Raw genomic sequence first — 42,812 nt, 5'->3', positions numbered from 1 at the left:
CCCTCAAAGAAGAAGTAGATTTAAAGAAGTAAAATGCTGGAAACCCAGATAAATAAAGGGTTTTCGACCATATGGGGGTATAGCTCAGCTGGGAGAGCGCTTGAATGGCATTCAAGAGGTCATGGGTTCGAATCCCACTATCTCCACTAAAACAATAAGCCACAGGCATGAAAGCTTGTGGCTTAAATTATAACTTATAGGGACGGGACACTTGGTAAATCAAGAGCAAAGAGGCACGTTTTCAGTTATTAAAATGTGCTTTTTTGCCATTAATCTAAGTTGAACTAATGATTATACTTTAGAAAACAGTAGTTATGTTTTCTTATACGGAGCTTGTTGAAGCGGTGATAATGATGACGTATTGTGGTTTGGATAAGAAAGCAGGGGTTAGACCACAAGATGTTGTGGGTTTCGACTGAAAAATGAGCAAAAAATGGGGCTAAAAAATGCGATTTTTAGCCCCGTTTTTTTGGCTTTTCCACGGATGACATAGGATAGTTAAAGGCAAAATCTTTCCAAAGTGCTTTTATAGATAGGGAAAAGGATGGGGTATTCATCGGCAAGGAGAACACTTGAATGGCATTTAAGAGGTCCACTTAGCTTAAAATATAAGCTACAGACATGACTGCTTGTGGCTATTATTTTCACTTATAGGATGGAACACTTGGTAAATCAGAGATAGAAATTAAAAGGCATGTTTTTAGTGGTGAGAATGTTCCTTATTTTATTTGCCGTTTTCATGGCTGATTGTGTATTATTGAAGATATGTAAAGATGACAATTTGACATTATAATTTGCAATTATCTATAAAACGAGACAATGAGTGGATATTCCATTTAAATAGTGCACTCTTTCCGGAAATTCAGAGCAGACTTACTATTTCTGTAAATATGTAAATTCTGGATTGTCAATTGAACCATATTTACATTGATTCATCAAGGATGCTAACGCACTGCAAGCAGCAAAGTCCTTGACAAACCAATGTAAATATAGAAACTGTAATCAACCAGAATATAACGAAATTCTACAATTTAAAAGATGCACTCGAGACCGGAAATACATGCTCTATTTAATTGGAAATGGGTGCACTGAAGTTTCGGAAGATATGCACTATTTAAACGGAATATCCAAATGAGGATAAAGATATTTATGGTAATAAATGTCTTGATTTACATTATGGAGAAGAATCTGATAATAGAATAATGAATTACGATTATTTTTAATTGAATAATTTTACAATTTATCATAAAATAAAATAAAATAAAGTATTGAAAGTCGCTAGAAATATTTGAAGAAGGTTATATTTTTGATATTCAGTGTCGCAAATCATGCAATAACTACGGGGATGGAACGACATATAAAGTTCCATTATACATATAAGTGGGGGAGGGGACTTTTTCTTGGACTTAACTTGCCAGTCCCAGACTACGTCTGTACTGTAATGGGCTCATTGCCCCGAGCGACATTTAGATACGTTTCTCATTATTCCAACATATATAGCGGTCTACTTAATTTGATAACCTTCTTTAGCGGGCGTTAAATTTTATTTAAAATGGAAGTCTATATTATCTTCCATAGTTCTGAAAAAATTACAATGTAATGCGAGAAGATTCTACTAAACGCAGAGATAAAGGCAAATGGTAGAAGACATTAATTTTAGTATTCATATGAAAACATAATACGAGTTAGGAGGAACTGGTATGCCAATCATCATGAATGTAGATTTCCCACAACCACTTTTTGATGCAATAGCCTCGAATAGTTTGGTTGTGTTTGCGGGTGCGGGAGTGTCGGTTGCAAAGCCTTCCAATTTAATGAGTTTTCAATCACTTGCTGAACAGATTGCATCTTGGACAGGCCAACAGGCACCAGCGAAGGAACTTGACACGTTTCTTGGGAAATTAGAGCACGACGGTGTATTAGTCCATGAGTCGGCTGCTCAGATTCTTAGAAATGAGAGTGGAGAGCCCAATAGTTTACATAAAAATTTGGTCCGTTTGTTTTCGTTACCTACAGAAATCCGAATTATAACTACAAATTTTGATCTCTTGTTTGAACAAGCTCTCGAATTGAGTGGAGAACTTAAGGACATCACGGTTTTCTCTGCCCCAGCGTTACCACGCGGGAGTAAGTTTAAGGGTATTGTTCATGTCCATGGTGATATTAATCATGCGAATGACATGGTTTTAACGGATACTGATTTTGGACGCGCCTACTTAACTGAAGGGTGGGCGAGGCGTTTTCTGGTAGATGTGTTTATGAACTATACGATTCTTTTTATAGGTTATAGCTACGACGACACTGTCATGAAGTATTTGACTCGCGCGATGCCTGTTAATTCAGATCATCCCAAGTACATCTTGGTTGGAGATAATGAGGACAATTCTAAATGGAGCTATTTGAACATCAAGCCAATTTTCTTCAAGAATGATAAAATGGATTTCATAAATGAATATGATTCGGTAAAGGGTCTTGCTAATCGATTATCGCGGGGCATCTTGGATTGGAATCAGCGAATGAAACAATTCGCGTTAGAAGATCCGCCAAATGATGTTGATTTCGTGACCGAGTTTTTACAGGCGATGGACAGAAATTACCTGGTTAAGACATTTGTGGAAACTACTCAGGATCCGAATTGGTTTTCGTTTCTTGCAAAAGAAGGTATGTTGGATTCACTATGCGGTTCTCAAAAGCTGTCTGAGCGAGACCGGATTCTCATGAGGTGGTGTGTAGATCACTTTATAGATACTGATGATGGATTGCTTGGATTTCTTGCAATACATGATTTTTCCTGCAATCGAGATATTGCAGGTTCATTAGGATGGGCTCTGTGTGAGCAGAAGCAATTGCCCAATGAGCTGTTCGCTAAGTGGATTGGAGTGCTATTCGGTCGCGAAGAACGTCTGCTAGATGATAATATGGTACTTCTGTTGCTGCAAGAATGCGTAAAAAGGGACTTGAAGCAGTTAGCAATGCTACTGTTTTCCTCTTTGATTCGAATTGAACTAAAGGGAAAGTCCGGAGGAATACTTGCATCGTTGAATCCAGAGAATCATCTGGGATATGAAGCGTATTGTGATATCACAACAGAGCCTTATTATGTGGAAGAGGCGTGGAAGACCTGTTTCTGTGAAAATCTATTGTTTTTTGCAAATCCTTTAATTGAACTTATATTTGACAAGATGGAACAGTGGACAATACAGGGATCTCTTTGGGAACTCAGCATTCTGAAAGAATCCGATATAGTATGGAATCGGCAGAATCTTGTTCGTCAACGTATGGATGAAGATACGGAAGTCGATGGTTATCGCATGGAAAGTGCGGCATATCATCTAGTGACGATTTGCCGTGAATGCATGACGTTTATTCTTTCAACACAAATAGAAAATCATCTTCACTATTCTCAGCGTATGATGTCTGCAAATTCACCTTTACTCCGACGGTTGGGAATATACTCTCTGGCTAGAACGCCACTGCTTACTTCAGACCAGATAGTACAATATCTCATGGATAAGCTATCACTTGCGAGATCTACTGAAAAAGCTGAATTATACCTATTGTTTCAGCTGAATTATCCGACTCTTTCTGACGGCATGAAGACTCAAGTATTGGATCGGATTCAGAAGGATGCAGGGAAAGCACATATAGAAAAGGAAGAGTATGCAGATCGCGATGTATATGAATGGGTTCATTGGCTGCTACGAGTTTGTAAGAATCAAGGTAACCTTCAGCTTGTCGCTGCAGAGTTATCAAAAAAATATCCACATTGGATGCCTCGAGAAAATCCGGACTTGTTCATGTGGAGTTCATCAGGTTTTATTAACCAATCAAGTCCAATTTCTGTTGAAGAACTGTTGAGTTCTCCTCCAAGTGATAATTTAAATATTATGATTCATTTTGATGATCATTCATTTGAAGGACCGGATAGAGAAGGATTGAAAATTGTGATTTCAGAAGCCATTCAGAAAGATATGGGGTGGTCCTTGCAATTGGCCCATTGCTTGACTGATGGAAAGCTTTTTGAAACCGATTTGTGGGATACGTTACTTCAAGCATGGAAGAATTCCGATGAACTCACCTCTCAGATTGTGAGTCTTATTCCATTCCTTGAAAATCCGTCAGTTTTAGAAGGTAGAGTCAAGAATTGTGCTGCCATCTTACTGCAGTGTGCCGAAAAAAGCGATAATCTGTCAGAAGAAGTTATTAAAACTATGCATGACGTGAGTGAGAAAATGTTACGTACGAAATCACTACAGGGAACGACTGATATAGGAGAAGACCGTTTGATTTGTGCTATTGATTCTACGACAGGAACATTGTGTGAGTTTTGGATTCGGGAAGTATCATTGTTGAAGGCGGGAGATTTAGAACGGCGTCTTTCAGATACCTTCAAGGCTTTGTTTGAAGAACTTATTTCAAATCCGAATGAAATTGGAAGACAGTCGCGACCGATTCTGTGCAGTCAGTATTCGTTTTTAAGTACCTTGGATTATCACTGGAGCAAGGAAAATATTCTTCCACTTTTTTTAAGCGAAGATGATGAGCTGTTCCTAGAAGCGTGGCACGGATTCTTGTCTTGGGGCAGGATTCACATGAAAATTGCAGAGGATATCGAGCAACCCTTTGTGGTAGCTTTGAACAGATTTTCACTGTTCTCAGAAGATTATCAAAAGAGGTTCACTCATCACCTGACAGTGTTGATGATTTATTTCTGCGAGCAACCGCTGGGCAAGCTTATATCGCAATTGTTTTCTGTTGGAGGGCTTAAGACAAGAACGGAGTTTGCACATCAGGTGGATGCCTCGTTGCAGTCTATGAATGAGGAAGCGACTCGAACACTTTGGAATAGGTGGTTGAAGTTGTATTGGGAAAAGAGAATTTTACAAATGCCCATGGCTTTGGATGACGAAGAAATCAACATTATGATTGACTGGTTGCAATTTCTAGGTCCGGTATTCTCTGAAGCAGTTGACATAGCGATTAAGATGAGGCCGACTAAAAATCTGAGACATAGGATTTTATACAATTTCAAGGATAACCCTATAGTTAAGGGTCAATTTAATGCTGTAGCTAAGCTGCTACAGTTTCTTGCTCCCTACTGCTCTTCATATGAATATAGTTACTTTATGAACATATACGATGCTCTCGAGGGAGTGGACACTGATGTACAGCTGGGATTGGAGCGTGTGATGGTGGAGTGTGGTATTTCTAAAAGGGGATGAGAGTACAAGCGGAAATTGTAGGCTTTTTTAAATTTTGTGATTATCGTATACGGATGTTATATATGAGGTCATTTAGTATTATAAAGATAATGAATTTGAATTAGAGGCACTTAACCAAGCACAGAAGAAATTAAAGCAGAAAATAAAAGGATATTATCCAGTATTCTCTTTTTATCCTTAATGCTAAGAAATAGATACAAATGAAAAGTATAAGCGAACTAAGGAGTTTGTGACCTTACTGTTGGTGGCAATTGCAAACTGAAGACTATTTACATTAGGGGTGAAGAAGTTGTGGTAAATGGGCATACAATAAAAAGGGCAGAATTATCTAATATTAATGCTTTATATAATCTAAATAAAGCATTTAATGGTGATTATACAACTGAGGAGTTAGTAAAAGATTCCCTGCTGAATAATAAACAAGAAATAGTCCTGATTGCATATACAGATGATACTCTAGCTGGATTTTTATGTGGACTAATACGCCATTCAATGTGCTATAAAACATTACATGGCGAGGTGAGTGAATTGTTTGTTCATGAAGAGTGCCTCGACAAGGTAAGCTAAAAGGATTACATGGTGGTGATAAATTCAAGTCAGTTATTGCACTAATTATTTGTGGTTATGGAGAACGCCCGTCATTTACGTTGCTATCTATTATAATTTCTACTCTTCTATTTTGATTGTTATATATGTTCAGTGGCATAGATGCAGGCGGAGAAAAACACCCGAAGCTGGCAACAATGCTGTTTATAGCCCATTCTGGAGCAACTGCTATAAATGCTGGCAAAGTTTATTTTACGAAGAATCCGATGGCAATCAATTATCCACAGTGGATCGCATTTGTCAAATACTCATATAAGCAAATCAAATGGGTTCTACTCGAAAAATCGGAAGCAAGGGATGCTTATGTCAGTGGAAAACTATATGATGACTTAAAGGGAACCTGTTTCATGGTCGATAAGTGCTTTGAAAAATTTTCTTCCGGGTACATAGTAGTATTTGATAGCCCTTAAACATAAAGCAACAAGTTTTTGATCTATTAACTGTATGTAGTTGCAGAATTTTGATTTGGAGGTGGTATATATGGAAAAAATGAGAGGTCGAATTGTTAACATAGAAAAACACCAGAGTCTTGCTACTTATATTAAGCAAGGTATAAAAGGACCTGATCAATATAAGTATGACAACTATCCTGGCGGAAATGGCACATATGTTACTGGAGGCGAGTATTATGGAACGGTGTTAAATGTTAAAATAAAAGTATATGATATTGATAGAAGTATTACTTTTGATGTGTATGAAATTATTTTGTCTTTAGCTGGAAAAAAGAGAATATCGCCACAATTGCTTGAAGTTATAGAATCTCATGAAGGTGACAGGGTGGATGTTTACACAAATGATGGCATTAATTTTAGCTTTGATGCAAGTGTCTTATTGACAGCCAAATAGATAAACTTTTGTTCGAAGGTTTAGGGAAAAGTGGATATATTTCCACGTACACATGAAATGGTAGTGGATATGTTTCCGGCAACGGACGAGGTTGACCTGTGGCACAAGACGTACTTACAATCAATTCGTCCCATTTTAACTTATGATAATGTATTAGAAAACGGTTGATATGTTTTAATATAGAGAAATAAGAGACTAAGTTTTGGGAAATGTTCCATAAAACTAAGTCTCTTTATTTATGACAATTATGGAAAAATTTTGACCAAAGATGTATAATTAACTATAATCATATTGAAACAAGACGCTAGAAAAGAATGCGTAAAGAAAAGATCTTAGAATAAAGAATTTGGAGAACTGTTTAATGGCATATGAGAAGAAAAATATTAGAGCTGTAATTGAAGATATAAATAGTCGCAAGATTTACCTTCCGGCTATACAAAGAAAATATGTTTGGGATGATGATCAGATAACACGACTGATGGATTCAATCATGCTTGGATACCCTGTAGGAACATTCCTTTTCTGGAGGGTAAGAAAGTCAATCGTAAACGAGAAAGAGTACTCTATGTACGAGTTCATAAAAGACTTCCATGAAAGGGATATGTATAAGAATCCTGCAGCCCCACAGCCTTTTCCTGGCGGAGATGGTGAGGAAAGCATATGGGCGGTCCTTGATGGTCAGCAGCGTTTAACATCGCTTTATATAGCATTACAAGGAAGCATGGGGCGTAAGATACCTATGAAGCGTTGGAAAAATGATGATGCTTTTCCGAAGAAGGAACTATATTTTAACCTTCACAGCAAGAAAACTGATGATGAGGATCTTTCGTATGAGTTCATATTTCTTACTGCTAATGAAGCACAGAATCCCAAAGATGATAAACTGTGGTATTTAGTCAAAAACATCCTAAAATATACGCAATCAGAGCTTGTAAAGGAAGTCATCATTAAAAATGGATGGGTGGCTGATGACCTGGCGATGGATAATATATCATTGCTGCATTCAAAACTTACCGGCGATGAGATAATAAACTATTTTGAAGTCAGCGCTGATTCGATTGACAGTGTGTTGGACATCTTTGTGCGCGTTAATTCCGGAGGAACAGTTTTATCTAAGAGTGACCTTTTGTTTTCAACTATTGTCTCTCACTGGGATAAGGCAAGAGACGAAATAGATAAGCTACTAGCTGAAATAAATAAGATTGGAGAAGGATATAAATTCACAAATGATTTTGTAATGCGTGCTTGCCTGTATCTTTTAGATATGTCTGTAACATTAAGAGTAGAGACCTTCAAAAAGGATAGTGTATTAAGAATAAAAGATAATTGGGGAGCAATCCGTACTGCAGTAAAAGATACTGTAGATTTGCTAAATGAATTTGGATTTAACTCAGAGAACATAATTTCATATGTTGCAGTAACACCTATTGTTTACTATAGATTTAAAGGCGGTGCATTTGACGCGGACAGTAAATCAGAATTAAGAAAATACATTGTAATAGCACAAGTTAAACAAATATTTGGTGCAGCAACTAATTCAGCGCTTACCAATATTAGAGAAGCACTTAAGATTTGGCCATATAATTCGTTCAAAATGGGCCATTTATCAAATGTGCGTTTTACAGGGGATAGAAGCTTGCGTTATACATCAGATGAGATTGATACGTTATTTGATACGTACGAGATTGGTGCATATACATTTATGCTATTGTCACTCCTGTATCCAAATTTGAAGTACAGCCAGAAAGGGTTTCATCAAGATCATATGCATCCTCACTCAAGCTTTGAAGGAAAAAAACTTAATGATATTGTGTTGCCAGATAATACGGTAATTGATGATGAGAAAAAAGAAGAATGGCGACGTAGAAGAAATACACTCGCAAATCTTCAATTGCTTGAGGGTCGAGAAAATGAAAGTAAAAATGCTACTCCTTTAGAAGACTGGCTTAAGGTACCTGAGAACAGTGATAATGTTAAGTATCTGCCTACTGATGTAGTTTATGATTTGGCGCACTTTGAAGAGTTTATTGAAAAGAGACAGAAGCTGATGAGCGATGCGCTTAAGGCAATTTTATTATAAACCGTAGTTTTGCAGAAAGGAAATAGATGACAATGAGCGAAACAATAACAGAACAGAAAGTACTTAATAAGTTGGATATACCAGATTTTAGGCACATGACAAAAGATAAGGTGATGGGCTTTGCGTCAATGCTACCGGATATGGATCCTGAAGTAGCTAAAAAAGCATTGGGATAGTTTCTGGAGTTTGCAAAAACAATATGAAATAACAATAAATTTCATGAAAAAGGATTAGAGGAAAACGCAGCAAGCACAAAAGTTTGCTATAATGCTTGCAATGTAATAATTGAATCTTTAGAAAAACTTCTTGAAAAAGAGGACTTATCATATAAGGAACGTAAAGATATTACAGATAAAAGATTGAAGTTTCTAAAATAATGAGTAATATAGATTCAGAAAACAAGGACTGTACTATAAAAGCGTTAGCAATTGCAAGTTTAGCGATAGCGGTTATTTCTGGTGGAATGATTGCAGTTCTTGAGGGAAAAACAAATATTAATCAGAAAAAAAATAACACTGAATAAGAACTCGGAGTTTACAATTATTAAGCGGAGAGAGGGATATGAATGTGAGGTAAGATATGCTAATGTTTCAGATAATGTCATTTTGGGATGGAATGAGAATACCACGTAGCAAATTAAAATGCAGATTTGAATTCTTTTTTGGGAAAAAACATTGTAGAGTTGAAGATAGACAAGAAGCAATAAAGATTCTTATGAATATTACTTCAACAATACAAAAAGAAATGGTTGCTCGTTTAAATGTGGAGAGTACATATGGATTACTTTTGAAGTTGTATTTTATGTTTGATGAAGTGCATTCTCTTTATTTGACAGAAAAAGAAATTAGAGCAGAATTGGTAGAACAGAATATTAATGACGAAGCTGTGGTTGAGGCATTTACTGTTAATAGGAATATCGAAAGAGATATAATAGATGCTTGTAATATTTGGATTGAAAATTGTGTGTTGTATCAACATGATTTAGATATTAGAAAATTAAATGTCAAAAAAGAATTTGTAATGGATTACTCTTTAATAATAGATATGTATTTATACGGTTTTGCATCTCGTTCGATTTCACTTCTTATGTTATCTAAAGAGATTGGAGAAGAAAATACATTCTATGGATTGGAGATAACTCAAGGAGAAGATATACCAGCAGAAGTTCTGAAATATCATCCGTATATTTATTTTAACACTGCTATTGTGGGTAATCAAAACGTACTGGTTGATAGACCATTGACTCCAGAGGCAAACGATACAGAGTTTGGGAAAGGTTTTTTTGATGAAAATAAAGTGCAGTTTTTATTGTTTCTGGCAACAATAAAAAGTTTTCACGAGGATCAACTGCGGAGAGATGATAAATCATTGACTGTAATTACTAAGGAAACATTCATTTCCTTAGTAGAAAATTATACTAATTCGAAAATAGAAGATGGCGAAGCCTTTTACAAAAGCTTTGTTTTGACAAAAGAGAAAATAAAGCAGCATTTGAGAAAAAAGGAAGAAATAGTATGGATTGTAGGAGCCAATAAATATAGACATGAACTCAGACCGTTTATTGGTTTGGATGACGGAAATGTTCTTATTGCATATGGAGCATTAGAACAAGCAAAGCAGCTATGGGTATCCTATTTTAGTAATGGTGGAATGTGCTATACTAATCCTAAAAATCCAGATAGCTTGACCCGGGCGATGGAAAAGAGAAATAAGGAATTGTCAGATATTCTGGTGGTTAAAGCAAGAGAAATACTGAAGAAGCATTACACTCCTAAAGTTGATTATAAAGATGTTCAATACTATAGAATTTTTGGAGAACGTTCAATTAATTACGGAGATTTTGACATTGTCTACTTTGACGAAAGTAAGAAAGAACTTATTTTAATTGAATCGAAGTATTTTTCTGATTCACTAAATTCAAGTGGAATGGTGACAGATTATCATAAAATATTTGAAAAAGATGGCTATTATGATCACTGTAGGAGAAGATACGATTTAGTATTAGCAGAGCCACAAAAAATCAAAGAATTTTTGGATACTAAAGAGGAGATATCAGTTCATATGCTGTTTCTGTCATCGAAACCAATTGAGATGGAATTTCAAGATAAAGACGGAGTTGTAACGTGTTTATCATTGGACCTTCTTGAAAAGTATATTACAGGAAATTTAATAGATGGAGAAACAGATGAGGTAATGCGTCCTGTGAAAAAGTTATGAATTAAGTAAGGGACAGTGAGTGTATTACGATATGATAATTAATAGGTCGCAGACATGAAAGTTTGTGACCTAAATTATAAGGGTAAGGCACTTGATAGATCAAGGCTAAAAAGATACATTTTCATTTTGAGTCTTAATGTGCTTTTTTTATATAAGCTTTTATTTGACACTTACTTACTAGATTAGGTATCGAAAAAAACAGGTTGGCATGTTATAATTAGTACAGTCTTTTATATAGAAGTATATTGAGGTAGAAAATGGGATTTTTTATCATGATATTATTGATTATTTGTATACACTTCCTGAACATATTAAACCGCATTCCTATCCAATTAAGCGGTTGGTAAAGGGAAATCGTACTTTTAATTTTAGTTGTCCGGTCATGCTGGGAAGTCCAAATAGAACATGCACACAGGGGCTTTCTCATAAAGAAGCGATATCTAGTTGCTCAATAGATGTTTTTGAAGAACAAGTGAAATTATGCAAAGTGGGCGCGCCATTAGATTCAACAATAGATGCTTGGGCATTAAGTTTATTAAGGGACATAAGGGAGAGAGCTGATGATTCAAGTGTAATAGATGAATTATTAAGCTATTATAAGGACCGTGATTTAGCGGTACAGAGAAACTATTCGTTTGAATCTATTCCATCAGTACTGGTAGTTGTTACAGATAGCAGGCTGTCACAGCAATGATAATGATGGTGAATAATAAGAGCTTAAACAAGACTCACATGTACCTTTTTTACATACTTGACATATGTATAATCTATAATCCTATTACAGAAGAAAAGTAACTAAATTATTGGAGAAATAAATTAGTGTACTAAAATTTAGGACATGAGGGACAAAACTTTCATGTCATTTTATATATATTAAATATTAGAAAAATTTAGTTCTTTTTGTTGAAACAAAGATCCTAAAGATATACAATTATAATGTTAAAGATTGCAATGAGCGTAGTATTGATAACGAATGCCAAACGAGTGAAAATTTCTTGTCAAGTGATATTCGCAGATATAGATAATATCGATTAATGATTATAACCCTAATATGGGAGTAAAGAATATGGCTAAGGTATAATTAATTGGTTTTTCAAGGTAGACTGAAAGGTCAATTTTAAAAGATGACTATGATGCCATCTGACTCTGGAAAGCCGTTGAGTGTCTAGGAGTGTGAGCTAATACATCAATTTCCGGATGCGTAAGTTTTTAGTGGAACGACGGCAGCTAAATATCGGCAAATCGGCAATGTACCCATTGATATGGGAAAAAGGATTGGAAAAACGATTATTGCCCCAGTTAACAAATACTGTGTTTGAATAAACTAAGCGTTTTAAAGAAGCTAATTCTGATTGGGAGAAATTACTGGAACTCTGTTCGGGGAATTGACAAAAATGTGTGTGAAGTGGGGGGTGAAATGTATGAAATATGCAATTGATCGCATCAGAATCGGTTCCGAAGAAGAAGTGAGTGCTGATGAGTATTATAACTTGTATATACCCCAAAGAAAAATACGTTTTTTCTGCCCAGAATGTGGAGAACCCGTCTTTTGGAGATCTAGGGGAGGAACTCAACCGAATAAATTCTGCCATTATACAAAAATGGCATCATCACCAGAGTGTGATAAACGTGTAGATGGAAGATCTGAACTGAACCTCTACGAAAGAGTGGGGCTTCCGATGAGTTTAATACGACTGGGGGAATCCAATTTCCGCATAAACATTATGTTCCCAGCAATAGGAGAAAGACTTCTTGAGATAGCATCAAGACAAAAGTTAAAAATATGTATATCGGGTTATGGAAAAGATAGGATATTTCCAATCAATCATACTTATTTTCGGGAAGATGCTACAACGATGCTACCCGTAGATTTTGTACCCCAATGGGGGACAAACTATTCTATACAGGTCGATGCCGGATACGAAATTAAAAGAAAATGGTCTGATTATTCGGATGGATTTGCTCAGGGCGGCGCGATATTTACATACGAAGAAACTGGAGGGAAGAAAATAAGACGTGGTGACAGTATTTCGCCCGGACGGCTGTACTATATTGTTACGAAACAGTTTCATTCCCCTTATAGTGAAATTAAGACCGAGCGTATAGGATCGATACGACTGAATGAATGTAATTATTTGGTATACACCGCTTCGGTCAATGTATCTATCGACGATGAGAATAGGTTTACAGTGATTAGCAACTATCTGAAATCTCAGTTTGGAGTTTTGTTACTGGAAACAGCACCGGAATTGATTGTGCTTTGGCCTCCGGTGACGGAGCAGGATGTGTTGGTGCCAACAAAAAACACATCGGTCATTTATTGTGGAGTATCAAGTGGGAACACTGTTCCCAAAGTTTATTCTTACAATTCTAATATTGTTTCTCCCCTTATTATTAATCAGGACGGTAATGGTGTGAATGCATTGGTACTACCAATTTATAAACATGAAACGGTAGTTTCGGTAGATAGAAAGTATATAGGCAGAGAGATTATATTTCGGAAAAAGCTGCTTGCTATTGAAGATTATGCCTACGAGATTGCTATTGAGAAGCAAGATGGTACGGCTCTTGATTTTGAGGCATTAACATCCATTTCCCTATCATCTGATCTAGTTTTAAAAAGTAATGCCAAAATGGAGTTGTATATTGGGAGTCATGACAAAACCTATTTACATGTACCAATCCGCAGTTCCTATACAACTATACCAGCCAGACGAAACCCAGCGGAAATAATTTTTGTTGTTGAAAACGGGATCTTGCAGCAGTATGGAACTAATACCATACAGGAGCTAAGCATAAACGAGCAGAATGTACTGCGTCAAATCAATAAAAATTGTATAGGAGAGTATGTTCCTGCTCCGCGATGGATTGGATTTCTATTGTCTGAGTGGCAAAGAAATGGGCACGGTACTTTGTCTTTCGCTGTTCGGAGATATATACACAACGGGAAAATTCCACGAGGGTTGCTAAAGATACTTCAAGTTTCAGTAAAAATGCAAGAATGATAATGCTGCAAAATAATGTGTTGTAAACACATAAATTTTGAAAGGATATTGCTTATGAAACAAATAGATATATTAAAGGCAAAATACATAAAGCAAGATAAGATTATGCCTTTTACATGTGCTCGGTGTAGTGAGCAGAAAGCAGCAAAAAAATACGCAGAGTGTATTATAGATGGTGTAACACTCCAAATTTGTAACGGTTGCTATGGATACTTGAAATCTGTTCAGAGGCAGACAGGCAATAATAATACCGATAGTGAAGAGATGGCTTTGTGTGATTTTCCCAGTCTGGTGCTCACGGAGGGAGTGAAAGCATCAAAGAAAGAAGCCGTACTTTTTGACCTGACAGACGAGGAAATCGTGTATGTTAGTCGTTTGGTTACCCCAAAAGAAATTCGCACCTATTTCCAGAAACATCCGAAGGAATTTGCAAAAATTCGACCTGGATTCCGGGTGAATTCTTTGTCAGATGATGATACCATTACGCTTGTTTGTAAAAACTCGAATAGCCCTTTTGTTGCCTCATTTTTGAAAAAATGGATTGATAAATGGTTGCTGCAGATCCAAGAGTGTCGTAATGACCTGGATCAGAAAGGTGCTTCGCCCCAAGAATCATTACTGCTTGCCATTTCTACGAGCATTTTTTCGGACAACATTGATTTGTTTTTCAAAATTTCAGACGAGGAATATTTAGTTGAATATATTGCTTTGGTGAAGGCAGCATTATTGCTACTTAAGGATAAATCCGTGGTGAAGGAAAGTGATAATGGTGCAGCAGTTGCGCTAGATCAGCATGATGCATCTGAACTTTCTGCGGTGAAAGAGAAAAACGCTGAGTTACTGGCGTTGATAGAACAACTGCGACAGAAAATAGAAGTAGAAAAGGTATTATACAGTAGAATACAGGAATCATTGGCTAATGCTAAAGTAGAAAAGACAACTATGCAACAGGACTTGGATGCGGAGGTTGCACAAAATATTACGCTTGCTGAAAAAGTGCAGGTAATGCAGGCGGAACTGGATCATTTTTATGAGCTAACAAAATATACCGATACAGAAGCGGAAGATGCTTATAATAATGAATACGAATATGCCTCAATCTGTGAGGTTTTTTTAGACTACTACTCTGGGCAAATGTGGTTGTCCCGTTTGGCAGACATAAAGGACGGAAAAATCACTCGTTTCACCAAGAATGAAGTTGCACCACATTATTTTAAAAACCGGGATCGTCTCTTTTGGAAGAATGGTCCGAGAGAGGAGGGATTTATTGGCATTTGGCAGTGGAATGCTGCACCTAATAAATCCGATCCGTCTACTGACTATGTAACTACAGCATATGCTGACAATGCCAAAATTATTGAAGTTATTGAGCTTTCCGAATGCCGGAGATATGAGGATATTGCTCAAGCTTTGAAAAGCAATATTTTTTCTCCAACACAGGGGAGAAAGTGTCTTTTTATCTGTCGAGATAATGCTGGTCAAATAATTGGTTTGCTGTGTAATGAGCGAGATTTTGATGTTAATAATGGAAATGCAAAGTTAAAATCCACGGTTTACACACTGCCACGGTTTGAAATAACTTCGACCGATATCCTAACAGTCGCTGGAAAAAAGATATATGGCTTTACCAGCTTAGGCATGTCCAAAGGAGTATTTCAGATTAGGAATCCGATGGACGTTGTAAAAGATGTTATAATTTTGCGCGCTACAAGCGCTGTACTCCGGCAGCAAGGGCTAAGTAAAAAAGAAGCGCAACACTGCCAAAGTTTCTTGAAGAATCTGCCACTCCAGACGATATTCCAGGAGATCGCTGATGCCTACGCTTGTACAGAAGCTGAGGCTCAGGAATATGTTTTGACATTTATCGAACAGGCCGATTCCTATTTAGCAGAAAATGATTTAGATATTGGAACGCTTGCTGTTGCATTGGATCATAATAAAGAACTAGTAAACAAATGCAAAGATTTGCTGACGGCTACTTGGGAATCTGAAAATGCTGAAAGATTGTATTATGCACAACAACAACTTGATGAGATAGAAAGTGCAGTTACTGCGCGACGTATGGAAGTTGAAGCACTCGAATCTTCTTATAGCATTCTGCAGGATAAGAAGGCAGAAGTTCAAGTGGCAATTGATGAGAAAATTGCATTGGTCAACGATGTGGAGCGGAAAATAGCAGAACGTATTGCTACCGCACGGAAGAACGCATCGGACTTCATTTGCGAAATGGCATTTTCCACTCCTGCATTCGCAACGGAAGAGTATTCCATGGCGGTAAATTCTTCTCTGAGAATGGTTTTAACCACGCGAAGGATTGATGGAATACAGGGTGAAGAAATAACAGATGTAGAAACGTTTGTTGACGAATTAGCAGATAATCTGAGTGCGGTAGGGTATGATGATATCATAGCAACCTATATGGCTCAGATGATCACATTTTGTATCGAAAATCGCTTGCCGATCGTATGTGGTACAAATGCTCTCAAAATAGCTGATTGTGTTGCGGCAATGTTTGGAAATGTGGGGGCATACACAACATCGCAATCTATAAGCCAGCCGGACTGTTCTGGTATTTGTGCAGCAATTCAAAACGCGTCCGTTGATAAGAAGTGTGTAGTTGTGGTAAATGGAGTGTTTGATGGGTTGAGCCTGAACGGCTTCAACGAAATCACACTTCAGTCGGAAATCTGGAGAAATAACGTTGTCCTGATATTTCCATTGAATGGTGTTACTGTTAATATGATTCCTAGTTATGTTTGGGGTCAAACTATGTTCATTGATGGGGATACAGGGCTGGATTATATGGGGACAGAGAATATTTCCATACATACAACAATTGTTGAGTTTGGCATTAGATGCACATCTGAGGAAACAACAAGCAAGAGAAAACAATTGAAAAACCTTTCTAGCATAATTAGTAATACCGCAATGCTAAACTATGCCAAATTTATGGCAGAAACCGATAGTACACTAAAGGATAATACTCAGATTTTGACGCAAATCACACTTCATGCGCTGTCTACAGGAAAAAAAGAACTGTTACTGAGAGAACTTTCGTCTATTGGTATCGATTTAGAGGCAAACAAAGAAATATCGCGGTATCTGTGAGGTGAAAAAAGTGGAAGATAAGATGCTGTACGTGATGGCTTCTGATTTGGGTATAACTAAATATGAGATTGAGACCGATGTTCAATATAGGTATAGGATCCTATATTCAGCAATGGCATGCTGGATAAAAGCCGCGAGTATGGATTGCCCTATAACCGGAAGCATTAATACAACCCCAGGTATAAGTCGTCGGCATATTAACAATAAGTGTTCGGCTGTTCTAGCTGAATTGTTAAAGAGATACCCCGATTGCAAAATGTGGTTTGAAACCGAAGGTAATCCAGAAAATCCTGTTATCATGCTCCGAAGTAGATTGCTACGTAACGGTGATTTGGTGAATGTTGGATTTAGTACTAATGTAGCTCTTACGACACCAAAACGGGTACAATTGACGCAAAATCTTGAGTGTATCAAAGGTAATGTATTACAGGCTAACAATACATATTCTGGTGTAGCAAATATTGTTTTGACACCACATGACAAAAAAATAATTCCAGAAATGGTTCCGCATGTAAGCAAGTGGTTTGGTCAATACATCAAGAGCGCCTGGTGGCATCAGACAGATTTATTAGATGAAGGAATTCAGTATTTTGATTCTTACAAAAAATCCAGAAATAATCATGCATGCTGGCAAACAATACTTCCACAGATAGTTGGGGATATAGTTTTGCTTCGCCGAATCGTCAATAAAAATTCATATGAATATTTGTTATATAAACCCAATGAATACAAAATCCATAGGATTGATCCTGTATTGCAGGAACTTGGAGAACACCATAGGTTTATGATAGGGATGCGAGCGGTTTCTGGAAATCCTGTTCCAATTCAAGTCATTCAATATTCCGATCATATAGAACTGAAATTAAGAATCCATTTACCAACGAGGGAAGGTGTACTTCTGGAATCATGTGCATGGCCACATAACAGCATTACTGATAGATTAGAGTGGGATATGCCATTTCCGGTGTGGGAGTACATAAAGCCGTATTTGGCAGGGCTCGGGTTGAAGATAACGGAGGGGACTTATGGATAAGTATGGAGTAAAAAGTACCCATGATGCCATAAAAAATAAACTGCTTGACTACATAAACACGGTATACTTGGGAAACTGCGATGCGTTGCGTGAGGCGTGTGAGGCGGAGCTACAAAGTCAGGGAATGCTATATCAGGAACCGTATATTGAGGCAAGCCATGCATATCTTGCAGTGGAAAATGGACTGGAAACTGCGAATGTGGGAGAGGATGTCAAAAGAACACTTATATCTATGTCAGAAATGGCACTTGGAGTTTTCAAAAGTCCTTATAAGCACCAGATTGACTCGTTAGAGGCATATTATCGTGGGAAAGACTTATTTGTGGCTACAGGAACGGGTTCAGGTAAGACGGAATGCTTTATGTGGCCAATGGTCAGCAAACTGGTACTTGAACAGATATATTCTCCTAAAACGTGGGAAGTGCGTGGTGTTAGAGCAATTATGCTCTATCCTATGAATGCACTTGTTTCTGACCAATTGGGTCGTCTTCGACGTATGATCGGCAACGGAGATAACGGATTCCATAGTTTACTTTCCGATTTAGCACCTGGATGTCGTGTTCCGCAATTTGGTATGTATACTGGTCGTACACCGTATCCAGGAACAGTGGATCGACACCAGAACTATGAACTTGCCGAAACCATAGATAAGGATATTCTACAGCAGCCGGAGAAAGTTAAGACCAAATTGCGTGAACTGGGTAAATACCCTTCCAAAAAGGATCTGGCTACTTTTATTGAACGGTTGAAAAATAACGAAACTTTTTTAACCGATCCGGAAGATGCGGAGTTGATTACTCGCCAGGAGATGCACCTACAATGCCCAGATATTTTAATTACAAACTATTCCATGCTAGAATATATGCTGATGCGTCCCATAGAAAAGGGAATCTGGGACAAAACACAAGCATGGCTTAATAGTGATCCTGCTAACAAACTACTTTTCATTATTGATGAAGCACATATGTATCGTGGATCTTCTGGCGGCGAGGTTGCACTTTTGGTTCGCCGTGTTCTTCATAAGTTAGGGATTGGACGCAATAGAGTGCAGTTTATTCTTACAAGTGCCAGTGTCCCTTCTGGAAGCGAAAAGGAGCAGGAGGTGTATAAATTTGCTTGTGATTTAAGCGCACAAGAGGAAGAGAATAATACTTTTGCGCTTATTAAAGGAACACAAGTGACGGTTAATATCAATGGTAATGAATTTGATCCTTTAGTTCTTATGGACTATGATTTTGATGCTCTCCAACAGGAATGGAGTGTAAAAAGTGAGGCTATTCGGGAATTTGGTCGAAGAGTTGGATTTGAGTTATCGTGTGATTTTACTGATGAAGAAGCAGTTGAAAACTGGCTGTATGATCAATTGGAATCTTGCAACCCAATGCTCCGTATAATGAAGCAAACACGTGGAAATGCAACAAACTTTAACAAATTAGCATCAGTTGCATTTCCGGATATTGATCATGTTGTTGCCGAAAAAGCTACAAGTTCCCTTTTGGCAATTGCTCCGTTAGCAAAGAATTCTGGAGGAAACATACTTTATCCTGCACGCTTGCATATGATGTTTCGTGGTCTGCAAGGGATATATGCTTGTTCAAATCCGGCATGTACATGTAACAATCATGATGCCACTACACTTGGTCTTGGTCGGATATATCTGAATAAGCCAAGCTCTAGATGTGAATGCGGTGGAATGATATATGAACTGGTAAACGAACGTGCTTGTGGTGCATTATTCTTAAAGGGTTACCTGAATACCTCAGAACGCATAGATCCATTTGTTTGGAACGAACCCGGTCTGCAATTCACCGCCGATATGAAGGAAGTGTATTTTTATATAATTCAGAATGACGGGAGTTATAAGCGATCAGGCGATCAGAAAGTTGCTTGGCTCAATACGATTATTGGACGACTGGATGAGTTCAATGATCATACGGGAGAGTCAGACTTCATCCAGGTTGCGTATTGTGACACGGAAATCAAGGGAAGGCCGGATGCGTGGACCTTTAAAACTTGCCCCAAATGCGAAAAGCAGCATTTTGTAGCGACCGATTTTAAAACTAAAGGAAATGAGCCGTTTTTCAACCTGGTATCAGAACAATTTTATGTTCAACCACCAGTGCCCAAATATAGGGATCTAGTAAATGAGGGCAGAAAAGTGTTGTTATTTTCTGATAGCCGTCAAAGGGCTGCGGTTTTAGCAAGGGATTTAACACGGGCAGCAGATGAAGATGCTATGAAAAAAGCACTCACCGTTGCGGCGTTTGAATTGCAAGAATGGGCTAAATCGGAAAATAAAATACCAACCCTTAATCTGCTTTATACAGTATTCTTAAAAGTTGCATATAAGAATAACCTTCGTTTCTTTTATGGGAATAACGAAGAGCATCTTCTCAAAGCAGTGCATTTAATGGGCGAAAAATATGAAAAGAAGCAGGGGAAGGTAAAATACGACGTTGTTGCTAAAACGTTATTCAAAACGATACCTGATCAGTATAATGAACATCTGCTGCGGCAGCTATGCAGTAACTTCCGCTCCTTGACCGATGCAGGACTCTGTTGGATAGAGCCATGTGACATCGATGATGAAACCTTTGACGAGATTGAGGAGGCATTTAAAGCGGCGGAGATTAATTTATCTCTTAATGAGTTTGAGATACTCTTTGCTGCCTGGGCAATGGAGATCATGACCTCCCAATATGCGGTGGGTTCCGAAATTGATGATGATGTCCGTAGGAGACTCACCTCATACCATCAACATTTGGGAATTGAGAACGAAAAAACACTGCCACCACGCATCAGAAAAATGCTTGAAGCAAAAGATTTTACAAAAGAGCAAATTTTTTTGATTACTAATACCCTTTCGCAATATTTGGTACAAGGAGTGAATTCCTCTGCAAAATATTTAAACACCGATATGGTGGCTTTGCGTTTTGATGAAGACCATGAATGGTATAAATGTCCTCGATGCAGTGGCGTATTCCCATATAAACTTTGGGGAAGATGTGCGCATTGCGGAAAAGACGTGCCCAAAAAGATGTCAGCAGACGATTTCGCTGGTATAGAATTTTGGAGAAATCCCGTTTTGAGAGCAGTTCATGGCGATCCTCAGGCGTTGATGACCCGTATCAACACTGAAGAACACACCGCTCAGCTTTCTCATAAAGATCAGCGTCAAAAAACATGGTCTACCACTGAGGATTATGAAATGCGGTTTCAAAATGTACATGTGGATAATGACCGTCCGGTGGATGTACTTAGTTGCACAACAACAATGGAAGTCGGTATTGATATTGGCTCTTTGACTGCAGTCGGTCTGAGAAACATTCCGCCAATGCGCGAAAATTATCAGCAAAGAGCAGGTCGAGCAGGGCGAAGGAGTGCAGCCATTTCTACCATTGTTACATATACAGATAATAGACCGCATGATAGCTACTATTTTCATAACCCTGCTAAAATAATTTCTGGTGATCCAAGAACACCTTGGATCGATGTGGAAAACAATAAATTGGCATATAGACATCTCAGTGTTATATGTGTAACAAAATTCTTTGACAAAATGGGTGTTGGCGCGGATACAGTTGGTATCTGTGACTTTATTGAAAATACCTATGCTAAATTTACAGCATTCATCTATGGGCTAAGATCCCAAAATTTTGATCTTAAAGCCCTTATCCCCAGCAAGGTAAAAATTGATATCGATAATTTTAAATTCGATTTTTTAGAGCAGCTTGAACATTTAAAGACACAAGTTGAAGAGTTCCCAAGAGAATATCGGGATGACGATGACCATGAAAAGAGCGTATTAGACACATTCCTTGAATGTGGCATTTTCCCCACATATTCGTTTCCCAAGGATGTTGTTGGTTTCTATGTCGAAAATAATAAAGGTGCTGTTATCATACAAAAACCCGAACGTGCAATAGAGATGGCTATAAACGAATATGCACCGGGACGTCTGGTTGTTATCAATAAGACTACATATAAATCCGGTGGTATTTATAGCTTTCATTCCAAGTTTCGTCCAGATCAACAGGAACACCCTGCACGTCCGTTCTTTGAGAGTCAGGAATATTTTAAGCCGCTATACTACTGCAACAACAGTGCGTGCAATTGGATGGGTCTTGAGTACAAGCATATTTGCCCGTTTTGTGGTAAGGAAACTATTGAACAGCAGAATTTGCTAAAACCATGGGGGTTTGCACCAATTAATGGAATCAATGCAAAGGAAGTTGAAGCTGAGGCTGAGATGACATATGCGGAAGATCCGTGTTATTCAATTACCCCTGCAGAAAGTGAAATGGTGACTCCAAACGGTTTTGATAATCTTCGCTATTCTAAGAGGTCTGGTGATCCACTGATTATCTTGAATAAGGGACCTAAAGCTACAGGGTTCATGGTTTGCAAAGACTGCGGTGCAGCTATTCCCGGTGATGACGAGTCCCTTCTAGTCCGTATTAAGAAACCTTACAGACATCCTCATCGAATCTATGAGTGTCACCACCCAGCAGCTCAGATTGTTAATACTTATTTGGGCAATCAGTTCCTGACTGATATGGTTGTATATGAGATTTCGCTTGACTCAGAACAAATCAATGTGGAACCGAGTGGTTTATGGATTAGAAGAGCAGGTCAGACCCTTGCCGATGCACTGACTTTAGCGGGTGGACGGTTACTTGATATTGAGTTCAACGAAATAAAAAGCGGATATAGACTGAGATACTCACCAGAAAAACATAAAACATATATTGACGTTTTCTTGTTTGATAGTCTTTCAAGTGGTGCTGGTTATTGCTCGACCCTGGCAGAGCGAACAGATGAGCTAATGGCGATTACCAGAGAAGTTCTGACGAATTGCCCAGCGGGATGCGATAGCGCTTGTCACGATTGTTTAATGCATTACTGGAACCAACGTGTCCATTCAATGTTGGATAGGCCGGCTGCGCTGCAACTGCTGAATTGGTGCGAGGATTCTGTTCTCCCAGATGCTTTGTCATATGAAGAACAGGACAAGCTGCTGAGACCGCTAAATGCACTCAGCGCAGAGTTTGAGATCATTGGCAACGGAACAAAGCATTTTATTAAGACAGTAGACAGACAGCATGAAATAGTGGTATATCCGTCAATGTGGAATGAATATAGCACATTGTTACCTGCAGGTGCTATCACCGTTTCCGACAAAATATTAAAATATGCATTGCCGAAAGCGGATGTTATGATTCGAATAAAAATTTAATGTATAGTTTACAAAAAAGATGTATAGTAAGCGTCAAACTTGCTCGCGGTTTGAATAGTCTCATAGAAAATGAAACAACGCAAACTGAAGGATATCAAAAAATTACAAAAATTTAAAGCATATTAACATTTTATATACAGTGATATGAGAAAATATATTAAGGGGTGTCTAAATGGAAACTAATATTATAAGAGCAATCATTAACCTAGTTAATAACCCGATTATTGAACTTAAACAATATTCTGAAAGTCATAATAGGACCAATAGTATGGGAGAAAGTCTTGAAGAATATATAAAAGATATTTTTGCGGGTACCGTTAATGAAAATGATATGATGGTAAGGAACAGAAAAATAAGTCAATGTTTCTCTTATTTAGGTAATCAAAATAACCCACCCGATTCTATTATCAATGGAGGAGATGCAATAGAGGTTAAGAAGATTGAGAATAAAGGTTCTTTTCTAGCGCTGAACAGTTCTTATCCAAAAACGAAAATATTCTCTAATAGTACAATGATTACTGATGCTTGTAGAAACTGTGAAACTTGGATTGAAAAAGATATTATTTATACTGTTGGGATAGTGAAGAATAATCTTTTATCAGGCTTGTGCATGGTGTACGGGGAAGATTATGCTGCAAGCGAGGGGATTTATACAAGAATAAAAGATGTAATCAGTAAAGGAGTTAATTCCATAGAGGGAGTTGAATTTTCAGTAACAAACGAGTTAGGTAGAGTAAATAAAGTAGACCCACTTGGTATAACATACCTTAGAGTAAGAGGGATGTGGGGCATTGAAAATCCTATGAAAGTTTTCAATTATATATATCGTAGAGACGAAAGCAAACAATTGAACTTTATGGCATTGATAAATCAAGATAAGTACAATACATTACAATATACAGATGAATTGGAGCGGTTAGCAAGAGAGGTTGAGAACTTAAATATGTTAGATGTTGAAATTAAGGAGCCTGATAATCCGGCTAAATTACGTCCAGCTAAATTAGTGACATTTTCAGTATAAGTGTAAGCATAATAAAAATTTGCAGATTAATTTCATAGAGTGATTAAATGAGTTACTGCCAACACTGGACTATGTAAAGCTGGATTGATCCTGCAACTCAATGGATACGTTAATATGTCGAAGAGGTACTAAAGAAACCACACGATACGCTTATAAACAACGGATTATATGGATGAAAGATATAAGTTTGTAGAGTTCCCTGCCGTTATCAGGGAACAAAGCAATTCGTTTGGCATTGGAAATATAATGTAGTAGATGAGGGAATATGCGGGTACATTGTGAACTGACCGAAGAGGAACTTGACCTGCTTAAGGAGATAATCATTGGGCAGGTTGCTGATGCCTTGGAGAAGATCTGGAGCGGAGACCGATTAAAACTTCGGCTGGAGAAATCTATGTTAGTTTATTGAACGGCGGCAGTAGCTGGAGTACAATGACGCAGGAAGAACTGGAATAGGGGCAAGACCAACGGCAACAGATGGGGGAGGCAGCTTGGATAACCATTTTACATATTCATAATAATTAAATTTGCGTTTTTGGGTTTCAATGGAAACTGAGAGACGCTCTTTTTTTACAACCTAATAACAAAATATTTATAAATGGGCGCTGTCTTTGAAAAAAAGATGGTGCCTTTTTTAGTTTTAGCGAAAGGAGTGCAAAGCATGAATCAAAATACAAAACCAACAGAAAGAAAAGGTATGGGAGTAACCAGTTTACCCAAAAGCTATGGTGTCTCACTGCCACAGGATCTTACACGCTGTGATGGCTGCCCATACCCCCAAGTCGGTTTCATCTGCTGGAGTCCAGATGGAACCTGTATGAAAACGGATGTTGATGCGATCAACCGCCGCAGCAAGGGCAGGTGAAAAAATGAACAGCATCATCAGCTGGGTGGGAGGAAAGAAGGCGTTGAGAGAGTTGATTTATCAGCGAATGCCCAAAGAGTTCGGACGTTACATTGAGGTTTTTGGCGGTGGTGGCTGGGTGCTGTTCGGGCGTCCCATGGATACTGCCATGGAGGTGTATAACGATTTTAACTCCGATCTGGCAAATTTATTCAAGTGTGCAAAGGAGCAGACTCTTGACCTGGTTCGGGAGTTGAACTTTTTGCCGCTGAACAGCCGGGATGAATTTAGTGTACTGCGCAGGTATCTCTCAAAGAAGGAATTCACCAGCGAGTATCTTTCAAAGGAGCTGGATCTTGCTGAGCGTCACCTACCTCCACCTGATTATGAGGACATACAGCAGATTCTAACGGAGCAAGCGGTAATGAATGACGTCAAGCGAGCCGCTGCATTTTTTAAGCTCATTCGCTACAGCTACGGAAGCGGCTGTACCAGCTTTGGCTGTCAGCCGTTTGATATTCGAAAGACCTTCCATCTGCTATGGCAGGCCAACATTCGTTTAAGGGACACAGTCATTGAAAACAAGGACTTTGAAGATCTCATCCGACAGTACGACCGGGAGAATGCCTTCATTTACTGTGACCCTCCTTACTACCAGACAGAAGGACATTATGCGGTAGAGTTCAGAAAGGAAGATCATTATCGCTTGCGGGATACGCTGATAGTCTGCAAGGGTAAGTTTTTGGTCAGCTACAATGACTGCGAATTTATCCGGGAGCTGTACCAAGGCTTTCACATTGAAGCAGTCAGCCGTCTTAACAACCTGGCACAGCGCTATGACAACGGAAGTGAATACGCGGAGGTATTCATCTCTAACTATGACACCGGGGAACGGCTGAGAGATAGGCCATTACAAATGAATCTTTTTGATTCTGAACTATTTTTCAATGAGTCTTAACCGGAAAAAAATATAAAGGAGGAACTTATTTTGAAAATTATGAAAACAAAAGCGGCAGTCGACGACCACGGGCTTCTGACTATTCCTGTGATTCCTGCCGGACTTACCCCTGGTAACAAGGTTGAAGTGGTGCTTGCATCCAGGGGAGATGAAGTAGCTCCACTTCTTTTACTTACGCAGTCAGGGATTGAAATTGCCATACCACTGTGCGCTCTGCCGGAGGAGGATACGCTGGAAGAGAAGGATGAACCAGAGAATGAGGACGGTCTGAATCTTCCAGAAGAATTGCTGGAGGGGGCGGGGATTTCTGCCGACAGTGATCTGGAAATCATCTGCGGGGATGGTGCGATTGTTATTTTAGCCTCGGATATTTTGAACCGTTTGCCGGAGGAACTAGCTGGGCTCTTCCAGGAACTTGGTATTCACCCCGATACTATTCGGGAGGTAATGAGGAAGGAGGGATACTATTTATGAATTCAAAAAAAACATACCGAATTATTGACTGCAAGGGCCGTGTACTGATTCCAAAGGAGATGCGCTCCGCGTCTGGATTGGACTATGGTGATATCGTAAAGATGAATGTTCGACAGGGTGCAGTCAGTGTTCAAAAGGTGGAGCTCATCGAGGTGGGAGACCAGTCCCCGGAAGCGGTGGAAGCCTTCGTCTGTGTAGCCATTAAGCAAATGCCAGACGGCACACGTCTTGGACTGATCAGTGAATTGACGGAGCTACTGAAGCAACGAAAGGAGGAATAAGTCTTGAAAGAAAATATGCTTTTTACCCCTCTGGATTGCCGGCAGATTGGATATGACTTTTCTATTGCCGGCAGGGTTGTCATTCTTTGCGCCTCCTCTCTGCCTGAAAACGATAGAAGTGCGGAGAATCAGTTGTATTTTTGTACCGGAGGCTTTGGCAGCAAGCCCAATCCCAGCGGACGGGCGGTTTTTGCCGTGTCTCTGGAAAACGGCGAGCAAACACGCTGGAACCGCAGCGATATCATGGGCATTGCAAAGCCGGAAATTCTCACAGACCATGCCAGGCTCCAGCTTAGTCAGATACGCCCGGCAGGAGCGCTGGATTTAAAAAGCCATCAACCACAGTTCAGCGGCTATTGTTTTCTGCCAGATGACCGCTACACCTCCGGCGTATGGCTTTGCAGCCAAAAGGAAATGCAGTAATTTATAGAAATGCAGATGGATTACCAGCATAGGATTATGATCTGTGACCGGAATGACTTCTGCGTATTTGAGATGCAGGAGGGAAAGCTCCTTTATCCGACGCAGGAAATGCTGGAAGCACATCAAAAGGAACAGGAGCAAAATGGCGGCATGGAGTTTAAGCTATGAAGATTACATACTTTAACTATTTTTATTAAAAATGAAAGGAAGGTACTCTCATGACAGATAAAAAAAAGAAGAGGGTCGGCGTGCTTGCCATCCTCCTTCTATTCCTGCTGCTTGGCAGCGGTTTTTTTATTTATACCCAGGAGCGTCCGGAATTGTTTATACCGAAGGATGAAATCATTACCCGCGGTGAGTTTGCCGCAATTTTAGTACGGGACATTCCGCTGGATACGGCGGATGCAAAAAAGGATACAGCCAGCTTCCCAGATACCCGCGGTCACTGGTCGGAAAAGTATATTGAGGCACTCATTAATGCGGGGATTATTGATCCTGCTGATTATCCAGATGGCTTTAAACCAGATGAACCAATTACCCGTGCAGAGATTATCAAGATGCTGGTGCGTATCAGCGGAAGGGATGAGGAAGCCAAGAATACCAAAGGCCACAGTGGATATGACGATGACAAGGATATTAAGAATAGTGACAAGGGCTATGTCATCGTTGGCAGAGAGGATGACATTATTGGAGATGAGGCTGGCGGCAAATTGAAGCCGAATAAACCAATCACCAAGGGCGAAGCAGAGAAAATGATTGATAAGACAAAGCCGCTGCCTATTCCAACCTCTGAAATGCCCAAACCGACCCCAGAGCCCACTACGCCTGTTCCGGTGGAGCCAACGCCAATGCCGGTGGAGCCTACGCCTACCCCAGAGAAGCCTACACCTACACCAAAACCCGGACGGGATTTTGATAACCACGGTGATTCCGGCGGTGGCTCCTATTCCTATCCAGATACGCAGGTGCTCTTTGAGTTTCCCGTTACCGCTCATACCGATACTGAAATTAAAATCATGCCAGTATGGAAATACATGGAGAGCTTTTCCTGGTCATTGACGAAAACTGCTGCGGATGGCTCCGAACAGCCAATGGAGCTTGCAGGTATTGGCACTCTCGGTCTGGAGGGAGGAACGCTCCAGTTTAAAGAGCCAGGGAAATACACCCTGACCGCAGCTGCAAAAAATGTCAGAGGAAAAGAAACTCTGCTCGCTAAAACAGTGACCATTTATCCGACGATTGACCTGACCTTTGCCCTGCCCGAAACGATTCATACAGACAAATCTGTTACACTGGACTATTCTTTGGAAGCACTCTATGGATATGACATTGTGTGGACGGCAGAAAAGGACGGAGAAGCGGTTCAGCCAGCCGATATTCTGGACGGCACTCTCTCTAATGAGGGAGGCAGCTTTGTCTTTAAAAGCAAGGGTACATACACCCTTACTGCCACGATCGTGGATAAAACCGGGCGCATCTTTATCCATACGGAAAGAACAAGAGTCTATCCCGTCGCGGAGATTGCATTCACGCTTCCAGAAGCGTCTCACACCGATACCGCCTTGGAAGTCACTGCAGCACGAACGAATGCAGATGGATTACCTGTGGTCTGGAGCTTAATGAAAAACGGTGAATCGGCTGAAATCGAAGACGAGCTGGAAGGTTCCCTGGACAATGCGGGTGGAAAGATTCGATTTAAGGACAAGGGCGTGTATTGGATTACCGGAATGCTAACTGATGAAACCGGCAGAGTCTTTGATGCTACGCAAACTATTATTATTTACCCGGTAGGCTCTGTAGGTTTTTACCTGCCAGAAATTACACACACGGACAAGAGTGTTCAGATAGAAGCTACATTCCAGAATCTTGGGACTTCTGAAATCCAGTGGTCACTGACCCGAAACGGTGAAGACATCACTCTTTCTGATTATATTGAAGGAACGCTAACCGATAAAAACAGTACTGTCCGCTTTAAGAAAAAGGGAGATTATGTTTTAAAAGCCGCCTTTACAGACCCTGCCGGACGCAGCTACAGCTATACCTCACCCATTAAGGTTTATCCGGTTCCAGGTATTACCTACCAGCTGCCGGAAACAGCCCATACGGATACCCCCGTTTCTGTGATTCCAAAAACCATGGATTTGGATGGCTTAACTGTGGAATGGCTGTTAGAGAATAGCTTTGGATTCCAGAATCTTGCGACTTATCTTGATGGTACACTGACAAATAGCGGCGGCACCATCCGCTTTAAGCACGCCGGAGTTTATGATCTCATTGCAAGAATCACCGATGAAACCGGGCGTGTATTCCTGTATGAGACTGGAGGAAAAATCGAAGTACTTCCTGTACTGTCTATTTCCTTCGAACTTCCGAAAGCGACTCACACCGACCGAACTATTGACCTGCGCACCCGCGGTAACAATAACACACTGCCGGTAGAATGGACGCTCACAAAGGATGGAAATCCTGCAGAGCTTACCAATGCATTGGAGGGAAGCCTGAATGCCTATGGCGGGAAAATCCGTTTTAAAGAAGTGGAAACTTATACCCTGACCGCTTCTATGACAGACGCATTGGGGCGGATATTTTCCTACAGTGCCAGTACTACAGTCTATCCAGTTCCTACGATTACACTAAATGTACCTCTCATCTGGTATACAGGTGAAGCCGGAACAGTCACCGTCAGCGGTACGGACCTGGAGAATCTCACTGCCAGCTGGAAGATTATTCAGGACGATGGAGGCTTGGAGCCTTATGAAATCTACGCCTCCGGAACTCTTACCAGAATGGGCGGTACAATTACATTCCCTGCAAAGGGTAAATATCAGCTGATTTTGACAATGACAGATCCTGCCGGCCGTACATACGAAAGAACTCAAAGCTTCACCGTATACCCAATCCCTGATATGAACATAAGTATTCCAGCAATGACCTACAGCGGAGATTCTATGGCGGTCAATGCCACAGGTTCAGAGCTGGATAATATGAGTATAGCATGGCTCCTTTCAGTGGATGGCGGCGCAGCAAAGCCCTATACCCAGCATGCTGAGGGTTTTCTTTCTGCCGATGGCGGGAATCTGCGTATCTCTGCAGACAAAACAATAGCTGTGAAGCTGGTGGCAGAGGTGACTGATTCCAACAGTCGGAAATTCACCTTTACTTCCAATACCGGGACCATCAAGCCCACTGCCAGTTTCCCATTTACAGTTCCATCTAATGTTCACATTGGTTCCGGTTTTCAAGTATCCCTGCCGTCAGCTACCGGACTGGACGGCAGAATCCTTTCGTGGTCATTAACAAAAGGAGGCAGTACCGCCAGCTATACCGGAAACCTATCTAACAGCGGAGGTAATATTTCTATTAATGTCACAGGAAGCTATGTCCTGACTGCCAGCACTACAGACAGCATGGGCCGAACCTTCAGCTATTCCCAGAGCTTTGCGGTCACTAATAATGCGCCGAATAAACCTGTAGGATATGCCTCATTCTATAGAACTGCTCGGAACGGTAAGCTGTTGGTAAACATTACTGCATCAGCAACAGACCCGGATGGCGATGCAGTAACGCTGGAATACTCAGGCAACACTGCGGATAGCTACTATGCTGTGGGTACCCACACCGTTAGGGTCCGTGCCAAAGATGCATGGGGGCTATATTCCGACTGGACGAATATTACCTTTACTGTAACCAATTCTGCACCCAGCACTCCAGTCATTACCCGTACACCAAACGGAAACAGTATAGCCCCTGGTGTTCCTGTCACCATTACTGCTTACAGCACAGATCCGGATGGTGATGCCATTACCTACATTTGGGAGGGACGCCCTGCTGAAACCAGCACAGCATATCCGCTGGGCAAAAATGTGGTGCGGGTAAAAGCAGTGGATTCCACCGGAGCCGAATCCTCCTGGGCAGCCATTGTATTCTTTGTAGCTGACCCAAACCGCGGTGGCGGTATGACCCTGACTGGTCCGGAGTCAGTGATTCTGGAGCAGGGTATTTCCGGCGCAACCATCACCAACTATACCTTTACTGTGCCACCAGTATCCGGGCATTCCGGCAATGATTATGGCCGTGTCCGAGGCTATAACATCCTGACCGGGCAGTGGGACCAGCTGGATTACGGAACCACCACAAACGGTATCACCTTCAGCCGTTCCATCTCGCCCGGCATCTACAGTCAGCTGGAGTTTTACTACTACACAAATCACAATTGCATGTACAACAAGAGCAATATCACCTACAGTGTTGAGTTTTACTTTCAGTAAGAATGCACTTGATAGGAGGAATTTTCATGTGCAACATTCAAATTAGAAGCAACCGTATTCTCTATTACGGCAACATAGCTGGTTACCTCTCAAGAGAAAAAGCTGTGGTAGATCCCATGTTTCAGACCAATGAGCTGGAGTCCTATCTTACAGAAAAGAGAGGACTGGAGGTGGACTGGAAGCCCGGCACCTTTGAGAGACTGGCGGCAGGAACCATTGATCCGGAGGGCAACGCAGCATTGCTTAAACGCTGCCGCGTGTGGCAGCTTGCACCCGAAGTAGATATTATGATGAAATTCATTAGCTATGATACGCTCACAAGCCGCTTCGGGGAGCCGGACTCTGCCAGCTATCAAGTAGTGTATGACGGCGAGGTAGAGACTAATGATTTGGAAGCACTCTATACGAAATTTAATCTCGACCACCCACCCGGCTACCAGGGACATAGCCTTTCTATGTCTGATGTGCTGGAATTGTACGATGAAAATGGCTGTGCATTTTACTACTGTGATACCTGTGGTTTCAAAGAAATTTCTTTTCAGGAGCCGCAACAGGAGCAAGGTCAGGAACCGCAAATGAATTTATAATTACAAGCAGTGCAGTTGAAGGACTGCATTTTTTATTCTAGAACAAGGAGGAACTCAAATGGATTCACAGACAACACCTATGAAAATAGAAGTGAAGATCGGCTCTATTCACCCGGACGGTAATGTTCGCGCCTATGCATCTGTTAATCTGAATGACTGTTTTGCCATTCGCAACATAAAAATTGTTGACAGTACTAAGGGGCTGTTCATTGCAATGCCAAGTTATAAGGCAGGGAGCGGCGAATACAAGGATATCTGCTTTCCGGTTACGAAAGAATTTCGGGAACAACTAAATCAGGCAGTTTTCCAGGCTTATGATCTTGTTCTAACAAAAAATCATGAACAAAACCAGCGGAAAGCCGAGATGCCTACTTCGGATCAAATGCCAGAACAGAATACTGGCATACAAATGGCAGGGCTTTGAGGTTCAACATTTTATCATCTGTTATTAAATAATTATTTTGGAGGGAAATTGTCATGAGAAATCTATTAAATAAGGTAAGATACAAAATGTCAGGAATTTCTGCAACTATTGAAAGTAAGCTGGTATCCCTATTTGATAAATCAAAAAATACTCGGACTGTTTCAAACGCATGGAAGCTTCTTAGCTCCCAGCGTGGGGAGGGTTTTGTGGATACTGCTATTAAGATTCTAATTTCTGTAGTCATTGGTGCGTTGGTGTTGTCGGGACTCTATGCCTTATTTGGAGAAACGGTACTCCCGACTTTGAAAGAGCGCATTGTAGATATGTTCAACTATGGTAAGTGATTGGCCGCATCTGCTTCAGGGCGGCTTTTTTATTGCTTTACTTGTTGCAGCTGCCATATGGGATGCAAAAAAACAAATCATTCCTGACGTGATTTGTCTTGGAATTGCTCTGACAGGGCTTTTGGACTTTACATCGGAAAAATTGTTTGGACTGTTAACCGCTGCAGTGTTTCTGTTTCTCGCGCTTTTCCTGGGTGGTTTATTCGGCGGCGATATTAAATTTTCGGCCGCAGTGGGTCTGGTATTGGGCTTTCAAAAGAGTATGACCGGTATGATTTTAGGACTGATTCTGATGCTGGCATTCCATATGATCCATACTCTGATTTGGAGACGGCACAGAAAGGATATAAAAAAATCATATCCCCTTGCACCTTTTCTTTCAATTGGCTGCCTTGCAGCTTATTTTTTATGTTAGGAGGAACATTCATGCGTTTTTTAAAGAACCGCACAGTACTTGGTGTTATTTGTATTATGCTGGCATTAATTATCTGTTTTGGAATCAACCCTCTCTATAACCAGAGTATATCGCAAAAAACAACCATTGTCCGGGTAGTAAAAGAGATTGGAAGCGGAGAGGAGATTACTAAAGATATGGTTCAGTCGGTAGAAGTAGGTAGCTACAACCTACCGGAGCAGGTGGTTTGGCAAATGGATTCTGCCATTGGTAAGTACGCCGTAACGGCCTTGTCACCCGGTGATTATATTCTCACTTCAAAACTGGCGACTGCTCCAGCAGAGGAAAATGATTACTTATATGACCTCGATGGAAACAAACAGGCTATATCAGTCAGTATCAAAAACTTTGCACAAGGGCTATCCGGCAAACTGGCATCCGGCGATATTGTCAGAGTCATTGCACCGGATTATAAAAAACAGGGGGCGACCGTGATTCCACCAGAACTGACTTATATCGAGGTAATTGGCGTAACTGCAAGCTCCGGTTATGATTTAAATCAGAAAAACACCGAATCCAATCAATCGGCAGAAAAAGAAAAGAAATTACCTGCTTCTGTGACCCTGCTAGCTTCGCCGGAACAGGCGAAAATCCTGGCAGAGTTGGAATCCGAGGGAAATATCCATCTTTCTCTTGCATATCGGGGGAGCAAAGAAAACGCAGATAAGTTTTTAGATATTCAAAGTAAACTATTGGAGGCTTTGTATCCTTCCCCAAGCCAGAACAGTACCTCTCAGGCAGACAGTACAGTGCCAGAAGATGGTTCTTCTGGTGATACATCATCAAATGACAGCTCTGAAACGGACACATATGCCAATTCTGCTGTAGAACCGGAAAGTGGGGGGAATGAATGATTAATTTTATGAAAGGAAGTCTTTTTTTCAGGAATCAGCTGAAGCCATCCCAGGAGAACTTAAATACAGATGTTCAGGTGTTAGCGGTGTGGGGCAGCCCTGGCAGTGGAAAGACCACAGTCAGTGTACGGCTTGCCAAATATCTGGCTGCTCATAAACGCAATGCGTTGTTGCTTTTATGTGACATGACGGCACCGATGCTACCATGCATATGTGCGCCGACAGATCTGGAATGTGAGCGTTCCCTCGGAAGTATTTTGGCAGCAACTCATATTACAGATGAGCTTATCCGTCAAAATTGTATTACCCTCAAAAAGATGGAGTATTTGACCATCATAGGAATGAAGAAGGGGGAAAATATGTATACTTACCCACCCTATACCACGGAGTTGGCGACGGAATTAATTGACCGTCTTCGGGATATTGCTCCTTATATTATCATCGATTGCAGCAGTTACATTGCCAATGATGTTCTTTCAGCAGTTTCTCTTCTGGAAGCCGATTCAGTTTTACGGCTGGTAAGCTGCGATTTAAAATCCATCAGTTATCTGTCCAGCCAGCTCCCACTTCTTAAGGATCAGAAATGGGATGCGGATAAACAATATAAGGTTGCATCTAATGTAAAATCAAATCAGGCAAGCGAACATATTGAGCAGGTGCTTGGCAATGTAACCTTTAAACTTCCGCATTCTGATGAACTTGAGAAGCTGGGATTAGATGGGAATCTCTTGGGAGATCTTTCGCTTAAGGACAGCCGGGGCTTTCGGAAGGAGATAGCAGAAATCGCAAAGGAGGTGTTCGGTGTATGAGAAAAGAACCCGTACAAACGGACATCCTGTTGAATCAAAGCACAGACGGTAATCAGGAACTGTTTTTTTCTGCGGAAGGGTCGATCAGAGAGTTTCGTCAGGTGCTCAAAGAGGTGCAGTCCTATATTTCCAGCAAGTATGCAACGTTAATCACCGACGGAGATAGCGAAGAAGTCAAGTCCCAGGTGAAGCGCTATATCAGCAAATATATTCAGGATTACCGCCTGGCAGTTGCCGAAATGTCACAATCCCAGCTGGTTGATGCCCTTTACACTGAGATGGCAGAGTTTTCTTTCCTGACTAAATACGTTTTTGGTGCAGGAATTGAGGAAATCGATGTTAATGCCTGGAATGATATCGAGGTGCAGTATAGCAGCGGAGTGACCAAAAAACTAGATGAACAGTTTGAAAGTCCGGCACACGCGGTCAATGTGGTACGACGCATGCTTCATGTTTCCGGTATGGTTTTAGATAATGCAAGCCCCGCCATCTTGGGACATTTAAGTAAAAACATTCGAATTGCGGCTTTAAAATCCCCGGTGGTAGATGAGGAGGTAGGCGTAGCTGCTTCCATTCGTATTGTAAATCCTCAGAGTATGCAAAAAGCTGATTTTATCAAGGGTGGCACAGCCACGGAACCTATGCTGGATTTTCTTACGGAATGTCTGCGGTATGGTATTTCCGTATGCGTTGCTGGTGCTACCAGTTCCGGTAAAACTACACTGGCCGGTTGGCTGCTTACCACAATCCCAGACAATAAACGTATTTTTACCATTGAAAACGGTTCCCGTGAACTGGCACTGATCCGTAAAAAGGACGGCAAAGTTACTAACAGTGTAATCCATACCCTGACCCGGTTCAGTGAAAATGAAAAACAGAACATTGATCAGGATATTCTTCTGGATATGGCTCTGCGCTTTAATCCTGAAATTATCTGTGTGGGTGAGATGCGTGGGCCGGAAGCCTATGCCGCACAGGAATCTGCCAGGACCGGGCATACGGTGCTGACCACCATTCATTCAAATTCCTGTGAAGCCACCTGGCGCCGTATGGTTACCCTTTGTAAGCGGAAATACGATATGGCAGATAACACCCTCATGGATCTGGTCACAGAAGCCTTTCCAATCGTGGTATTCGCAAAACAGCTTGAAAATAAAAAAAGGCGTATGATGGAAATTATGGAGTGTGAAATCCTACCTGATGGCACAAGAAACTATCGGAGCCTGTTTCAGTTTCAAATTACGGAAAATCGTGTAGAGGACGGAAACGTTATTATAAGTGGAAACCATCAGGCAATACAAGGCATCTCTCAAAGTCTGCAGAAACGCTTTCTTGAAAATGGGATGCCACAGGATACCTTAAAACGGATTTTTGGGCTGGGAGGTGACATAGCATGACCACAATTCTTTTAGCCTCCTGTATTGGGTTAATAGCCGGCTTTTTCCTTTTATTAGGCTTAACTCCCATGGAATTTACAGATAGCCTGTTTGGATTTTTGACAAGAAAGAATAAGAGTATTCGTTCCGAAATCAACGAGGCAGCCAAGCGGAAAAAGATGTCTCTTTTCCGGCGGGAGATTACAGAGATACAGGAAATTCTAAAGATTACAGAACGGAGCGGATGGTTTTCTCTTGTCTGTGCCGCCTCACTGTTAGGCTTCGCCACCGGTGTCAGCCTTGCTATACTTATGAATAATTTATTTCTTGTTCCAGTTCTGGCTGTCGGTATGATGTTTCTGCCATTCTGGTATATAAGGCTGACCGCCAGCCATTACAAAAAAAACATTGCGGATGAGTTAGAAACTGCTTTATCTATTATTACCTCAGCATACTTTCGGAATGAAGATATCGTTACTGCGGTAGAAGAAAGCGTCTCTTACTTAAATCCTCCTGTAAAAAGTGTGTTCGCCGGATTTTTGACAAAGGTAAAACTGGTTAATCCGGATATTGTAGAGGCACTTCATGGCATGAACTCACAAATTGAAAATGAAGTATTCCATGAGTGGTGTGATGCTATCGCAGCCTGTCAATATGACCGGAGCTTAAAAACGACTCTGACTCCTATCGTAAGCAAGCTGTCCGATATGCGTATCGTTAACGCGGAGCTGGAGTATATGGTGTTCGAACCAAGAAAAGAATTTATAATGATGGCACTCCTTGTAGTCGGCAATATTCCCATTATGTACCTGCTAAACAGAGACTGGTACTATACTTTGACACATACGGCAGTTGGACAGATTGTTTTGGCGGTATGTGCAGCAGCAATCTTTATTTCAACAGCCTTTGTGATTAAGCTTACAAAGCCCGTAGAGTACAGGAGGTGATGAGATGATGGGACAACTATTTTTGGTAGGATTTTTACTTGCGGCAGGACTGTTCTTTCTTTTGGCAGATGTTTTGAAGATCCCCACTTTGAGTACGTCAAAAGCTATGCGGGGAGCGGGAAGCAGCAGTAAAAGAGCTTCTGGAACCGTGGAAGCCTGGTTGATGTCCGGTGCAGTAAAGGTGTCGAAATACATTCGATTGGACGAATATAAGAACAGTCGTATGAGCCATGTTCTAAAAGCGGCAGGTTATTCTATGACCCCGGAAGTATATGAGGCATATGCCATCACAAAGTCCGGAGCTATTCTGTCCGGAATTATTCCATGTCTGATTCTGCATCCGTTACTTACTCCTATTGTGGTGTTCCTTGCGGTACTGTCATATTTCAAAGAGATCCGAAAGGCGGACGAACAGCTGAAGGTAAAAAGGGATCAGATTGAAGGAGAACTGCCGCGGTTCGTGGCAACCATAGAGCAGACCTTAAAAGCCAGTCGTGATGTACTGGCGATGTTGGAAACATACAAGAAGAACGCCAGCTCTGCTTTTGCTCAGGAGCTGGATATATTGACGGCCGATATGCGTTCCTCCAGCTATGAGGCAGCACTTACTCGATTTGAGGCAAGATTTAATTCCCCCATGTTATCCGATGTAGTCAGAGGACTCATTGGCGTCCTAAGAGGAGACGATAGTGCTGTATATTTTCAAATGCTGGCTCATGACTTCAAGGCGCTGGAACTTCAGCGTTTAAAAGGTCAGGCACAAAAAGTCCCTCCGAAGATCCGTGTGTATTCCTTTGTGATGTTGATGTGCTTTCTGCTAACCTATCTGGTCATCATTGCAATACAGATTATGGATTCTTTAGGCAGCATGTTTTAGGAGGAATTTATGGTTAAAGATGAAAAGAGACAGAAAGAGGATGGTGGAAGCATGTGCTTTGGCGTATCACGTTCAGAGAGTGGGAGAGATGGAGGACGCTATGTTTTAAAACTTAGACGAGGTTGCACATTTATACTAAAACTCCTGCGTTCTCAGTGTGGGGAGGGATATGTGGATGTGGCGGTACTGGTTCTGTGTGTTATGCTGGTAATTGCCGTAGGGGTCAGTGTTCTGCCAGTATTTATCTCCAAAAATAAGCTGGACATCTATGCAAGTGAGCTTTGCCGTGAAGCAGAAGTAGCAGGAGGTGTTGGGGCGGAAACCACCCGTAGAGCACAGATATTAACGGAACAGACAGGTCTTAAACCGGATATCTCATGGTCCCAGACTGGAAAAATCCAGCTGAATGAAGAGTTTACGGTAACTTTAACCATGCAGACAGATATCGGGATTTTCGGAGGTTTCGGCAGTTTCCCTATTACTCTGGCAGCTAAGTCATCTGGTAAAAGTGAGGTGTATTGGAAGTGACAACTGTTAAAGTCGGTGATATACTAAAAAGTAAGAAAGGTTCGTCTTTTCCTCTTACCGTTGCAACAGCACTTGCCCTTTTACTACTTCTGTGTGTTATTTTGGAGGGCCTCCGATTGATGATTGTTGCACAAGGTGTTCGTGATGCAGTACAGTCCGCTGTGATTTCGACTGTAAATGACAGCTATGATGACGTATATCACGGTGTAAGGGAAGGCTACTCGGGAGCATATCAGCCGTTTGCGGGTGATTTTGAGGAAAGTTTGGATTATGGTGATATTTACAGTCGTTTGGATCAAGTGCTTGGATTAAGACAGGAAAAAGGATATCATGTGAAATATGCCGGGAGCACAGCCGAGTTCCGATTGTCAGCTCTATCTGTCAGTTTAGATAACATGCCGTTTGCTCCTGCAATTCCTGACAATTCCAATGGCCTTTTGGTTGATACGACAATCCGGTTGGAAGTTCCGGTATCTTTTGGAGGAAACTTCCTCCCGCCTATGACAGTAAATCTGAAGGTTATGGCTAAATATATGCCTTTATTTTAAGTTCTCACATATGTACCATAGACTTGCGAAAGTATCTGTGGTAATGTGTGTTACTGAATAAAGGAGAAACTTATACTGAAAAAGGGGGAGATTTGAATGAAACTATCTGACAGGAAAAAGAAATGGGGTATTGTCACAGGAATCAGTTTTATGTGTATCATCCTGGTAATTGCAATTGTTTCCCGATTTAAGACGGAGACACTTGTTGAAGCAGAGGCAACTACCGCTGCGTTGAAAACAACTACAGATTCTCCGACCATTTCAACACTGAGAGTCACGGGAGAGGAAACGACAACTCCGGTTACTACGCAAGAAGTAAGCGTTCAGCCGATTGCTTCCACAGAAGCGGGTATACAGAATATGGATACCGGAGATTCAAGTGGTACCGAGCAAAGTATTCAGCCAGAGGTAACAAAACCCGCTGAACCTATAGAAGAAGCAAAAAAAGATCCGACTAAAACACCAAGCGGAGAAAAAGTAACTACCGCGGTGCAGGCGGAAGAGAATAAGGTTCAATCAACGACTGCACCTACGCAATCACCATCAGAAAATAATCATGAAGGGGAAATTTATGTTCCAGGTTTTGGTTGGGTAGAAGACAATGGCGGAGGCGTATCTCAAGAGACTATTGAGGATATGTACGAAAATGGAAATAAAATTGGTTCAATGGATTAAAAGTAACAATTATCAGAAAATGCATCGCCTCAAATTTAGGGGTGGTGCTTTTTTTGTGGAAGGGAGCAGTATGAGAGGTATTTTTCATCTGATTCTTATGATTCTTATGGTGACCTTATCTCCAGTAACAGTCTATGCAATCGGCGATGGAAATATTGACAATGGTGGAGGAAGCATGGGACAGGGAACCTCACAAAACAGTTGGACTCCGGGAATGGAAGGGGTTCGGGTAACGGTTGTGGAGACAGTAAGTCGCACACCGATCACTACACCCATTGACCTGACAAATAAGAGATTAAGCAATATTTCTTATTCGTTTGGAAAGGTTTGTAAGCTTTCTTATTCGGGTGGATCGGCGCTTAGTTTGAATACAGGAGTATATGTTTGTAAGAAACCGGATCAGTCACTTCCGAAGATTATCAGTTCCCAAAGTCTTGGAGCAGCCAGCATTGAGGCGATAAAAAGTTATTTCACAGATGAGCAGGTCATACGAAGCATCGCAAATCAGACAGGAATGGATTTTGAAGTATTGATTGGTGGAAGGTATAAGCTGTTGCTGGAACCAATTATATATGTTAAATTCCAGGGATTATATATGGCGATGACGGCAACAGAAGCAGCCATGTATGATGAATTAACAAGCGGAGCGGTACGTGCTGTGCTTCCAACGTCTGCTTTTCAAAACTTACCTCTTTCCATGTTTTTGGAGGCGGAAGATTTGGGGTATCCAGCATGGAGTGGACCAAAAACAGGTATTCGAACTAATCAGGAAATAAAAATAGCCTTGGGTTTGGGGATTGTTCGATTTAAAGTGGCAGATATACCGCCAGAAGCTGAGGACTATGATTACGAATATAGAATCAACACAGAGGTCATTACCTCAGTAACTGTTAGCGGTGGGCAGGCTGATCCGGATAATCCTGTAAAAGTTAAATTTAACATTGGGAGTCAGACTTATACAGTAAGTGGTGTGTATTATCCGGAGGGGGATAGTCAGTTGGTTTGGGTAAGGTGGACGACACCGTCTACTCCCCAGACCATGATTATACGTGTATCTGTGACAGGAGGAGGTGTGGTAAATAAAGGGACAATTATCGCAAAGATTGTAGACCTGATAGGAAATGACCCTCCGAATCCACTGGCGGGTGATCGTAACGACTCATACACCACCTCATCTATACCAAATAATACCCAGAAGACCTCGGCGTCATGGGGAATCTGGCACCCATGGTGGCAGGAAAATTGGGTGTGGCATGACGGAGATGACGATGATGATGGGTATTGGGATGATGAGGGATGGTGGGAATTTGACTGGAATTCATATAGTGCAAGTCTTTCAGCCTCGATGAGTATCACTCCGGATGAAAAAGGCCCAACTGCTTCAGACAAAGATTTGAAAAGTGGATACGGAATCAATCAAGCTACAGCTGCTCATGTTAGTACCAATCAATCATCAGCTGTGACGAATGCACAGACGGCTTTGACTTATTTACCAGAATTTAATTACCAGAACTATTGGAGGTTGCTTGATCAGACTCAGTCTGGATATAATGCAAAATTTGAATTTCCGAAAAATAAATTTTCAACTTATAAACGACGGACGCATTTCACTCCCATATGGATGCCAGACGGCAGATATACCCCGTATACATGGCTTTTTGACTGCTGGACCCCTGATGGTATGCTATCCATGAATCTAACTGACTCGGTGTACATTCATGGAAGTCTTTGGGACGATTGGCATATCGCTCCTGTAATGCCCTGATTGGCAGATGGAAAAAGTGCACTGTTAACTTAGTGGTCTAATTTAAATTAAAGAAAGAGGTGCAATTTCAATGAAGCTAAAACGTATCCTTATAATCCTTAATATAGTATTGTTGTTGATTTTTCTGTTTGGAATGACTGCACTCGCTGCTGGAAGCGGTGATGTTGCTGGAGCCGTTGAGAGCACATGGAATGATGCGTCCAGCCAAATAAAGACTGTTGTTAACAAGGTTGTATTTCCGGCTATTGACTTAATTTTGGCAGTCTGTTTTTTTGCTAAACTTGGGACTGCATATTTTGATTATCGTAAGCATGGTCAGTTTGAATTTGCTGCTCCTGCTATTCTTTTTGCTTGCCTTGTTTTTACTTTAACATGTCCTTTATATATCTGGAGCATTTTGGGTCTATAGGCAAAGCAGGAGCCGTTGCATCTTTGTTTTGATGCAACGGCTCAACTTCGTTATAAGTGGTATCATATTGTGTGGTGAAATTAAGCACTAACAGAGGGTGTGTTTATAATCTCCTTACAAGAGCAATTTTTACAAGATTAATTCAGTTCTGCGTTTAGCACGGCATCAGTTAAATTCAGAAGGACTCATGTATTTATGAGTGCTGGTGGAATAACCATTTTGAAATTTTACGAGACCGTTTCAAAGTCCGTGTAAACTCCAAAAACTGATATAAAATATTGATTGTTATTTATGGGCAAGGCCATTTTTCATTGGTTCTTGCCCATGCTTGTATTATAAAACTGTTTTTGGGGTTGTCAAGTAAAACTCCCCTTTGGCAGTCTTAATACCTCGCTCTTTGATTTTTAAGATAACCTTTCTTCAAAGAAGATCTCCAACTGGGAATGAATCTGACCCCAATCCTGTCGGTGACCCGTCCATTTTTTTGTGATATCCATAGTTGCCAGATACAGCATTTTTAGCAGGCTGTCATCTGTGGGGAATACCGTTTTACTTTTAGTGACCTTTCGGAGCTGCCGGTTAAAGCCCTCTAT

The 42,812-nt window shown here is 40.7% G+C and carries 36 protein-coding genes and 1 tRNA gene; 36 read left to right on the top strand and 1 reads right to left on the bottom strand.

The genetic code is table 11. The features are described 5' to 3' along the window. Nucleotides 1-73 precede the first annotated feature (73 nt). The 36 genes from T546_RS0121425 (at nt 74) to T546_RS0121255 (ending at nt 42,219) form a co-directional block, all read left to right on the top strand. A tRNA-Ala gene (locus tag T546_RS0121425) sits at nt 74-146 on the top strand. A 1,554-nt stretch (nt 147-1,700) separates the two neighbouring features. Beyond that, entirely contained in the window at nt 1,701-5,222 is a 3,522-nt protein-coding gene (locus T546_RS0121420; RefSeq protein ID WP_026893381.1) for a DUF4020 domain-containing protein, read from the top strand. Nucleotides 5,223-5,513: 291 nt separating this feature from the next. Further along, a complete protein-coding gene (locus tag T546_RS0121415; RefSeq protein ID WP_026893380.1) occupies nt 5,514-5,789 on the top strand; it encodes a hypothetical protein in 276 nt (91 codons plus the stop codon). 125 nt (nt 5,790-5,914) lie between these two features. Beyond that, complete coding sequence (locus T546_RS25740) at nt 5,915-6,238, top strand: hypothetical protein (RefSeq protein WP_026893379.1); 324 nt, start codon at nt 5,915-5,917, stop codon at nt 6,236-6,238. A 70-nt stretch (nt 6,239-6,308) separates the two neighbouring features. Further along, on the top strand, nt 6,309-6,674 hold the full coding sequence (locus tag T546_RS0121405) for a hypothetical protein (protein WP_026893378.1): 366 nt from the start codon (nt 6,309-6,311) through the stop codon (nt 6,672-6,674). Nucleotides 6,675-7,035: 361 nt separating this feature from the next. Beyond that, nucleotides 7,036-8,754 (top strand): DUF262 domain-containing protein, encoded by a 1,719-nt coding sequence (locus tag T546_RS0121400; protein WP_026893377.1) that lies wholly within the window; start codon nt 7,036-7,038, stop codon nt 8,752-8,754. A 32-nt stretch (nt 8,755-8,786) separates the two neighbouring features. Then, nucleotides 8,787-8,930 carry a hypothetical protein gene (locus T546_RS25425; RefSeq protein ID WP_156951394.1) on the top strand — a complete coding sequence of 48 codons (144 nt, stop codon included), beginning with the start codon at nt 8,787-8,789 and terminating at the stop codon, nt 8,928-8,930. Nucleotides 8,931-9,130: 200 nt separating this feature from the next. Next, nucleotides 9,131-9,277, top strand: a complete 147-nt coding sequence (locus T546_RS25420; protein WP_156951393.1) for a hypothetical protein — start codon at nt 9,131-9,133, stop codon at nt 9,275-9,277. 74 nt (nt 9,278-9,351) lie between these two features. Then, nucleotides 9,352-10,971 (top strand): hypothetical protein, encoded by a 1,620-nt coding sequence (locus T546_RS0121385; RefSeq protein ID WP_166429846.1) that lies wholly within the window; start codon nt 9,352-9,354, stop codon nt 10,969-10,971. A 1,421-nt stretch (nt 10,972-12,392) separates the two neighbouring features. Next, the gene (locus tag T546_RS0121380) at nt 12,393-13,976 is read left to right on the top strand and encodes a hypothetical protein (protein WP_026893375.1); all 1,584 of its coding nucleotides are present in this window, start codon (nt 12,393-12,395) and stop codon (nt 13,974-13,976) included. A gap of 54 nt (nt 13,977-14,030) precedes the next feature. After that, nucleotides 14,031-17,084 carry a hypothetical protein gene (locus T546_RS0121375; RefSeq protein WP_026893374.1) on the top strand — a complete coding sequence of 1,018 codons (3,054 nt, stop codon included), beginning with the start codon at nt 14,031-14,033 and terminating at the stop codon, nt 17,082-17,084. Between the two features lie 10 nt (nt 17,085-17,094). After that, nucleotides 17,095-18,117, top strand: coding sequence for a hypothetical protein (locus T546_RS0121370; RefSeq protein WP_156951391.1), 1,023 nt, complete (start codon nt 17,095-17,097; stop codon nt 18,115-18,117). Beyond that, entirely contained in the window at nt 18,110-23,353 is a 5,244-nt protein-coding gene (locus tag T546_RS0121365) for a DEAD/DEAH box helicase (protein WP_026893372.1), read from the top strand. The genes T546_RS0121370 and T546_RS0121365 overlap by 8 nt, the downstream gene beginning before the upstream one ends. 172 nt (nt 23,354-23,525) lie before the next feature. Next, complete coding sequence (locus T546_RS0121360) at nt 23,526-24,374, top strand: NgoPII family restriction endonuclease (protein ID WP_026893371.1); 849 nt, start codon at nt 23,526-23,528, stop codon at nt 24,372-24,374. Between the two features lie 265 nt (nt 24,375-24,639). Beyond that, nucleotides 24,640-24,783 carry a hypothetical protein gene (locus tag T546_RS25415; RefSeq protein WP_156951390.1) on the top strand — a complete coding sequence of 48 codons (144 nt, stop codon included), beginning with the start codon at nt 24,640-24,642 and terminating at the stop codon, nt 24,781-24,783. Nucleotides 24,784-25,035: 252 nt separating this feature from the next. Further along, a complete protein-coding gene (locus T546_RS0121350; RefSeq protein WP_026893370.1) occupies nt 25,036-25,239 on the top strand; it encodes a hypothetical protein in 204 nt (67 codons plus the stop codon). A gap of 4 nt (nt 25,240-25,243) precedes the next feature. After that, nucleotides 25,244-26,176, top strand: coding sequence for a DNA adenine methylase (locus T546_RS0121345; protein ID WP_026893369.1), 933 nt, complete (start codon nt 25,244-25,246; stop codon nt 26,174-26,176). A 30-nt stretch (nt 26,177-26,206) separates the two neighbouring features. Continuing rightward, nucleotides 26,207-26,650: a hypothetical protein gene (locus T546_RS0121340; protein WP_026893368.1), complete on the top strand. Its 444-nt coding sequence runs from the start codon at nt 26,207-26,209 to the stop codon at nt 26,648-26,650. Continuing rightward, the gene (locus T546_RS0121335) at nt 26,647-26,931 is read left to right on the top strand and encodes an AbrB family transcriptional regulator (protein WP_026893367.1); all 285 of its coding nucleotides are present in this window, start codon (nt 26,647-26,649) and stop codon (nt 26,929-26,931) included. Before T546_RS0121340 ends, T546_RS0121335 begins: the two co-directional genes overlap by 4 nt. 3 nt (nt 26,932-26,934) lie before the next feature. After that, nucleotides 26,935-27,354, top strand: a complete 420-nt coding sequence (locus T546_RS24190) for a hypothetical protein (RefSeq protein ID WP_330371983.1) — start codon at nt 26,935-26,937, stop codon at nt 27,352-27,354. Nucleotides 27,355-27,363: 9 nt separating this feature from the next. Then, complete coding sequence (locus tag T546_RS26265) at nt 27,364-27,522, top strand: hypothetical protein (RefSeq protein ID WP_330371982.1); 159 nt, start codon at nt 27,364-27,366, stop codon at nt 27,520-27,522. Nucleotides 27,523-27,572: 50 nt separating this feature from the next. Further along, nucleotides 27,573-31,622, top strand: a complete 4,050-nt coding sequence (locus T546_RS0121325) for an S-layer homology domain-containing protein (protein ID WP_026893366.1) — start codon at nt 27,573-27,575, stop codon at nt 31,620-31,622. Between the two features lie 26 nt (nt 31,623-31,648). Next, on the top strand, nt 31,649-32,209 hold the full coding sequence (locus tag T546_RS0121320) for a YodL domain-containing protein (protein ID WP_026893365.1): 561 nt from the start codon (nt 31,649-31,651) through the stop codon (nt 32,207-32,209). Nucleotides 32,210-32,267: 58 nt separating this feature from the next. Next, on the top strand, nt 32,268-32,633 hold the full coding sequence (locus tag T546_RS0121315) for a SpoVG family protein (RefSeq protein WP_051630021.1): 366 nt from the start codon (nt 32,268-32,270) through the stop codon (nt 32,631-32,633). Nucleotides 32,634-32,686: 53 nt separating this feature from the next. Beyond that, complete coding sequence (locus T546_RS0121310) at nt 32,687-32,977, top strand: DUF6133 family protein (RefSeq protein ID WP_026893363.1); 291 nt, start codon at nt 32,687-32,689, stop codon at nt 32,975-32,977. Beyond that, the gene (locus T546_RS0121305; RefSeq protein ID WP_026893362.1) at nt 32,967-33,392 is read left to right on the top strand and encodes a prepilin peptidase; all 426 of its coding nucleotides are present in this window, start codon (nt 32,967-32,969) and stop codon (nt 33,390-33,392) included. Before T546_RS0121310 ends, T546_RS0121305 begins: the two co-directional genes overlap by 11 nt. Nucleotides 33,393-33,403: 11 nt before the next feature. Then, the gene (gene cpaB / locus T546_RS0121300; protein WP_026893361.1) at nt 33,404-34,285 is read left to right on the top strand and encodes a Flp pilus assembly protein CpaB; all 882 of its coding nucleotides are present in this window, start codon (nt 33,404-33,406) and stop codon (nt 34,283-34,285) included. After that, nucleotides 34,282-35,094, top strand: a complete 813-nt coding sequence (locus T546_RS0121295; RefSeq protein WP_026893360.1) for an AAA family ATPase — start codon at nt 34,282-34,284, stop codon at nt 35,092-35,094. The genes cpaB and T546_RS0121295 overlap by 4 nt, the downstream gene beginning before the upstream one ends. Then, entirely contained in the window at nt 35,091-36,491 is a 1,401-nt protein-coding gene (locus tag T546_RS0121290) for a type II/IV secretion system ATPase subunit (protein WP_026893359.1), read from the top strand. The genes T546_RS0121295 and T546_RS0121290 overlap by 4 nt, the downstream gene beginning before the upstream one ends. Then, complete coding sequence (locus tag T546_RS0121285) at nt 36,488-37,417, top strand: type II secretion system F family protein (protein ID WP_026893358.1); 930 nt, start codon at nt 36,488-36,490, stop codon at nt 37,415-37,417. Before T546_RS0121290 ends, T546_RS0121285 begins: the two co-directional genes overlap by 4 nt. Nucleotides 37,418-37,421: 4 nt before the next feature. After that, complete coding sequence (locus tag T546_RS0121280; protein WP_330371980.1) at nt 37,422-38,294, top strand: secretion protein F; 873 nt, start codon at nt 37,422-37,424, stop codon at nt 38,292-38,294. A gap of 132 nt (nt 38,295-38,426) precedes the next feature. Next, nucleotides 38,427-38,822: a DUF4320 family protein gene (locus tag T546_RS0121275; protein WP_026893356.1), complete on the top strand. Its 396-nt coding sequence runs from the start codon at nt 38,427-38,429 to the stop codon at nt 38,820-38,822. Nucleotides 38,823-38,941: 119 nt separating this feature from the next. Further along, a complete protein-coding gene (locus tag T546_RS0121270; protein ID WP_334291599.1) occupies nt 38,942-39,370 on the top strand; it encodes a hypothetical protein in 429 nt (142 codons plus the stop codon). Nucleotides 39,371-39,466: 96 nt separating this feature from the next. Continuing rightward, nucleotides 39,467-40,045: a DUF6550 family protein gene (locus T546_RS0121265; RefSeq protein ID WP_026893354.1), complete on the top strand. Its 579-nt coding sequence runs from the start codon at nt 39,467-39,469 to the stop codon at nt 40,043-40,045. 70 nt (nt 40,046-40,115) lie between these two features. Further along, nucleotides 40,116-41,810 carry a hypothetical protein gene (locus T546_RS0121260; RefSeq protein ID WP_026893353.1) on the top strand — a complete coding sequence of 565 codons (1,695 nt, stop codon included), beginning with the start codon at nt 40,116-40,118 and terminating at the stop codon, nt 41,808-41,810. A 70-nt stretch (nt 41,811-41,880) separates the two neighbouring features. Then, a complete protein-coding gene (locus T546_RS0121255; protein ID WP_026893352.1) occupies nt 41,881-42,219 on the top strand; it encodes a DUF3852 domain-containing protein in 339 nt (112 codons plus the stop codon). Between the two features lie 404 nt (nt 42,220-42,623). Here the strand turns inward: T546_RS0121255 and T546_RS24185 are convergent. Beyond that, on the bottom strand, nt 42,624-42,812 hold a 189-nt coding region (locus T546_RS24185; RefSeq protein WP_026893310.1), incomplete at its 5' end, for a transposase.

Origin of the sequence: [Clostridium] aerotolerans DSM 5434, assembly GCF_000687555.1 — a bacterium.
In the GTDB taxonomy this organism is placed as follows: Bacteria; Bacillota; Clostridia; order Lachnospirales; family Lachnospiraceae; genus Lacrimispora; species Lacrimispora aerotolerans.
The sequence above is the reverse complement of the archived record's forward strand: the minus strand, read 5'-3'. Positions and strand labels throughout refer to the sequence as shown.

Excerpts from the sequence above, each read along its gene's own strand:
- T546_RS0121420 (WP_026893381.1), top strand. The coding sequence starts at position 1,701 with ATGCCAATCATCATGAATGTAGATTTCCCACAACCACTTTTTGATGCA.
- T546_RS25740 (WP_026893379.1), top strand. The coding sequence starts at position 5,915 with ATGTTCAGTGGCATAGATGCAGGCGGAGAAAAACACCCGAAGCTGGCA.
- T546_RS0121405 (WP_026893378.1), top strand. The coding sequence starts at position 6,309 with ATGGAAAAAATGAGAGGTCGAATTGTTAACATAGAAAAACACCAGAGT.
- T546_RS0121400 (WP_026893377.1), top strand. The coding sequence starts at position 7,036 with ATGGCATATGAGAAGAAAAATATTAGAGCTGTAATTGAAGATATAAAT.
- T546_RS25425 (WP_156951394.1), top strand. The coding sequence starts at position 8,787 with ATGAGCGAAACAATAACAGAACAGAAAGTACTTAATAAGTTGGATATA.
- T546_RS25420 (WP_156951393.1), top strand. The coding sequence starts at position 9,131 with ATGAGTAATATAGATTCAGAAAACAAGGACTGTACTATAAAAGCGTTA.
- T546_RS0121385 (WP_166429846.1), top strand. The coding sequence starts at position 9,352 with ATGTCATTTTGGGATGGAATGAGAATACCACGTAGCAAATTAAAATGC.
- T546_RS0121380 (WP_026893375.1), top strand. The coding sequence starts at position 12,393 with ATGAAATATGCAATTGATCGCATCAGAATCGGTTCCGAAGAAGAAGTG.
- T546_RS0121375 (WP_026893374.1), top strand. The coding sequence starts at position 14,031 with ATGAAACAAATAGATATATTAAAGGCAAAATACATAAAGCAAGATAAG.
- T546_RS0121365 (WP_026893372.1), top strand. The coding sequence starts at position 18,110 with ATGGATAAGTATGGAGTAAAAAGTACCCATGATGCCATAAAAAATAAA.
- T546_RS0121360 (WP_026893371.1), top strand. The coding sequence starts at position 23,526 with ATGGAAACTAATATTATAAGAGCAATCATTAACCTAGTTAATAACCCG.
- T546_RS25415 (WP_156951390.1), top strand. The coding sequence starts at position 24,640 with ATGCGGGTACATTGTGAACTGACCGAAGAGGAACTTGACCTGCTTAAG.
- T546_RS0121350 (WP_026893370.1), top strand. The coding sequence starts at position 25,036 with ATGAATCAAAATACAAAACCAACAGAAAGAAAAGGTATGGGAGTAACC.
- T546_RS0121345 (WP_026893369.1), top strand. The coding sequence starts at position 25,244 with ATGAACAGCATCATCAGCTGGGTGGGAGGAAAGAAGGCGTTGAGAGAG.
- T546_RS0121335 (WP_026893367.1), top strand. The coding sequence starts at position 26,647 with ATGAATTCAAAAAAAACATACCGAATTATTGACTGCAAGGGCCGTGTA.
- T546_RS26265 (WP_330371982.1), top strand. The coding sequence starts at position 27,364 with ATGCAGATGGATTACCAGCATAGGATTATGATCTGTGACCGGAATGAC.
- T546_RS0121325 (WP_026893366.1), top strand. The coding sequence starts at position 27,573 with ATGACAGATAAAAAAAAGAAGAGGGTCGGCGTGCTTGCCATCCTCCTT.
- T546_RS0121320 (WP_026893365.1), top strand. The coding sequence starts at position 31,649 with ATGTGCAACATTCAAATTAGAAGCAACCGTATTCTCTATTACGGCAAC.
- T546_RS0121315 (WP_051630021.1), top strand. The coding sequence starts at position 32,268 with ATGGATTCACAGACAACACCTATGAAAATAGAAGTGAAGATCGGCTCT.
- T546_RS0121310 (WP_026893363.1), top strand. The coding sequence starts at position 32,687 with ATGAGAAATCTATTAAATAAGGTAAGATACAAAATGTCAGGAATTTCT.
- T546_RS0121305 (WP_026893362.1), top strand. The coding sequence starts at position 32,967 with ATGGTAAGTGATTGGCCGCATCTGCTTCAGGGCGGCTTTTTTATTGCT.
- cpaB (WP_026893361.1), top strand. The coding sequence starts at position 33,404 with ATGCGTTTTTTAAAGAACCGCACAGTACTTGGTGTTATTTGTATTATG.
- T546_RS0121295 (WP_026893360.1), top strand. The coding sequence starts at position 34,282 with ATGATTAATTTTATGAAAGGAAGTCTTTTTTTCAGGAATCAGCTGAAG.
- T546_RS0121290 (WP_026893359.1), top strand. The coding sequence starts at position 35,091 with ATGAGAAAAGAACCCGTACAAACGGACATCCTGTTGAATCAAAGCACA.
- T546_RS0121285 (WP_026893358.1), top strand. The coding sequence starts at position 36,488 with ATGACCACAATTCTTTTAGCCTCCTGTATTGGGTTAATAGCCGGCTTT.
- T546_RS0121280 (WP_330371980.1), top strand. The coding sequence starts at position 37,422 with ATGATGGGACAACTATTTTTGGTAGGATTTTTACTTGCGGCAGGACTG.
- T546_RS0121270 (WP_334291599.1), top strand. The coding sequence starts at position 38,942 with ATGATTGTTGCACAAGGTGTTCGTGATGCAGTACAGTCCGCTGTGATT.
- T546_RS0121265 (WP_026893354.1), top strand. The coding sequence starts at position 39,467 with ATGAAACTATCTGACAGGAAAAAGAAATGGGGTATTGTCACAGGAATC.
- T546_RS0121260 (WP_026893353.1), top strand. The coding sequence starts at position 40,116 with ATGAGAGGTATTTTTCATCTGATTCTTATGATTCTTATGGTGACCTTA.
- T546_RS0121255 (WP_026893352.1), top strand. The coding sequence starts at position 41,881 with ATGAAGCTAAAACGTATCCTTATAATCCTTAATATAGTATTGTTGTTG.